This window comes from Nocardiopsis lambiniae (assembly GCF_031845465.1).
Classification (GTDB): Bacteria; Actinomycetota; Actinomycetes; order Streptosporangiales; family Streptosporangiaceae; genus Nocardiopsis; species Nocardiopsis lambiniae.
On sequence record NZ_JAVREP010000011.1, the window covers coordinates 114,604 to 171,483 of the forward strand.

Sequence of the window (56,880 nt, forward strand, 5' to 3'; positions counted from 1 at the left end):
CCGGTCCTGCACCAGTTCGAACGCGGCACCGCCGACCGCATCCGCTACGTCCGCGTCAACGAGCGCACCGGCGAGGAGGTTCCCGCCGAGGACATCGTGCGCGGCGCCCGCACCGCCGTCGAGGACGAGTACGTCGTCCTCGAACCCGAGGAGGTGGAGGAGATCCTCCCGCACGGGTCGCGCACCATGCGCATCGACGGGTTCGTCTCCGAGGGCGCCGTCGGGCCCCTGTGGTACGCCGCCACCTACTACGTCGCCCCGCGCGACCCCGGCGACGCCGAGCCCTATCGGCTGCTCCACAGCGCCCTGGACCAGACCCGCCGGGTGGGCACCGCCACGGTGGTCCTGCGCGACCGCGAGTCCCCGGTCCTCATCGAACCGATCCGGGGCGTGTTGTCGGCCTCGACCCTGTGGTGGCCGGACGAGGTGCGCACCCCCGACGACGTCATGCCGCCTGTGCCGCACGTCGCCCTGGGCAAGGAGGAGCTGGCCCTGGCCCGCGAACTCGTCGGCTCCATGGCGATGGACTGGGACCCGGCCCACTACGACGACAGCTACGGTCACCGACTGACCGAGCTGGTCCGGGCCAAGGCCAAGGGGGGGACCATCACCCACCGTCCCGGCGACAGGAGCCGTCCGCGCCGTCCCGAGGGCCGCGCGGACGACGCGCTCCAGGACGCGCTGCGCCGCAGCCTGCCCGGCCCGCGACCGCCCGGCCGGGGCGAGGGTCGGCGCACCAAACGCGAACTGCTCCGGCGCGCCTCGGAACTGGACGTGCCGGGCCGCTCCAAGATGAACCGCGAGGAACTGGAGGAGGCGGTGTCCCGGGCGGGTGGGCGCTGATCACGATCCCCGCGGGTGCGGGGATCTTTTCATCGGACCGTTCCTCTTGGCCCGACCCGGGCGCGGGTATCCCTTCATCGAACGTGGTGGACCACGGGCGATAAAGACCTGTACCACCGCGGCTCGTCCCGTGTTCTGAACGGTTTTCACTGGAGGTTCAATGGAGAACCCGGCCGGTTCGGTGGCTGTTCGACGGCACTATCTGATGTGCCGTCCCACCTACTTCGCGGTCGAATACGCGATCAATCCCTGGATGGACCCGGCGGTGCGGGTCGACCGGGACAGGGCCATTCGACAATGGGAGGCGCTGCGCGACCTCTATCTCGAACTGGGGCACGAGGTCGACGAGATCGCCCCCATCGAGGGACTGCCCGACATGGTGTTCGCCGCCAACGGCGGCCTGGTGGTGGACGGCCGGGTCTACGGCGCCCGGTTCGCCAGCGCCGAGCGCACGCCGGAGGGGCCCGCCTACCTGGAATGGTTCCGCGCGGCCGGGTTCTCCGAGACCCGCGAGCCCAAGCACGTCAACGAGGGGGAGGGCGACTTCATCACCCTCGACGACGTGATCCTCGCCGGTACCGGATTCCGTACCGACGCCGCCGCGCACCAGGAGGCCGAACGTTTCCTGGGCCGTCCGGTCGTGACCCTGCAACTGGTCGATCCGCGTTTCTACCACCTGGACACGGCGCTGTTCGCCCTGCCGGGCGACCGTATCGCCTACCATCCGGGCGCCTTCTCCGCGGGGAGCCGTCGGGTACTGGAATCACTGTTCCCCGACGCCCTGATCGCCACCGAGGACGACGCCCGGGTCCTGGGCCTCAACGCGGTCTGCGACGGGCGCAACGTGGTCATCGCCGCCGAGGCCGTCGCATTGGCCGACCGGCTGCGCGCCGAAGGGCTGATCGTCCACCCGGTCGAGCTCGACGAATTGCGCAAGGCCGGCGGCGGCGCCAAGTGCTGCACGTTGGAGCTGCGTCCCGCGCGCCTGTGAGGCCGTACGCACCGCGCTGACAAGGGGCGGCCGGGAACCGCGCACTCCTGTGCGGTATCCGGCCGCCCAAACCTCCCCGAATGTGGGAAACGCCACCATGTGTAAGGGTGGACTCACCGGTAGTCACAGGTCATGCGGTCGCCACGGAATCCGAAGGCGTCCTCGTCGAAAACCGGGTGACGACAGGCCCTGGTGAAAACGCGGCGAACCAATAAAGTTCTGAAACGTGAAGACCAAACAGCGCAGACTGCCCCGTCGGATCCGTGAACAGCTGATGATCGACGCCGCCGTCACGGCCTTCTCCCGAAGCGATTACCACACGGTGCGCGTCGAGCAGATCGCCGAGGCCGCGGGCACGTCCAAGCCGACGATGTACCACTATCTGGGCTCCAAGGAAGGTATTTTCAACGCCTGTGTGCGCCGCGAATCCGAGCGGCTCATCCTCGCCCTGCGCACCGCCGCCCACGACCCCTCGATCCCCGCCGGGGACGACCCCCTGCGCCGCGGAATCCGTGCCTTCTTCGGATTCGTGGTCGACAACCGGGAGAGCTGGACCGTCCTGTACCGTCGCGCCGCCGCACAGGGCGGCCCCTTCGCCGCCGAGGTGACCCGGGCGCGCGACCGCGTCCTGGCCGAGGTCACCGCCCTCATCACCACCTGCGGCGGCCTGCCCGGGGCCGCCGACTCCCGCGACGCCGAACTCCTGGCGCGGATCGCGGTCAGCACCGCCGACGCGTTCGCCGACTGGCTGCTGGACCATCCCGAGGAGAGCCCCGACACCATGGCCGACCACGTCACCGCTCTGACGTGGGCGCATCTGGAGGCCCGCACCGTCACGGCCGGAGGCTGAGACGGGGCGCGTCCGTGCGCCGGAGCGCCCCGCCGCTCCGGCTCAACCGATCGCGCTCATCATGTGCTTGACCCGGGTGTACTCCTCCAGGCTGTAGGACGACAGGTCCTTGCCGTAACCCGAGTGCTTGAAGCCGCCGTGCGGCATCTCCGACACCAGCGCCCCGTGGGTGTTGATCCACACCGCACCGAAGTCCAGCTCCGCGCCCACCCGCAGCGCCCGGGCGTGATCGGTGGTCCACACCGACGACGCCAGCCCCTGTTCCACCCCGTTGGCCAGCGTGACCGCCTCCTCCTCGGTGGCGAACCGCTGCACGGTGATGACGGGGCCGAAGATCTCCTCGCGCACGATCTCGTCATCGGCGCGCAGCCCCGTGACCACGGTCGGGGCCAGGAAGAACCCGCGATCGCCCACCCGGTGCCCGCCGGTCGCCACCGTCGCGTGCGCGGGCAGCCGCTCGATCAGGCCCAGCACCCGGGCGAACTGGTCGGCGTTGTTGAGCGGACCGAAGTCGCTCGCCTCCCCGCTGGGCAGCCCGGTGACCCGCCCCTTCGCCCGGGCGACCAGCTCGGCCACGAACGCGTCGTGCAGATCCTCGTGCACCAGCACCCGGGAGGCGGCGGTGCAGTCCTGCCCGGCGTTGAGCAGCCCGGCGGCCAGCACGCCCTCGGCGGTGTCGGCCGGGTCGGCGTCGGCGAAGACCAGTGCCGGCGCGTTGCCGCCGAGTTCCAGGTGCAGGACCTTCAGGTCCTCCGACGCCGCCCGGGCCACCTGCACGCCCGCCCGGGTGGAACCGGTCACCGAGACCAGCCGCACCGCCGGGTGGGCGGCCACCAGTCGGCCGGTGTCGCGGTCTCCGACCACCGTGTTGAGCACGCCGGCGGGCAGGACACCGGCGGCCAGCTCGGCGAGCATCACCGTGGTGGTGGGCGTGGTCTCGGCGGGCTTGAGCACCACCGTGTTCCCGGCGGCCAGCGCCGGACCGATCTTCCAGACCGCCATCATCAGCGGGTAGTTCCACGGGGTGATGCCCGCGCACACCCCCAGCGGTTCACGACGGATCCAGGAGGTGTGGCCCTCCAGGTACTCGGCCGCGGCCCGGCCCTCCAGGTGGCGGGCGGCCCCGGCGAAGAACCTCAGGGTGTCCACGCAGAAGGGGATCTCCTCGTTCAGGACGTCCGCGCGAGGCTTGCCGGTCTCGCGGCACTCGGCGTCGGCGAACTCCTCCGCCCGGGCGGCCAGGGCGTCGGCCAGGGCGAGCAGGGCGTCCTGGCGGCGGGACGGGGTGGCGCGCCGCCAGGCGGCGAAGGCCCGTAGGGAGGAGTCCATGGCCGCCTCCACCTCGGCGGCCCCGAAGACCCCGGAACGGCCGTGGACCTCGCCGGTGACCGGGTCGACGAGCTCCAGGACGGGACCCTCCGGGGCGGGCAGCGGCTCGCCGTCGACGAGACCGGGCAGGGTGGCGAACTCGTGGATGCGCATGTGTCCTCGTGTCGATGGGGTGATGGAACGGGTGGGGGCGTGGGCGGTCGTGATCAGGCCGGGACGCTCGGACGCGGCTCCGGTTCGGGCTCGGTGTCCGGCGCGGCCGGGACCAGTCGGGGCCCGGCGGGCCCGAACACCGACCGCGGTTCGGGGAAGAGCACCAGCGCGGCCGGGTAGACGACGGCGGCGGTGAGCAGCGCCACCGGCAGGCTCAGGTCGATGCCGCCGGCCAGGTTCCCCAGCGGCCCCACCAGCATCGGTGTGTTGGCGAAGACCAGACCCATCGCGGCGGCGGCCAGCCAGGCGGTCATGGCGCGCCAGTTCACGCCCCGGGTGAACCAGTAGGCGCCGCCCCTGCGGCCCTCGTTGAACACCTGGAGGTCCTCGACCCGGTAGAACCCACGCCGGAACAGGTAGCCCAGCATCAGGATGACCATCCACGGCGAGGTGAGCAGCACGATGAGGATCACGAAGGCGTTGATCGTCTCGACGATGTCGAACAGGAACGTGCCGACGAAGATCAGCACCAGCGCCAGACAGCCCACCACCACGGTGCCCTGCACCCGGTTCAGCCGCGGCACCAGGGAGGAGAAGTCCAGGCCGGTGCCGTACAGCGCGGTGGTGCCGGTGGAGAGACCGCCGACGAGGGCCACCAGCAGCAGCGGAAGGGCGTACCAGAGCGGGGAGACCACGGCCAGGCCCGTCACGTAGTCGCCGGGGTCGGCGACCAGGGTGGCGGTGGCCAGTCCGAAGAAGAACGGGAGCAGGGTCGCGACCTGCGCCAGGAACGGCGCTGCCAGCATCGACCGGGTGGAGTGGGAGGCGGGGATGTACCGCGACCAGTCGCCCAGGAACCCGCCGAACGACACCGGGTTGGCCATGATGGTCAGCACCGCCAGCACCCAGGTGGGCCAGAATCCGCCCAGGAGGTACTCGCCGCTGCCCGCGTACGACGGGTCGAAGGAGCCGCCGTAGGCGACCGCGCCCAGCAGCATCAGGGCGCTGCCGGCCACCACCGCGACCTTGTTGATCAGCAGCATGAACCGGTACCCGTACACGCAGACCGCGAACACGGCCACCGCGATGACCCCGTAGGCCGTGGCGCGCAGTCCGTCACCGCCCTCGTACCCGAGACGGGCGGTGGCGCCGACGATGGCGTCGCCGCTCACCCACACCGAGATGGAGAAGAACGCCACGGCGGTCAGCAGCGACAGCAGCGACCCCAGGGCGCGGCCGACCACACCGAAGTGGGCACCGGAGGAGACGGCGTTGTTGGTGCGGGTGCGCGGCCCGAACAGGGCCATGGGCGACAGGATGAGCGCGCCGACGATGACACCGACCACGGTCGCGGCAGCCGAGGCGGCGAACCCGAGCCCGTAGGCGATCGGCAGGGTGCCCAGAATGATGGTCGCGAAGGTGTTGGCGCCGCCGAACGTGAGCCGGAAGAGGTCGAAGGGCCGGGACGTCTGGGCCCGGACGGGGATCGGCGCGACCCCGTAGGTCTCGATCTCCGTCACCTTCTGTGGTGCTTCGATCTCGATCGGTGATGGTTCCTGGTGTGCGGACACGGCGTGCTCCAGAGGAGGGGGATGTCCCCGCGGGATGTCGCGGGTGATGGGGAGGGGCGGCGGTCGCGCGGCGCCGTTGACGCGCGACCGCCGGACCGGGACCCGGACGGGCCGGGCCCCGGGGGACTCAGGCCGTGCGGCCGTGGTTCAGCGCCAGCACGCCGACCAGGTCGTAGGCGACGTGGGAGGCGGCGGTGGAGGTGATCTGCGCGTGGTCGTAGGCGGGGGCGACCTCCACCACGTCGGCGCCCACCAGGTTGCAGGAGGACAGGCCCCGCAGGATCTCCAGCAGTTCGCGGCTGGTGAGCCCGCCCGCCTCGGGGGTGCCGGTGCCGGGCGCGTGCGCCGGGTCCAGCACGTCGATGTCCACCGACACGTACAGCGGCCGGTCGCCGATCCGCTGGCGCAGGGCGTCGGCGATCTCGTCCACGCCCTTGCGCATGACGTCGGCGGAGGTGACGATCCCGAACCCGAACCGGCGGTCGTCCTCCAGGTCCTTCTTGCCGTACAGCGGGCCGCGGGTGCCCACGTGGCTGATCGCCTCGGTGTCGAGGATGCCCTCCTCCACCGCGCGCCGGAACGGGGTGCCGTGGGTGTAGGGCTCGCCGAAGTAGGTGTCCCAGGTGTCCAGGTGGGCGTCGAAGTGCAGCATCGCGATCGGACCGTGCCGCCGGTACAGCGAACGCAGCAGCGGCAGCGCGATGGTGTGATCGCCGCCCAGGGTGACCAGGCGGGTCCCCGCCCGCACGAACTGCGAGGCGGCCTCGTCGATGGTCTCCACCGCGTCGCCGATGGAGAAGGGGTTGACCGCGATGTCACCGCCGTCGACCACCTGGGCGACGGCGAACGGGGACACGTCCAGCCCCGGGTGGTAGGGGCGCAGCAGTCGGCTGGCCTCGCGGATCGCCGAAGGGCCGAACCGGGCGCCGGGCCGGTAGGAGACACCGGAGTCGAAGGGGACGCCGACCACGGCGATGTCGGCCCGCTCGACCTGGTCGATGCGGGGCAGCCGCGCGAACGTCGCCGGTCCGGCGAAACGCGGTACGAGGCTGGAGTCGGTGGGTCCGATCGGTGCGCTCATCGGTCGGTGGTGTCCCTCTCGTGGTCGGCGCGCGCGGCGCGGCGGATGTCGGTGCGCCCCGCGACGTCATCGGCGCAGGTCACACGCGTTTCGGTCAGGCTAGGCGGGAACAGGGGCACGCTCCAGTGGACGAATCGCACAGTCGAGTGTGTTCTTCTGGTCGGAACATCCCGAATGGTCGCGCACACGTCGACCGCGGTGACACGGGGGAAACACGGGCGGGGGAACGCGGATGGAACGGGGCGAGGAACCCGGTGAGGTCGAGGGCATCGCGCTGGGAGTCGTGCTGGCCCGACGCGATCTGGACCTGCGCCCGGTCGTGGCGTCCGGGGACCCGAGGGTGACCTGGGCGGTGTCCAGCGAACTGGCCGATCCCACCCCCTATCTGCGCGGCGGCGAACTGCTGCTGACCGCCGGCAGTGACCTGCCGGCCGATGCCGCCGGGGTGCGCGCCTACGTCTCCGCCCTGGTGGAGACCGGGGTGGCCGCCCTCGGGTTCGGTGTGACCCCGGTCCACGACCTGGTTCCGGCCCACCTGGTGGAGCAGTGCCACCGGCAGGGGCTGCCCCTGATCGAGGTGCCCCGGCCCACACCCTTCGCCGCGGTCGGCCGGGCCGTCGCCGAGGCCCTGGAGGAGGTCCGTCTGCGGGACCTGCGCCGCCTGGGCGAGGCCCACCGCGACATGGCCCGCGCGATCTCCGCCCCCGACCCCGGCGATCGGATCCTGCGCGTGCTGGCCTCGGCCCTGCGCGCCTGGGCCCTGGTGCTCGCCCCGGGGGGCGGGGGAGCGGTGCGCGCCACCCCCGACGCCCCGAGCGATCCGGGGCCGGAGGCCGCCGAACTCCTCGACCGCCTCACCGCGCCGGCCGGGCCCCGGAGCGCCAAGTCCCGCCTGGGCGACGCGGAGGTGTTCTGGCACACCGTGGGCACCCCGCCCCGCGAGCACGGGGTGCTCCTGGTGGGCCGACCCGAACCGCTGGGCGTCACCGATCGCGCCGTCCTGCGCACCGCCACCGCCCTGCTGGACCTGATCGCCCGCACCACGCCGGGGCCGCCTCCGGTCCCGGGCGCGCTCGTCGCCGCGCTCCTGCTCGACGACGATCCGGGCGCGGGGGCCGCACCGCTGCTGGCCGACCTGGTCGGCGCCCCGGACGCGATCCGCTACCGGGTCCTGCGGGCCGTCCCCGACGGACGGACCCGCCCCACCCCGCCCGCCCGGCTCCCCCTGCCGACCCCGGTCGTGGGGGCCCTCCCCGACGGCACGGTCCGCGCCGTGCTCGCCGACAGGGGCGCCGCCGAGCACCGCGCCGACCTGGACGCCCTGGTCCCGCACGGGTGGATCGCCGTGATCGGCGACCCCGTGTCGCCCGGAGCGCTGGTCGGGGCGGACCGCCGGGCGGGCGCCCTGATGGCCCGTGCCCGCACGGTGGGCGCTCCGATCCTGTGGGAGGAGGACGCGGACCCCTTCGCGTCCCTGGTGGACGCGTCCGGCACCGACGCGTTCGCCCGCCGGGTCCTGGGGCCGCTGGCGGAGGACGACGACACCGCCCGGACGCTGCGCCGCACCCTGCGGGCCTGGCTGACCCGACACGGCGGCTGGGACCGGGCCGCCGCCGATCTGGGCGTGCACCGCAACAGCGTTCGCTACCGGATCGGCCGGATCGAACGCGAACTGGGGGTGGACCTGGCCGATCCCGAGCAGCGGATGCGATTGTGGTTCGCGCTCACCCGCCTGTCCGAGGGGTGAACCGCGGTTTCCGTGCCGAACGGGGTACCGCGGGTCCGCCAAGGGCCGCCGCGTCCCGGGACCGGGGCCGTGGTGCACGTGCGTCCGTCCGGTGCCGACGCCTGTCCCGAACGGTCATCGGCCGCCACCGGACCGCGGTGACCTGTGGTGATGGAATCGTCGGTGGGAGCGCCCCCTTCGGTCGTTCCTGTCCGTTATCGGCCAATGGTGCGCCATCCCTTGCGCGGTGGCTGTTCTCGACCTTCGCGATGGTGGAGGCTGGAGTGCCACCCCGCGGCACCCCTCATCGAAAACGGAGGTGGAAGGCGCCATCGACGTCCGAAACGCGCCTCTGTCGCGGTTCGCTCACCGACGCCGAATCCGAAGCAGGACACTGGATGGACGCCACCGTGAACACGAGGTCAGGGAGCCTTATGTCGTTTCCCCCGTTGGACACGGCCTTGCCCGCAGGGGCCGATGCCCGCGAACACGCGCTCCTGCTGCGCCGGGTGCACGAGGCCTCCCTGAGCGGGGATCCGAGTCCGGCCCGGCCCCGTCCGGTCATCGAGGACTCGTGGAGCCGGACGCGCCGTTTCGGCATCGACCCCGACGCCGGGCCGCCCCCGCGCATGGTCTCCCTGGAGGAACTCCACCGGCGCAGGGAGGACTCCCCCATCTCCGAGGTCCTGCCGCTCATCCGCCGATCACTGGTGTCGGTGGCCGACGAGGCCGACCACATCATGCTGGTCACCGACGCCTCGGGACAGATCCTGTGGCGGGACGGCGCGCACCGGATCCGCACCATGGGCGACCGGGTCGGTCTCATCGAGGGGGCCTACTGGAACGAGGGCAGCACCGGCACCAACGCCATCGGCACCACACTGGTGGTGGGCCGGCCGGTGCAGGTCTACTCGGCCGAGCACTTCGTGCGCAGCCTGCACGCCCTGACCTGTGCCTGCGCCCCCATCCACGATCCGCGCGACGGCCGCCTGCTCGGCGCCATCGACGTCACCGGACCGGTCAGCACCGTCCACCCCTCCACACTGGCCCTGGTCAGCGCCGTCGCCCAACTGGCCGAGGCGCACCTCCAGAGCATCCACCACACCCACCTGGAGCGGTTGCGCTCGGTCGCCGCGCCCCTGTTGGCGGGGATGAGGGAACGCGCCCTGGTCGTCGACGACACCGGGTGGACCGCGGCCGTCGTCAACATGGAACCGGTCCGCCGGGTCCTGTTGCCCAAGCACCACGAGACCGGGACCGCCTGGCTGCCGGCCCTGGGGGAGTGCTCCCTGGAACCACTACCGGGCGGCTGGCTCATCCGTCCTCGGCCCGCGGAGTGCGCCTCCCCCTCCACCGTCACCCTCGATCTGTCGGGGCCCGCCCCGGCGGTGACCGTGGCCGGCAGCAGTGGCCGCTGGGCGCACCGGCCCACCCCGCGTCACGCCGAGCTGTTGCTGCTGCTGGCCGTCCACCGGTCCGGGCGCACCGCCGCCCAGCTGTCCCACGACGTGTTCGGCGCGGTCGGGCACGTGGTGACGGTGCGCGCCGAACTGTCGCGGCTGCGCCGTCACCTGGGCGGCATCGTGGAGAGCCGCCCCTATCGCTTCAGCGAGGACGTGGTGGTGCGGGTCGTGCTGCCCGACCATCCGGAGGACCTGCTGCCGGGCTCGGTCGCCCCCGGGGTGCGCGCCCTGCGCTCCCGGGTCGGCTCCGGCGAGCGGGCGATTCCGCTGGGTGCGGAGTCCGCAACCTAGTGCAACCGTTGCGGTCCGGTGGTCGGACGCGTTTCATGGGGTGTGCGCGGCCCCTACCGGGGACGATCATCGGGCGAGAGAGGGCACGACGGTCGTCGAACCGGGAGCGGTACCGGCGTTCGTCGCCTTCACGGACCTTGAGGGGGGTCCCGGAGGCGACGGGCGCGTCCACAGGCCGGAGGTGGGCCCATGGGGACCTCGGGGGAGTCCCCGGGCCGTCCGCGCGTCGGCGGCGTCCCGGCTCGGTCTCTCCGGGGCGCCGCCCTCCCCGTTCAGTCGCCGACGCGGGCCGTGTCCGACCGCCGCTGCGTCGCGTCGTCGGCGACGGCCGGCGCGCACTGGATACAGTCCATGCGGAAGACCTCCTCGCCGTCGACGGTGCCCACGAACGTCCCGGGCAGGCCGTCATCGCCCACGGGCCGGGCGGCCAGCGCCTCACGCGACAGCTCCCCCTCGAAACGGACCTCCGCGCCCTGCTCGGTGGTCCCGGCGCAGTGGACGGTGGTGCCGTCCGCCCGGTCGGCGCCCTCGCCCGCCTCCTGGGAGGGCGAGGCGTCGGCGGGCGGTGTGACGGTGCACTCCAGGGCGCCCTCGATCGGGTGGCCCTCCCGGGCGAAGGCGCGCTCGGCGCCCGGGCGCAGCACGGTGATCGCCAGGGCCTCGGCGGCCTTCTGCAACTCCACCACGGCGGGGTCGACCTCCGCCGCGGGCGCGCACGAGGCCAGGGCGCAGGCCGTCCCCAGCAGCAGGGCCGCCAGCGGTGCGCCGGTCACGGTCGAGCGGACTCCCATGGTCTTCCCCCCGGATCATCGGCCGCGCCCGCGGGGCGCGGTGTTCCCGCCCCCACCGTCCCCGAGAGGAGCGCTCCGACCCGGATCCGACACGGTCACCGGGGGTGAAGAATCGTTCATGATCCGGTCATCGGTGTGCGCGTCGCACCGGCGGAACGGGTACCCCTCGGGTGATGATCCGGACAAGTCCGCCGAAAGGGGAGAACGTGACTAAAAGCATGAATCCCCACGCGGCCAGGGGCCGGACCACGCCCTGCGTTACACTCGGTGCATTTACCGGACCGTGTTCGCGCACGGCCCGTCCGGCCCGAGCGCCACATCGGGATCGCCCCGGCCCGGCCGTCACCGGCGACCCGTGTGAACCACAGGTCCGTCGCGGGCGTCGTAACCAGGACCAACGATGATCCCGGAACGACGTCGCGGCGAACCGCCCGACCGTCCTTCCCAACGGAGGTGGATCGTGTCCACTGACCCCCGAGAGCAGCAGCCCGACCGACAGGGCTCGCGCATCGACCCGCACGTCGGCCGCTACGCACGCCGAGCACAGGGCATGGTCGCATCGGAGGTCCGGGCACTCTTCGCCGTCGCGTCCCGCCCCGAGGTCGTCTCCCTGGCCGGTGGCATGCCCAACGTCGCCGCGCTGCCCCTGGACCAGATCGGCGAACTCGTCAAGGACGTCGTCTCCGAGGAGGGCGCGGCGGCCCTACAGTACGGTTCCGCCCAGGGCGACCCGATCCTGCGCGAGCAGCTGTGCGAGTACATGAGGCTGGAGGGCATCAGCGCCTCCGCCGACGACGTCATCGTCACCGTCGGCTCCCAGCAGGCACTGGACCTCATCACCCGGGTCTTCGTCGACCCCGACGACGTCGTCCTCACCGAGGCGCCCACCTACGTCACCGCCATCAACACCTTCGCCGCCTTCCAGGCCGACATCCGGCACGTGGGCATGGACGAGCAGGGCGTGATCCCCGAGGAGCTGGAGGAGGCCCTGGTCCGCGCCGAGCTGGACGGGCGCCCGGTCAAGTTCTTCTACACGATCCCCAACTTCCAGAACCCGGCCGGCATCACCATGAGCACCGAGCGCCGGACCGCGGTCGTGGAGGCCTGCCGGCGCCACGACGTCCTCATCGTCGAGGACAACCCCTACGGGCTGCTGCGCTACGACGGCGAACCCCGGCCCACCCTGTACTCCCAGGGTGAGGGCAACGTCGTCTATCTCGGCTCGCTGTCCAAGACCCTGTCCCCGGGCCTGCGCATCGGCTGGGCCCTGGCCCCGGCGGCGGTGCGCGCCAAACTCGTCCTGGCCGCCGAGTCGGCCATGCTCAGCCACTCCACCTTCAACCAGTTGGTGGTGCGCCGTTACTTCAACATGTTCCCCTGGCGCGAGCAGATCAAGGTCTTCAACGACATGTACAGCGAGCGTCGAGACGCCATGCTCGCCGCCCTGAGCACGATGATGCCCGACGGCTGCACCTGGACGCGCCCCGAGGGCGGCTTCTTCGTCTGGGCCACCCTGCCCGAGGGCATCGACGCCAAGGCCATGCTGCCCCGCGCCGTCAGCGAACGCGTCGCCTACGTGCCCGGCACCGGTTTCTACGCCGACGGCCGCGGTCGCCAGAGCATGCGGCTCAGCTTCTGCTATCCCACCCCCGACCAGATCCGCGAGGGGGTCCGTCGCCTGGTCGGAGCGATCGAGGGCGAAGTGGACCTGCGTGATACGTTCGGCACCACCCTGGTCCCACCCACCGAGGGCGACCAGGCACCCGCCCCCGACCTGCCCTGATCCCGAGGGGCATCGAGCACCATGACAGCACAGAAGGAGGTCCGCGCCGTGGCCGACCTTGACCGCGTTCTCGTTCTCGCCGGGGGCCTGTCCCCCGAACACGAGGTGAGCGTCCACTCCGGGCGCAGCGTCGCCGAGGCGCTGCGCCGCCTGGACGTGGAGGTCCAGGTCGCCGACGTCGACTCCACCCTGCTGGACCGCCTCGCCGCGGACCCGCCCCAGGTGGTCTTCCCCGTACTGCACGGGTCGGCCGGCGAGGACGGCACCATCCGCGAGGTCCTGGAGCTGATCGGGGCCCCCTACGTGGGCGCCCGCCCCGCCGCCTGCCGGCTGGCCTACTCCAAGCCCGCGGCCAAGGCGCTCATGGCCGCCCACGGGGTGCGGGTGCCGCGCGGCGCGGTCCTGCCCAAGTCGGCGTTCCACGACCTGGGCGCACCGGCGTTGCTGACCCGCCTGGCCGACCGGCTGGGGTCGCCGCTGTTCGTCAAGCCCGACCGGGGCGGTTCGGCGTTCGGCGCCACCCCCGTCACCGGGGTCCAGGACCTGTCCGCCGCCCTGGTGTCGTGCTTCGCCTACAGCGACTCCGCCCTCGTGGAGGAACAGGTCCAGGGCACCGAGCTGGCGGTGGGCGTGCTCGACACCGGGAACGGTCCCGTCGCCCTGCCGCCGGTGGAGATCGTGCCCGACGGCGGCGTCTACGACTACGCGGCCCGCTACACCGCCGGGCGCACGGAGTTCTTCTGCCCGGCCCGGGTGACGGACGAGGTCGTCGAGGCGGCCCGCGAGGTGGCGCTCGCCGCGCACCGCACCCTGGGGCTGCGGGACCTGTCCCGCACCGACCTCATCGTCACCGACGACGGCGAGGTCATCTTCCTGGAGACCAACGTGGCCCCCGGGCTGACCGAGACCTCCACCTTCCCGATGGCCGCGTCCGCCGCCGGACTGGACTTCGCGGTCCTGTGCCGTGAGTTGGCCCACCAGGCACTGCTGCGCGGCTGACCCGCGCGCGAAGGGGCCCGTCACCGGACGGGCCCCTTCGGTGTCTCCCGGACCCGTCGAAGGGCCGGTCGGCCACCACGCCACGGCGGCCCACCGGCCCGGTCGGACCCGTGTCACCGGCCCGACGCCCCGATGACATCACGTCCCCGAGGGGGCGGGCAAGGGGGGCGGATCAGGGCGACAGGGCCCGGCCGATCACGTCCGTGAGGGTGGCCCGCACCAGCTCCACCTTGTAGCGGCTGCCCGGCAGCGGAGAACAGCGCGCGACCACCTCGGCGAGCGCGGCGTCCACCTCCGGGCCGGGGGGCGTGCCCGGTACCGCGCCCACCAGCGCGGTCTCCACCTCCGGTAGCCGTAGCGGGACGCGGGCCACCGCGCCCACGGCCACCGCGGCCCGCTCCACCGTCCCGTCCGGGGCCGGCGACAGCCGGACCACCGCCTCCACCAGCGGCCACTCCGCCCGGGACCGGCCGGCGGCCCGGCGGTGCGCGACCCGCTCGCCCGGTGTCCCGGCCGGCAGCGTCACCGCCACCAGGATCTCGTCGGGCGAGAGCCGGTGGTCCCGCACGGGGTCGACGGCGTCGTACAGGTCCGCGATGGGCAGCGTGCGCGCTCCGCCCGGACCGACGACCTCCACCCGGGCGTCGTGCGCCAGGAGCGCCACCGCCAGGGACGACGGATGCGGGGCCGCGCAGACACCGGAGTCGAACACCACCCCGTGCAGGTGATCGCCCTCCCGGGACGGGCACCCCGTGCCGCCGGAACGGGCGCACGAGAACACCGGATTGCGCAGATAGGCACAGCGGGTGCGCTGGAGCAGATTGCCGCCCACCGTCGCCGTCCCACGGATCTGCGGGGTGCCCAGCGCCCCGGCGGTCAGGGCCAGGGCCGGATGGGAGTCCAGGTCGGCCAGCGCGGCGACCGTGGTCATCGCGCCGATCCGCACCGTTCCGTCGGCGTTCGGGCCGATCCCGCGCAGGTCGGCGACACCGGTCAGGTCCACCACCGCGGCGGGAGCGGCCTGCTCGACGCCCCCGGCGCGGGGGCGGGCCCCCTCGGCCAGCGCGGCCAGGGCCCCGTCCAGCGAATCGGGTCGGACGATGGTGCTCATCGGATCCCCTCGATCAGTCGGTCCGGGCGCAACGGCAGGTCCCGGGGACGCCAGCCGGTGGCGTCGAAGACGGCGTTGCCCACGGCGGCGGCCACGCCCACGACGGAGACCTCGCCTAGCCCGACGCCGCCGCCGGGGACGTGCTCGAACCCCTCCCGGTGGAAGTACACCTCGGTCTCGGGCACGTCGCCCAACCCCGGGATGCGGTAGTCCTCCAGGTCGTCGGTGAGCACCGCGCCGGTGTTCGGGTCGTGGCGGCGCTCCTCGAACAGGGCCTGGCCCACGCCCTGCACCACGGCGCCCTCGCACTGGTTGCGGGCCTGGCGCTCGGAGTAGATCCGCCCGGCGGCGATCCCCGCCCAGCAGCGGGTGGCGCGTACCCGCCCCAGCAGGGTGTCGACCTCCACCTCCATCACGTGCACGGCGCCGCTCATGCCGCGGCCGATGGCCAGGTCGTCGGCCATCGCGGGGGTCAGCGGCCCCCAGCGGTCGCGGACGCGCCCGCCCACCACGCTCAGCCCCTCGGCGGCGGCCAGCGCCTCCTTGAGGACGTGTTCGTCGATCGGCCCCCGCTCCGGGACCCGCGGGTCCCGGTCGCGCAGCGCCGAGCGCAGCCGGTCGGCGGCGTCGGCGGCGGCCGGGCCCATCGACGTGGTGGTGCGGCTTCCGTAGGAACCGGTGCCGTGGACCGAGGAGGAACGCCCGATCTCCACCCGCACCCCGCCGCCGGGCAGTCCCAGCCGGTCGGTGATGGTGTCGGCGAGCACGGCGCGGATACCGGTGCCCAGGTCCTGGGTGGCCGCGCGGGCCACCAGCGCGCCGTTCTCCACCACCAGCTCCACCCGGGCCCTGGGCCCGTACAGGTACAACCAGTTGGCGGCGGCCACGCCCACCCCGCGTCGGAACCGGCCGGTGCGCGGCCCCCGGGGGCGCTCGCGCCACAGGTCGGTGCGGGCGGCCCGCTCGTACAGCGCGCGGCGTTTGACGTTGCCGTCCCAGCGCAGCCGCAGGGAGAGCGGGTCCTCGCCCAGCCGGCGGGCCATCTCGTCCACCGCCTGTTCCAGGGCCCAGGCCATCGGCGGTCCGCCGGGGCCGCGCATGGGCAGGCCGGGCGGGCGGTGGGTGACCACGTCGAAGTCGCGCACCCGGCGGGGCGCCCGCCCGTACATGAGGAAGGCCAGGGTGGCGGTGCTGGACCCCACCGAGACGCCGCCGTCGCCGTGGGAGTCGACGCTCATCGCGGCCAGGTCCCCGTCCCGGTCGGCCAGGAGCGCCACCCGGGTGCGGGTTCCGGGTCGGTTCCCGGCGTCGGTGAGTTCTTCGGCCCGGGTGAAGGAGACCCGGACCGGGGCCCCGGCCACGCGGGACAGCTCGACGGCGGCCCGGACGTCGGCGGAGATCCCGTTCTTGGCGCCGAAGCCGCCGCCGACGTGTTCGGTGACCACGTGCACCCGGTCCCGGTCCAGGTCCCAGTGGGAGGCGACCCGGTCGGCCAGCTTGCTCACCGACTGGGTGGAGACGAACAGGCGCAGACCGTTCTCCTGCCAGTGGGCGACGCACACGTGCGGTTCCAGGGGACTGTGCAGATGGGTCGCGGTGGTGTACTCCTCGGCCACCAGCAGCGGGTCGCCGGCGGCCGAGGCGGAGCGCAGGCGTGCCACGGCGGTGGGGCCGCGCCAGCTCAGGACCCCCGGGCCGCGCACGTTGCCGGTCCACGGGGCCGGGGGAGTGGGGGCCTCGCCGTAGGCGGGGGCGTCGGCGCGGTCGGCCTTGGTGGGGTGGACCAGGGGCGCGTCGGGGGAATGGGCGGCGTCGAACCCCACGACGGCGGGCAGCGGGTCGTAGTCGACGGCCACGGTGGCGGCCGCGGTCCGGGCGGCCTCGGGGGTGGGCGCGGCGACGGCGGCGATGGGCTGGCCGACGTAGCGCACGGTGCGGTCCGGGGGCAGGAGTTCGACGAGGGGGGTCCGTTCGTCGGCGACGCGGACGGAGCGGACCCGGGCGTGGGGGAGGGCCGAGCGGACGATGACGCCCTCCCATGAGCCGGGCGGGGCGAGGTCGGCGCTGTAGCGTGCGCGTCCGGTGACCTTGTCCAGGGCGTCGAACCGGGGCGGGGCCTCCTCGGGTGCGGTGTCGAACTCCCCGGCGCAGGCGGCGGCGACGGCTGCGGCGATGCCCTCGTAGGCGCCGCAGCGGCACAGGTGTCCGGCCAGGGCGTCGGCGATGGTCTCCCGGTCGGGCCGGGTGTCACCGTGTTCGGCCCGCCAGGTGTCGACGAACACGGAGGCCTCGACGACGAACCCGGGGGTGCAGAAACCGCATTGGAGGCCGTCGTGGGCGGCGAAGGCGCGCTGGACGGGGTGGTCGCCGCCCAGCCCCTCCACGGTGGTGACGGTGCGTCCGGCCAGTCGGTCGGCGGGCAGCAGGCAGGAGACGGTGGGGGAGCCGTCGACGAGGACCGTGCAGGCTCCGCACACGCCGGTGCCGCAGGCGATCTTGGTGCCGGTCAGGCCGAGGCCGTCGCGCAGGTGGGCGGCGGCCGTGGCGGTGGTCGAGTCGGGGACGGGGGTCGGGTGACCGTTGACGTGAGCGTCCATGTCCTCTTCCCGGAGACAATGTTGTCACTGACAACGTAGGGGCGACGCCCCGGGGTGTCAACGGGATTCCGGCAGTGATCGACTGAGGAGCCACGTGGTCGAGGTGACGGTTCCCGACGTGGGGGAGGGACTCGGACCACCGTCCGCGCGGCCACGCCGCCCGTCCTCGGACCTCACTCTCCCCCGGTGCCGTCGGTCCCGGTACCGCCGCCGCCCTCGCCGGTGGTGTCGGTCCCCTCGCCGCCGCCCTCGCCTGTGCCGCCGCCCTCGCCCTCGCCCTCGCCCTCACCGGGGTCCGTGTCCCAGCAGGCGTCGGGGTAGATCTCACAGTCCGGCAACTCGACGGGCACGCACTCCGGGTGGTGCGGGTCGGTGTGGCAGTCGATCGCCTCACCGCCGCCGTCGGTGTGCTCGGTCCCCTCGTCGGGTGGCGTCCAGGTGCCGGTCCCGTCGTCGGTGTCGACGGGTTCCTCCTCGCCGCCGCCTTCGTCACCGCCCTCCTCGTCGGTGGCCGGGTCCTGCACGACGTCCTCGGACGAGGGGGTGGAGCCGACCGGTTCCACGGGCGGGGGAGCGTACTGGCCGGAGACCCAGAACAGGACGCCGCCCAGGGCGGCGAGCACGATCAGCGCCCCCGCGGTCACCCAACCGGCCTTGGAGCGCCGTCGACGCGAGCGACCGCCCGGTGCCACCGATCCGCCGCCGTGGGGAGGGGCGCCGTCGGGCGGGAGCGTGCCGCCGGTCCGGTCGGGCGTCCCGCCCGGCGCGACGTAGGGGGTGACCCGGGTGGCCGGGAAGGCCCCGTCGGGGCCGGATCCGGTGACGCGGGAGGCGGGCGTGCCGCGCCAGGGTCCGTCGGTCCCGTCACCGTCGGGGGTGCCGGTGTCCCCGACGACGGACCTCGCTCCGGTGCCCTCGGCGCCGCCCGCCTCGGAGACGGCCCCGGTGTGGGGGGCCACGGTGGTCGGGGCGCCGGTGTCGGGGCCCGTGTCGGACGGGCCGGAGTCCTCGCGGCGCGGGTCGGGCACGTACGGCGCGAGGCCCGCGGCGGCCCCGACGACCGCGGCGGCGCCGGCGCCGCCGGCTGCGGGGAGGCCGGGTGCGGGAACGGCGTTGATCCTGGCGGTGTCGGTGACCACGGCGGTGGAGGTCTGTTCGAGCAGGAGGGTGGGGGCCTGGGGTGCGGGGCCGCGGCCCAGGAGGGCGCCCAGCACGTCCATGCCGGTGGGCCGGCGGTCGGGCTCCTTGTCCAGGCAGCGTTCCAGGAGGGGGCGCAGGCGTTCGGGGACGTCGGTGAGGTCGGGCGGCTCGGTGAGGACGCGGTCGATGATGCCCATGGTCGTCTCGCCGGGGAAGGCGCGCCGTCCGGTGGCGGCGTAGACCATGACGGCGGCCCAGGAGAACACGTCGCTGGCGGGCCCGAGGGTCTTGCCACGGATCTGTTCGGGGGACATGTAGGAGGGGGTGCCGGCGACGCTGGTGGTCTGGCGGGTGGCGTCGACGATGCGGGCGATGCCGAAGTCGATGACGCGGGGCCCGTCGGGCCCGAGGATGACGTTGCCGGGTTTGAGGTCGCGGTGGACGACCCCGGCCTCGTGGACGGCGGCCAGCGCGGTGATCGTGGCGATGGCGAGGCGGTCCAGGTCGGGTCCGGTGCGGGGGCCGTCGTCCTGGACGGCGGAGCGCAGGGTGGGGCCGGGGACGTACTCGCTGGCGATGTAGGGCGGCTCGGCGTCCATGTCCGCGTCGATGATCGCGGCGGTACAGAAGGGCGCGACGCGGCGGGCGGCGGCGAGTTCCTGGGCGAAGCGGTCCCGCTGGCGGGTGTCGCCGTCCCAGGCGTGGCTCAGGACCTTGACGGCGGTGGGTGTCCCGTCGGGGGTGTGGGCGAGGTAGACCGTGCCCTGGCCACCGCTGTCGATGCGGGAGACGACGGTATGGGGACCGATCTGTGCCGGGTCTGTGGGGAGGAGCGGTGTGGTCATGGGTGCGCCCTGTCCGTGGGGAGCCGCCCGCTGCGGCCTCCATCGCTCACTGTGACGTGGCCGGCGGGGCGTGGGGACCTGACTTGAAGGTAATAATCTCCTTACTTTTTTCGGACAGAGGGGCCGGTTCGCCGCTTTTCGGGCGAACCGGCCTGGTTGTTCGGTGCGGGGTCAGAGCCCGAACGCGTGCAGGGAGAAGTCGAAGAGGAAGACGGCGGTGAGGACCCACATGAGCGGACCGACGTCGCGGGTGCGTCCTTGGGCGGTGCGCAGGACGGTGTGGGCGATGATGCCGACGCCGATGCCGCCGGCGATGTCGTAGGCGAAGGGCATCATCGCGATGGTGAGGAAGGCCGGGACGGCCACTCCCATGTCGGTCCAGTCGATGTCGCGGACGTGGGTCATCATCAGGACCCCGACGAGGACCATGGCGACGGAGGCGGCCTCGGCGGGGACGATGGAGAAGACGGGCGCGAAGACGATGGCGGTCAGGAAGAGACCGCCGGTGACGACGCTGGACAGGCCGGTACGGGCGCCCTCGCCCACGCCGGCGGTGGATTCGACGAAGACGAGCGTCGCGGAGGAACTGGTGAGTCCACCCACGACGGCGCCGGTCCCGTCGGTGACGAGGATCTGGTTGACGCGGGGCATGCCGCCGTCGGCGTCGGTGAGGCCTGCCTTGGCGCCGATGGCGAGGATGGTGCCGACGGCGTCGAAGAACCCGGCGAGGACGAGGGTGAAGAGGATGACGCCGGCGGTGGTGGGACCGGCGGTGGTCCAGGCGCCGAAGAGGTCGACCTGGAAGAGGAGCCCGAAGTCGGGGACGGCGATGGGGCTGTCGGGGAGTTCGGGCGCGCCGCCGCCCCATTGCGCCGTGTCGAGGCCGAAGGCGTGGTGGACGATGACGGCCAGGGCGGTGGCGCCGACGATGCCGTAGAAGATGGCGCCGGGGATGCCGCGGACGAGGAGGACGCCGGCGAGGGTCAGGCCGATGACGAAGATGAGGATGGGCCAGCCGAGGAGGTGGCCGCCGTCGCCGGCGGCGCCGAGCTGGAGGAGGCTTCCTCCCTCGCCCTTGCTGACGAATCCGGCGTTGGCGAGGCCGATGAGGGCGACGAAGAGGCCGATGCCGACGCCGATGGCGATCTTGAGGTCGCGGGGCAGGGCGTTCATGACGGCGGTGCGGACGCCGGTGACGACCATGGCGATGATGATGACGCCCTGCCAGACGACGAGGCCCATGGCTTCGGGCCAGGTCATGACGGGGGCGGCCTGGTAGGCGACGACCGCCATGACCCCGAGGGCGGCGGCGCAGGCGATGGGAGCGCGTCCGACGATGCCCATCATGATGGTGACGAGCCCCGCGGAGAGCGCGGTCATGGTGGTGAGCTGGGCGGGGTCGAGGTGGTCGCCGTTGACGTCGGTGGCGCCGCCGAGGATGACGGGGTTGAGGACGATGATGTAGGCCATCGCCATGAAGGTGGTGAGTCCGCCGCGGAGTTCGCGGGCGGGGGTGGAGCCGCGTCGGGTGATGGAGAAGTAGCGGTCGAGCCAGGATCGACCTTGGGGGGCGGTGTGCGGGCGCTGGGCGCTGTCGCGTGTGGTCATGTCCCCTCCTGGAGGGAAACGGGGCGGCCTTGGGTCGCCTTTTGTGTTTTAACGATCACTCTTCGTGTTCGTCGGTGGCCGTGCCGGGACGTCGTCGTCTCCGGGGGCGCGGGGCGGTGGCGCACGTGTGCGTTGGGCGTGCGCCGTGGGCCGCTCACCGGGTGGGTGAGGGGGCCGGTGGTGCGGCGGGGTGGCCGCCGCACCACCGGTGGGTGCTACAGGGGGATGCCGACGATGTCCTCGGGGCGTACGGGCGCGTGGGTGAGCGCCTTGCCGGTGGCGGCGCGGACGGCGGCCACGACGGCCGGGGTGGAGGACAGCGTGGGGGGTTCTCCGGCGCCGCGCAGTCCGTAGGGGGAGTGCGGGTCGGGGTGTTCGAGGACCTCGATGCGCATGGGCGGGGTGTCGAGGATCGTGGGGATGAGGTAGTCGGTGAAGGACGGGTTGCGGATCTGTCCGTCGCCGACCTGGATCTCCTCCATGAGGGCCAGGCCCAGCCCCTGGGTCGAGCCGCCCTGGATCTGGCCGATGAGCTGGAGGGGGTGCAGGATCTTGCCGACGTCCTGGACGGCGTCCAGGGCGATGACCTTGACGAGGCCGAGTTCGACGTCGACGTCGACGACGGCGCGGTGGACGCACATGCCGAACTGGGTGTGGGACGAGCCCTGGCCGAGGGTGGGGTCGAGCATCTCGGTGGGGCGGTGGTGGTATTCGCGGGTCTCCTCGACAACGGTGCCGTCGGCGAGGAGGTCGGCGAGGGAGACCAGGGCGCCCCGGGCGCGGGAGACGATCTTGCCGCCGGTGAGGGTGAGGTCGTCGTCGCCGACGCCCTCGGGGACGTGGCCCCGGCCGCGGGCGAGGGCGTAGACCTCGTCGCGGACGGCGTGGCAGGCGGTGCGGACGGCGCCGCCGGTCATGTAGCTCTGCCGGGAGGCGGAGGAGGAGCCCGCGGAGCCGACGCCGGTGTCGGCGGGGGCGATGACGACCTTCTCGACGCCGAGTTCCGTGCGGGCGATCTGGCCCTTGACGGTGACCAGGCCCTGGCCGACCTCGGCGGCGGCGGTGTGGACGAGGACGACGGGTTCGCCGCCGGCGACTTCGAGGCGGACGCGGGCGGTGGAGTAGTCGTCGAAGCCTTCCGAGAAGCAGAGGTTCTTGAGTCCGACGCCGTAGCCGATGCCGCGGACGACGCCTTCGCCGCGGGTGGTCCCGGCGACGCCGCCGGGGAGCGTGCGCGAGTCGGCGGGGTCGGGGAGGTCCTCCCGGTCGGGGGGCAGGGGGAGGTCGCGGGCCTGCCGGAGCATGTCCGCCATGGGCAGGGGCATGTCGATCTCTTGGCCGGTGATGATGCGCGACCCCTGGGCCATGGCGTTCTTGACGCGCAGGTCGACGGGGTGTATGCCGAGGGCGTCGGCGAGGCGGTCCATCTGGGATTCGTAGGCGAAGCAGGCCTGGACGGCGCCGAAGCCGCGCATGGCGCCGCAGGGCGGGTTGTTGGTGTAGACGCCGTAGGCGTCGACGCGGGCGTGGGGGATCTCGTAGGGGCCCAGTCCCAGGGAGGAGGCGACGCCGACGACGGCGGGGGTGGCGGAGGCGTAGGCGCCGCCGTCCACGATGACCTCGGCGGTGGCGTAGAGGAGGGTGCCGTCGGCCAGGGCGCCGTGTTCGTAGCGCATCTTGGCGGGGTGGCGGTGGACGTGCCCGTAGAAGGATTCCTCGCGGTTGTAGACGATCTTCACGGGCTTGCGGGTGTGGAGGGCGAGCATGCAGGCGTGGATCTGCATGGAGAGGTCCTCGCGGGCGCCGAAGGCGCCGCCGACGCCGGCCAGGGTGATGCGGACCTTGTCCTGGGGCAGGTCGAGGGCGGGGGCGATCTGGCGCTGGTCGACGTGGAGCCACTGGGTGGCGACGTAGAGGTCGACGCCGCCGTCCTCGGCGGGGACGGCCATGCCGGACTCGGGGCCGAGGAAGGCCTGGTCCTGCATGCCGACCTCGTACGCGTCGGCGACGATGACGTCGGCGCGGGCGCGCAGGGCCTCCAGGGTGGCGTCGGGGTCGCCGGTGGTGAAGTCGCCGGTGCGGATGGGCTGGTGGCGCAGGCGGTTGCCGCGCTGGTTGTACTCGGGGTGGTCGGGGATGGTGCCGGGTTCGTGGACCAGGGGGCACTGGGGGTCCATGGCGGCGCGGCGGGAGTCGGTGATGGGTTCCAGGACCCGGTAGTCGACGCGGACGCGCTCCATGGCGCGGCGGGCGGTCTCGGGGTGGTCGGCGGCGACGATGGCGACGGGTTCGCCCTTGTAGCGGACCTTGCCGTAGGCGAGGACGGGCTGGTCCTCGAATTCGAGGCCGTACCGCTTGGCGCCGGGGACGTCCTCGTGGGTGAGGACCGCCTCGACGCCGGGGACCTTGAGCGCCTCGGTGATGTCGATGGAGAGGATCTCGGCGTGGGGGTGGGGGCTGCGCAGGGTGGCGCCCCAGAGCATGTCCTCCATCCACATGTCGGAGGAGTAGGCGAACTCGCCGGTGACCTTGAGGGTGCCGTCGGGGCGTAGCGGGCTGGCGCCGATGCCGTCCTTGGTGGTGCTGGTCAGGTCGGTGACGGTGCGGGTGGTCGCTGGCATCAGCGGTTCACCTCCTGGGTGAGGCGCTTGTGGGCGTTGCGGCCGCGGGCGGCGGCGGTGTCGCGGGTGACGGTGGTGAGGTCGCCGTCGGCGACGACGGGGCGGGCGCCGACCCACAGGTGGGTCAGGGGCGGGGTGGGGCCGAAGACGGCGGCGATGACGGGGTCGTCGATGACGTCGTGGCCGAATCCGTCGACGCGCCACAGGGCGATGTCGGCGAGCTTGCCGACGGTCAGGGAACCGAGTTCGGTGTCGCGGCCCAGGACGCGGGCGCCGCCGAGGGTGGCCATGTGCAGGGCCTGGCGGGCGGTGAGGGCCTGGGGGCCCTTGCGGGCGCGGGCCATGAGAAGGGCCTGGTGCATCTCCCCGGCGAGGGGCGTGAGTTCGCTGGAGGCGGGGCCGTCGACGCCGAGGCCGACGGGGACTCCGGCGGCGAGGAGCTCGGTGGTGCGGCAGATGCCGGCGCCCAGACGGGCGTTGGAGGTGGGGCAGTGGGCGATGCCGGTGCCGGTGGCGGCGATGCGGTCGATGGCCTCGTCGGAGAGGTGGACGGCGTGGGCGAACCAGACGTCGGGTCCGAGCCAGCCGAGTTTCTCGGCGTACTCGACGGGGGTGCAGCCGAACTCGGACCGGCACTGCCGTTCCTCGTCGAGGGTCTCGGCGAGGTGGGTGTGCAGGCGGACGCCCTTGTCGCGGGCGAGGTGGGCGGCCTGCACCATGAGGTCGCGGCTCACCGAGAAGGGGGAGCAGGGGGCGACCGCGATGCGGGTCATGGACGCCGCCGAGGGGTCGTGGTGGGTGTCGATGGCGTCGGCGGTGCCCGCCAGGGCCCCGTCGAGGGTCTCCACGACGCTGTCCGGCGGGAGGCCGCCCTGGCTGTGGCCGCGGTCCATGGAGCCGCGGGCCAGGTCCAGGCGCACCCCCACCGCGAGCGCGGCCCCGACCTGGGCATCGACGATGTCGCCGCGTCCGGCGGGGTGGATGTAGTGGTGGTCGGAGGCGGTGGTGCAGCCGGACAGGGCCAGGTGGGCGAGTCCGGCGGTGGTGGTGTCGGCGACGATCTCGGCGTCGAGGCGGTGCCAGATCTCGTAGGAGCCGACGAGCCATTCGAAGAGGGTGCCGTCGGTGAACAGGCCCTGGGTGGCCCATTGGTAGAGGTGGTTGTGGGTGTTGACCAGGCCGGGGGTGGCGAGGTGGCCGCGGCCGTCGATCCGGGTGGCGTCCGCGGGGACCAGGTGGGCGGGTGCGGGGCCGTCGCCGACGGCGGTGATGACGCCGTCCCGGGCGATGATGTGCCCGTCGGGGTGTTCGGCGCCGTCGACGGTGGCGATGTGGGCGCCTTCGATGACCAGGGCGTGGGTGCTCATGCGGTGCTTCCTGCGGTGTCGGTGTCGGCGCGGCGGGAGGCGGCCAGGTGGACGGCGTCGAGGATCTTCTCGTAGCCGGTGCAGCGGCAGAGGTTGCCCGCGAGGGCTTCGCGGATCTCGGAGTCGGTGGGGGTGCCGTGGCCGGCGTCGACGGTGCGGTTGAGGAGGTCGTCGGTCTGGACGAGGAGGCCGGGGGTGCAGAAGCCGCACTGGACGGCTCCGGCCTCGACGAAGGCCTGCTGGACGGTGCCCAGGGGGCGGTCGCCGCCCTTGCCGGGGCCTTCGGCGAGGCCTTCGACGGTGCGGACGGAGCGGCCCTCGGCCTGTCCGGCGGCGACCATGCAGGAGCAGACGGTGACGTCGTCGAGGTAGACGGTGCAGGATCCGCATTCGCCCTGTTCGCAGGCGTTCTTGCTACCGGGCAGACCCAGGCGTTCGCGCAGGACGTACAGGAGGCTCTCGCCGGGCCAGACGTTGTCGGCGGTGACGTCTTCTCCGTTGACGTTGATGTTCACGCGCATGGGGCGGTTTCCTTGCGGTAGTCGGTGATGGACCAGGTCAGGGTGCGTCGTGCCATGACGGACAGGGCGTGGCGGCGGTAGGCGGCGCTGCCGCGCTGGTCGTCGATGGGGCGCGCGGCGGCGGCGACGAGTTCGCCGAAGCGCCGGACGGTGGCCTCGGGGAGGGGGACGGGCGCGTCCCAGTCGATCTCGTGGGTGAGGAAGTCCTCGGCGGCCTCGGCGCGCAGGGGGGTGGGGCCGGCGGAGCCGATGCCGGTGCCGACGGTGCGGTCGCGGCCGTTGAGGGCCAGGGCGAAGGACGTGACGGCGATGACCATCGCGTTGCGGGTGCCGATCTTGGCGAAGTGCTGGGGCCCGGTGGGCGTGGGCAGCAGGATCGCGGTGATGAGTTCGTCGTCCTGCCGGGCGGTGGTGCGGAAGGAGAGGTAGAAGTCGCGGGCCTTGACGCGGCGTCGGCCCCGGGTGGAGGCGAGTTCGACGGTGGCGTCGGTGGCCAGGAGCGGCGGGTGGGTGTCGCCGGCGGGGGAGGCGCCGCCGAGGTTGCCGCCGACGGTGCCGCGGTTGCGGATCTGGGGGGAGGCGACGGTGCGGGAGGCCTTGGCGAGCGCGGGCGCCAGGGTGGGGAGTTCGGCGATGACGCGGGTGTAGGGGACGGCGGCGCCCAGGCGGGTGTGGCCGTCGTCGGTGGTCTCCCAGTGGGTGAGCTCGGGGATGCGGGTGAGGTCGAGGAGCACCTCGGGGCGGTGTTTGTCGAAGTTGAGTTCGACCATGACGTCGGTGCCGCCGGTGATGGGGACGGCGCCGGGGTGCTCGGCCTTGGCCTCAAGCGCCTCCTGCAGGGTGGAGGGGCTCAGGAATCGCATGTGAAAGGGTCCTCGTGTCTCGCGTGCCCGGTTGATGTTGTGAAGTAGAGCACTGTCATGTCGCGGCTTCCATCCGGTGATGACATGAAGTGATGGGGTGGGCAACGGTTATCGTTGGTCGTTTCCTACAAGTGGTGTGCGTGGGAGCGTTCGTACGTCCCCACCATGCAAGTCCCGTATCGTCTCGGGGACCATCATCGACACACGGACTCAAGAGGGACGTTCATGCGTCTTGACGATTTGATCGCGGTCGAGCGGCTGCACCTGCGCTTCCTGGTGGGCGTGGAGCAGGCCGATCGTGAGGTGCGGTGGGCCTACACCACCGACCTGCTCGAACCCGCGCGGTATCTGCGCGGGGGCGAGCTGGTGCTGACCGGGATGATGTGGCACGGGGGTCCGGAGGCCGCGGATCGGTTCGTGGCGTCGGTCGTGTCGGCGGGCGCGGTGGCGATCGGTGCGGGGACGGCGCTGGGGGCGGTCCCGGAGGACCTGGTGGAGGCGTGTCGGCGGCGGGGGATGCCGCTGGTGGAGGTGCCGCCGGAGACGTCGTTCGGTGCGGTGACCGAGGAGGTGCTGGGGTCGCACACCCGGCGCCGGTTCGCGGGGTTGGCGCGGCACCGGGACCGGTTGCGGCAGGCGGTGGCCGAGGTGGCGGCGGGCGCTGATTTCGCGGAGGTGTTCGCGCGGGCGTCGGCGCAGGTCGGGGTGCGCGCCTGGGTCATCTCGTCGACGGGTCGACTGGTGGCCGGCGACGGTGAGGGCCTGGGTGCGGGGGAGCGGGAGTGGTTGGCCTCGCGCGCGTTGTCGTGGCCGTTGCTGCCGCACACGACCCGGGTGGCGGGCGCGGGGGAGGCGGTGGTGACCGTGCGGGCGGTGGCGACGTCGCGGTCGCACCCGTTGTCGCGGTGGTTGCTGGTGTGCGCCGGTGATGAGGCGTTGTGGGGCGAGGAGGAGCGCGAGACGGTCGCGGAACTGGAGTCGGTGGCCGTGCTGGCGCGGGGCCGGCTGGAGGAGCGGTGGAGTACCGAGGCCCGTCATCTGGAGGGGGTGGCGCGATTGCTGGCGGCGCAGCGGTTCGACGAGGTGGCTGCGTTGCTGCGGGGCACCCCCGAGGGCGAGGGGGAGGACCACGTGGTGATCAGCGCGGTGATGCTGCCGACGCCGCGTTCGGGTGATCTGACGCGGCATGTGGTGGCGGAGCTGGTGGCGGGGTCGCCGGGCGCGGTGGTGACCGGTGACGGCGACGGCGACACGTTGGCGTTGGTGCCGGTGCCGGCGGGTGAGGCGCCCCGGGCGGCCGAGGGGGTGCGTGCGGCGCTGGTGGCCGGTGCGCGGGTGTTGGAGGGCGGTCTGCTCGATCACCGGTTGGCGCTGGGGTCCTCCTCGGCGGCGCCGGGCGTCCCGGAGCTGCGGGGGGCGGCGGTGGAGGCCCGGCACGCCCGCCGGTTGGCGGAGTTGCGGGGCGGCCGGTGGCGGGTGATCGCCGGCGCGGAGATCGATTCGCACGAGCTGCTGCTGGCGTCGGTGCCCGAGGAGGTGCAGAGCTCCTACCGGGAGCGGCTGCTGGGCCCGCTGATCGCCTACGACCGTGATCACCGGTCGGAGCTGGTGGAGACGTTGGAGCGGTTCTTGGAGCATTCGGGGTCGTGGCAGCGGTGCGCGGCGGCGATGCACGTTCACGTGAACACGTTGCGGTACCGGATCGGTCGGGTGGAGGAGCTCACCGGTCGGGATCTGAGCGAGCTGGAGCACCGGGTGGATCTGTTCCTGGCGTTGAAGTTGCGCGATTGAACGTCGTCGGCTCCCGGTAGTGTGCGCGCCCATGGGCGTTGATCTTTCTCAGGAACGGTTCGAGGGCGCGGATCTGGCGGGTGTGGATCTGCGGGAGGCGTGGGCCCAGGGGGCGGACGGGCCTCGGGTGCTGGTGGGGTGTGATCTGACCGAGGCGGATCTGCGCGGGGTGGATCTGCTCGACGCGGTCGTGGAGGACTGCCGGTTGGAGGGGGCGCGCCTGGAGGGCGCGGTGCTGGAGGGGGCGAAGGTCACCGGGGGCGGCGCGGCGGGCGCGGTGTTCGGGGGCGCGGAGTGCACCGAGGCGCGGTTCGAGCGGGTGGATCTGGCCAATACCCGGTGGCAGGGGTCGTTGTTGACGGACGCGGTGTTCTCGGGGTGTCGGATGACGGGGGCGGGGCTGACGTCGTTGCGGGGGGTGGGGTACTTCTTCTCGCATTGCAACCTGATGTTGGCGCGGTGCAAGGGGATCGATCTGCGGGGGCGGGTGCTGGAGGGTCTGCGTCTGGACGAGGCGGATCTGGCGGCGGCCGATCTGCGCGAGACGGTGTGGGTGGACGCGCGGTTGCGGGGCGCGTCGTTGACCGGCGCGAAACTGGCGGGCGCGGACCTGCGGGGCGCGGATCTGGGGGAGTTGACGTTGGCGCAGGCGCAGAACCTGCGCGGGGCGGTGATCGGCCCCGCGCAGGCGCGGATGTTGCTGGGGGCGTTGGGGATCACCCTCGCCGAGTGAGGGTTTCGGTCAGGGTGCGGGGCGGGCGGCCGAGCACCTCCTCCACCCCGGTCGAGAGGTGGGACTCGCGGCCGTGGGCCAGCGGGCCCAGGACGTCGGCCCAGATCAGGGCCACCTCCTCGGGGATCCCGTCGGCGACCCGCTCGGCGACGAACTCCTCCACGGTGACGGGGGTGCGGGTCAGGGGCGTCCCGGCGGCGGTGAACGCCGCGGCGACCTCGTCCAGGGTCAGCGGGCGGGGGCCGGACAGCTCGTAGGTGCGGCCCTGGTGCCCGTCGCGGGTGAGGGCGGCCACGGCGACCTCGGCGATGTCGTCGGTGTCGACGTAGGGACAGGCGGCGTCGTGGACGGGTAGGCGCAGGTCACCGGCGGCCACCAGAGGCGCGAAGAAGCCCTCGGTGAAGTTCTGGGTGAACCAGGTGGGGCGCACCACGGTCCACTCCAGGTCGCTGTCGGCCAGGGCCTTCTCTCCCCGGAGGTGGCCGTTGTCGGTGTTGGGGCGGTCTGAGTAGTAGTCGGGGACGTCGGCGCCGCGGGCCGAGAGCAGCACCAGCCGCTCCAGCCCTCGGTCGCGGGCGGCGGCGACGAGGTCGGGGGTGCGGGGGTCGGCGTCGTTGGGGACGACGTAGGCGGTGCGCACCCCGTCCAGGGCGGCGTTCCAGGTGGCGGGGTCGGTCCAGTCGAAGCGGTGGGGCGCGGTGCGCGAGGCGGCGCGCACGGTGTGGCCGGCCTCTCGGAGCAGGTGGGCGACGCGGCGTCCGGTGGTGCCGGTGCCGCCGATGACCAGGATGGGTTCCGTGTTCGTCATGGAGGGAAGTCCATCACCGATGGGTGAGACGATCCATGGCCGGAAAGCTCATGGGCATGTGTGATCGTCTACGGTGGGCGGATGGACGCACTCGCTGACCTGTTGGACGGGATCCGTGCCCGTGGGGCGTTGTTCAGTCGGTCGATCATGGAACCGCCCTGGTCGCTGTGCTTCGACCACTCCCTGCCGCTGTCCCTGATCACCATGGTGCGCGGCCGGTCCTGGATCGTCCCCGAACGCGGCGAGCCCATCGCCCTGGCCGTCGGGGACATCGCGGTGCTGCGCGGCCCGGCCGTGCACACCGTCGCCGACCCGGCCGACGCCGCCACCACCGGCACCGTCCTGTCGGGGCTGGGGTGCGTGGGCCCGGACGGTGCGCGGTTGAACGAGGACATCGTGCTGGGCGTGCGCACCTACGGGCACTCCCTGGACGCCCCCGACCTGCTGCTCAGCGGGAGCTACGACGTCACCGGAGAGGTGGGGCGACGGCTGCTGTCGGCGCTGCCCGAGGTGCTGGTGGTGCCCGCCGACGCCTGCCATGATCCGCTGACGGAGATGATCGTCAACGAGGTGAGCTGTCAGGTGCCGGGCCAGCAGGTGGTGTTGGACCGGTTGCTGGACCTGGTGCTGGTGACGACGCTGCGGACCTGGTTCGACCGGCCCGATGCCGACCCGCCCGCCTGGTACACGGCCTTGGGCGACCCGGTGGTGGGCGCCGCGCTGCGGGCGATGCACAACCGGCCCGACGCGGCGTGGACGGTGGCGGGCCTGGCGGAGGCGTGCGGGGTCTCGCGGGCCACGCTGGCCCGTGATTTCACGGCGCTGCTGGGGATCCCGCCGATGACCTACCTGACCGAGTGGCGCATCACGCTGGCCGCCGACCTGTTGCGCGACACCGAGGAGACGGTGGGCGCGATCGCCCACCGGGTGGGGTACGCCGACGCGTTCGCGTTGAGCGCGGCGTTCAAACGGGTGCGGGGCCTCACCCCCACCGCCCACCGTAGGGGCGGATCAATCCGGGAGGTACAGGCGGCGCACCTGTAGGGCGATCTGGAGGCGCAACCGCCCCGGGACGGTGCGCACGTTCCAGCCCAGGAGGCGTTCTGCGCGTTCCAGCCCCTGCTGGGCGGTGGAGTGGTGCACGCCCAGGGCGGCGGCGGCCGCGCGCACGCTGGGTGCGGTGGCCAGGGCGTCGGCCAGGGCGATCAGGGCGGTGGAGTCCCGGGCCAGCCGGTCCAGGGCGGCCACGTCCGGTGGCGGCGGGGTGTCGGGACGGGCGGTGTCCGCGAGCGTGAGCAGGGCGCCCACGTGTTCGGCGCGGACGAGGACGGGCCCCGGGTCGGTCCCGGTCCCGGTGGCGGTGAAGCGCAGGGCGCGGCGGGCGTCGGCCAGGGACGAGGGCAGATCGGCCACGGGTGCGGCCGGGCCGATACCGGCCCTGGCGGCGCCGGGGTCCTCGCCGGGGGCGATCAGGCGCACCGGGCCCCGGTGGGGCGCCAAGGCGGACAACCGGGTGGCGGGGGGCAGGCCGGCGCGGCGGGCGGCGGCCAGCCGCTCGGTCTCGTCGCGGTCGGGGTCGGTGAGGAGCGCGGCCAGGGGAGGCGCGGGCGGCGGGGTGCGGTCCAGGTGGTCGCCGATCGCGGCCGCGGCGCGCTCCAGCACCATGGCCAGGACGGGTCCCGCCGGGTCGGTGGTCTCCACCCACAGCACGGCGGTGCCGACGGCGGTGTGCGGCCAGGCCGGGTCCGGGTCGGGGAGCGCTGTGCGGGTGAGGTGGCCGTCGGGGCGGGCGCGCAGGGTCAGGGCGCGGGCGGGGTCGACGAGTGCCGCGGGCAGCCCGGACAGGCCGGCCGCGCCGCGCACCAGGGGTTCCAGGCCGGCGCCGTGCAACCGGTCGAAGTAGGCGATGACCTTGACGGCGGCCTCGGCCTGGGGGTCCAACGCGCCGACCCGGCCCAACAGTTCCCTCATGGGTCCAGTGTGCCCGGTACCGGGGTCAGGCGCCCAGGGTGCGGTGCAGCCAGGACAGGCGCGCGGCGGCGGCCTCGCGGGAGAGGGCGGCGTGGGGCGCGAAGTTGTCGAACCCGTGGAAGGCGCCGGGCCACACGTGGAGTTCGGCGATCCCGCCCGCCTGCCAGAGGCGGGTGGCGTAGTCGACGATCTCGTCGCGGAAGGTCTCGGTCGAGCCCACGTCCAGGAACGCCGGGGGCAGGTTCGACAGGTCGGTGGCGCGGGCCGGGGCGGCGTAGGGGGAGACGTCCGGGCCGCCCCTGGCCTCGCCCAGCAGGGCGCTCCAGCCGGTGTCGTTGGAGGTGCGGTCCCAGACGCCCAGTCCGGCCATCTGGTGGGCGGAGACGGTGTCGTTGCGGTCGTCGAGCATGGGGTAGACGAGCAGTTGGGCGCTCAGGCGGGGGCCGCCCCGGTCGCGGGCCAGCAGGGCGGTGGCGGCGGCCAGTCCGCCGCCGGCGCTGGCCCCGCCCACGATCACCCTGGCGGCGTCCAGGGCCGGGTGGGCGGTGGGGTCGGTGAGGTGGACCAGCCCGCTGTAGCAGTCCTCGACGGGGGTGGGGTGGGGGTGCTCGGGGGCCAGCCGGTAGCCGATGGAGGCCACGGCCAGGCCCAGGGAGTGGGCCATGGCGAGGAGCTCGGGGATCTCGGAGCCCCGGTGGGTGCCCACGATCATCCCGCCGCCGTGGATCCAGTACAGCAGTCCGGTGGGGGCGTCGGTCCAGGTGGGGCGCCACAGGATGAGGGGGACGTCGGCGCCGTCGTGGCCCTTCACGGTGAGGGCGTGTTCGGTGTAGTGGCCCTCGTGGGTGAAGTCGCCCTCGACGGCCTGGTCGGCGCGGGCGGCGCGCATGGGGCCGATGAGGTCGGGGGTGATGGACGGGGGGATCTGGTCGCCCAGCAGGGCCAGGGAGGCGGCCAGTTCGGGGTCGAAGGGCGGCGGTGGCGGTGTGCTCACGGGGTCTCCTGTCGAGGTGGGACCCCATTGTGCGTGCCTCGGCGGGCCGGGCGGTAGCGCCGGGCGGCGGGATGGTGCCCGCCGTGTGGCGGGTCAGGCGCCCAGGGCGCGGGCGAGGGTGAGCATCTGTCCGTGGCCGGTGGGGTCGCCCTCCTCCAGGGGCCAGACGGTGTTCTCCAGGACGCGGACCAGGGTCCAGGCGCGGGCCCGGTCCCGGTCGACGCCGGTGGCGTCGGTGAGCAGGTCGAAGCGGCGGCGCAGCAGGCGTTCGGTCTCGGGCCCGCGGGGGAAGCGGTTCCACAGCGCGGGCAGGAGTTCGTAGCCGGGGTCGCCGACCAGCGGTTTGGGGTCGATGGCCAGCCAGGGGCCGCGTCCGGTGCCGGGCAGGGGGGCCAGGACGTTCTGGTAGTGCAGGTCCCAGTGCAGGAGGCGGTCGCCGGCGTCGGGGGCGATGTCGACGGCGATGTCGGCCCAACGGGTGAGCGCGTCGGCCAGGCCGTGGGGGAGGGGGGTGGCGGTGAGGCGTCGGGCGCGGGCGACGAGGTCCCGGGTCATGGCGCCCAGGTGCCGCATGTGGGGCGGCCCGGGGTGGGCGTTGAGGGTGGTGAGCAGGCCGGCGATGATCTCCAGGGCCTGGTCGACGCCCTGGGCGTCGATGGTGGAGTCCAGGTCGCGGGTGTGGTCCAGGGCCTCCAGGAGCAGGGTGCCGGTGGCGGGGTCGTGGTCCAGGAGACGGGCGGCGCCGCGGCCGTCCCAGAGGCGCAGGGCGTCGGGTTCGCCGCGGGTCTCGTCGTCCACGGGTTGGATCTTGAGCACGGCGGGGCGACCGTCGGCGGTCGTCACGGGGACGACGAGGGAGACGGCGCCGTGCAGGGGTGCGCCGGTCGGGGTCAGGTTCCAGGCCCGCGACCGCTCGTCGGCCTTGCGGGGCAGGTCGGCGACCCAGTCGGGTCCGCAGAAGCGGGTGAGGGCGCGGGCGACGTCGTCGGGGACGTGGACGGTCACGAGGGCGGCTCCCGGGCGGTGTGCGGTCCCGGGGAGCCTATCGGTGAGGGATCAGGGCTGCCCCCGGGGTTCTCAGGCGCGGGTGGCGGCCGTGCGGGGCCGGGGCCGACGGGAGAGGGCCTCGACCATGCCGGCCAGGGCGGGCTTGGGTCGGTAGGAGTCGTCGAAGGGCAGGGCGGCGGTGTAGCCGGGGAACCACTCGGGGATCCAGGAGTGGGCGTCGGTGACGCCCCAGACGGTGACGTTGACGCAGCCGTCGACCTCCAGGCAGGCGACCAGGATGTCGTGGTACTCGCGGCGCTGGTCGGCGAGGTCCTCTCCGGTGACGGGTTCGGGGATGCGCACGTCGACTTCGCTGATGGTGACCTCCAGACCGAGGTCGGTGTAGCGGCGCATCTGGTCGGCGAGGTCGTCGGGGACGTTGCCGTGGACGAAGTGGCCCTGGAATCCGACGCCGTGCAGGGGGACGCCGCGGTCGACCAGGTCGGTGACCAGGGCGTGCAGGGCGTCGGCCTTGGGTCCGGCCCTCTCGATGCCGAACTCGTTGATGTACAGCCGGGCCTCGGGGTCGGCGGCGTGGGCGCTGTAGAGGGTCTGGGCGATGTAGTCGGGGCCCAGCACGTCGTACCAGAGGTTCTCGCGCATGTTCGGGCCGTGGTCCTCCAGGGGTTCGTTGATGACGTCCCAGGAGGTGACGCGGCCCTCGTAGCGGTCCATGACGGTGGTGACGTGGTCGTGGACGACCGCGCGCAGGGTGTCGGCGTCCCAGTCGCCCTGGGAGAGCCACGCGGGTTGCTGGTTGTGCCAGAGCATGGTGTGGCCGCGCACGTTGAGGTCGCGGGCGGTGGCGAAGTCGACGAGGGTGTCGGGGCCGCTCCAGTCGTACTCGCCCCGTTCGGGTTGGACGTGCTGCCACTTCATGGTGTTCTCGGCGGTGACGGAGGTGTAGTGGTCCTCGATGACGTTGCGGTAGCGGCGGTCGTTGACCAGGGGGTTGACGGCGACGGCGACGCCGAGTTCGATGCCGTGGCCGCGGGCGAGTTCGGGCAGGCGGTGGCCGTCCTGGGCGGGCGGGCCGGGCAGGACGGTGATGAGGATGCCGGTGACCGTGAGGATGACGGTGCACAGGGCGGCGGCGATCAACAGCACCCCCTTTCCGTTGCCGGGTGCTCCCCTGCCGGGTGCGGTGGTGTGGTGTGGTGGCACCCTTACCCCTCTTCCGTGGTGACGGGGAGGGAGCGCAGGGCGCGCAGGATGGTGGTCGGGCGGTGCGCGGGGGTTCCGGCCGGGCGCAGGTGCGGGGCGCGGGCGGCCAGCGCGCGCAGGGCGATGCGTCCTTCCAGTCGGGCCAGTGGTGCTCCCAGGCAGTAGTGGATGCCGCCGGAGAAGGCGAGATGGTCGGATGCGTCGGGGCGGGTGATGTCGAAGCGGTCGGGATCGGTGTAGTGGTCGGGGTCGCGGCCGGCGGAGGCGATGAGGCACAGAACGTACTGGCCTCGCCGCACTCCGTGTCCAAGTATGGACGTGTCGTGGCCCGCCCAGCGGGAGGTCATCTGCACCGGCGGGTCGTAGCGCAGGATCTCCTCGACGGCGTTCCCGGCCAGGTCGGGGTCGGCGATGAGGCGGTCCCACTGGGAGCGGTGGCGCAGGAGGGCCGCGGTGCCGTTGCCGATGAGGTTGACGGTGGTCTCGAACCCGGCGATGAGCAGCAGGCGGCACATGGAGCGCATGTCGGCGGGGGTGAGTCCGCCTTCGTCGGTGGCGGCGGTGAGGGTGGAGATGACGTCGTCGCGCGGGTCGGCGCGGCGTTGGGCCATGAGACGGTCGAACATGGTGTCGAGGTGGGCGGCGGCGGTGTGGATGCGGCGCAGGTGGCGGGCGGAGCGCGGGCCGTCCAGGGAGGAGCCGATGGTCTCGCCGAGGGCGACGAACGCGGCGTGGTCGTCGTCGGGGATGCCGAGCAGACGGGTGATGACGATGATGGGCAGGGGCTGGGCGAAGTCGGTCATGAGGTCGAAGCGGCCCTTGGCCAGGGCCTTGTCGAGGAGTTCGTGGGCGATCTCCTCGATCTGGACGGCGTGGCGTTCGAGCCGGCGGGGGCTGAACGCGGGACGGGCCAGGGCGCGCAGGCGGGTGTGCTCGGGCGGGTCGCGGGTGAGGAAGGACAGGTCCAGGACGTCCAGGCCGGGGGGCGCGTCGGCGGGGTCGAAGGGGCGGACGCCGAAGGTGCGGTCGCGCAGGACGTGCTGGACGGCGTCGTGGGTGGTGGCGGTGAGGAACCCGAGCCTGCTGGTGATGAAGGGGCCTTGGGCGCGCATGCGCCGGTGGGTGGGGTAGGGGTCGGTGCGCCAGGGGTGGTGCAGGAGCCGGGTGACGTGGTCACCGGTCCGTGCGGTGAACCAGGTGGTGGCCTGGGCCAGACGCAGACGGGCGTCGGTGCTCAGGGTGTTCAGGGCCGGCATGGCGTGTTCCTCTCGACGGGTACGACCCTAGGTGGGGTGGGGAGGGGCCCGCGGTGGGCGAGGGTGAAGTTGGCCGATGCAGGCCAGGGGGGAACTCCGCGGGGTCGTGGCGCGTTGTCGGCGCACCGCGGGCGGGTGGGCCCCGGGGAGGGGTCGCGTGTCGTCGCCGTGTCCCGGAGGGGTGAACCCGGAGGGTGGGGTGGGGCGTCGAACCGGGTGAGGCGTCTCGGGTCCACCGTGCCCGCCCGGTTGGCTACGATCGCTGGGGTCTGGTGCACGTGTGGTGTGCGAGACGTTGTCGGGTGCGACGAATGCGGAAGGACTGAGGACGTTGGGTCCCCTTGAGAACACCGATCCCGATCGCATCGGCCGGTACCGGCTGATCGGACGCCTGGGGGCGGGCGGTATGGGCCAGGTGTTCTTCGGCCGGTCCGCGGGCGGGCGCGCGGTGGCGATCAAGCGGGTCCATCCGCACATGGCCACCGACGCCGCCTTCCGGGAGCGGTTCGCCCGGGAGGTGGCCGCCGCCCGTCAGGTGAGCGGTGCGTTCACGGCGCCGGTGATCGACGCCGGTCCCGACGACGAGGTGCCGTGGCTGGTCACCTCCTATGTGCCGTCGTTGCCGTTGGACGAGGCGGTGGCCGCCCATGGGCCGTTGCCGGAGCCGACGGTGCGGGTGCTGGCGGCGGGGTTGGCCGAGGCGTTGGCGGAGATCCACCGGGTGGGCCTGATCCACCGGGACCTGAAGCCGGGGAACGTGCTGTTGGCCGAGGACGGGCCGCGGGTGATCGATTTCGGGATCGCGCGGGCCACCGACGGCACGGCGGCCACCCAGTCGGTGATCGGCACCCCGGGCTTCATGAGCCCTGAGCAGGTGCAGGGGGACGTGCTGACGCCGGCGAGCGACCTGTTCGCCTATGGGGCGGTGCTGGCGTACGCCGCGTCGGGGACGGGGCCCTTCGGCGAGGGGTCGATGCCGACGATGGTGATGCGGATCATCGGTCGGGAGCCGGACCTGGCGGGGGTGCCGGAGTCGTTGCGGCACCTGGTGGCGGCGTGCCTGAGCAAGGACGTGCGGGGCCGTCCCACGCCGGGGGAGATCCTGGACTATCTGGGGGACGTGCACGGGGGGGCGACGTGGTTGCCGCCGGCGGTGATGACGGGTGTGCAGGAGCAGGTGGCCCGGGTGAACCGGGCTTTGGAGGAGTCGGCGGAGCAGACCGGCACCCATGGGCGCGGTGAGGGCGCCCACGACCCGACGCGGGTCTGGGGCGCCGCGGCGGCCGGCGGCGCGGCGGGTGCCGTGGCCGGCGGTGCGGCGGGCGTGTGGGCCGACGACCAGGCCACGCGGGTGGCACCCGGCGGTGGTTTCGGGACCCCGGATCAGGGGGCGACCTCGGTCCAGGGCCAGGGCCACGCGCCGACTCGGCAGTACGGCGCGCAGCAGGGGCAGGGGCACGCGCCCACCCGGCAGTACGACGCGCAGCGGTCGCCCACCGCCGACCAGGGTGCGGGGCGGGACGGTGAGGATCCGTACGCCGACCTGTACGGGGGCCGCCGTGATGAGGTCCGCTCCGACGCCGAGGAGCTGCGTCGCCGCGAGTACGAGCTCCACCAGGAGCAGTTGCGGGAGCAGAAGCGGCTTCAGGAGCAGGAGCGGGCGCGGCAGGAGCAGTACGCGGCCCGGCAGCGGCACCGCCACGAGGAGCAGTTGGAGGAGCGGCGCCGTCAGGAGGCCGATCGCGCCCACCGTGAGCGGGTGCGCGCCGAGCAGGAGGCGGCGCGGCGGGCCCAGGCCGAGGCCCGTGAGGCCGGGCGCCCGAGCCTGTGGAGTTTCGCCAAGCTGCTGCCGCTGTTGATCCTGCCGTTCATCCAGATCCCGCTGGGGTACGGTGCGGCGTTGGCGTGGGCGTGGTTCACCACCGAGACCGATGTGTGGACCGGTGCGGCCTACGCGTTCGAGCCGTTGTCGATGGACGGGTTCTGGCACGCGCTGATGTTGGGGTACTTCATCCTCAACAACCTGGTGTCGTTGGAGTTCCTGGTGCGGTCGCTGCGGACGTCGTTCGTGACCGGCGCGGTGCTGGCGCTGGGCGTGGTCGCGGCGACCAACGGGCTGTTGTACAGCTTCGGTTTCTGGGGCTGAGACGCCCGCCCGGGGCCGCCGGGGTGCGGTCCCGGGTTCTCCTCCCGGAGGTCAACCGCTCAAGGCGGGCAGGCCCTCGATCTCGACCACGCGGTGGTGGACGGGGCGGCTGGGCTCCAGCGCCGAACAGGTGGTCGGGCAGGCGGGCCCCTCCTCGCGGGCGACCGAGACGGTGTACAGGCCCTCGCCGTGGCCCAGGGTCACGCGGACGCCGTCGGAGGTGTCCTCCTCGCCCAGGTGGGTGACCCCGTCGACGCCGACGGTGCCCAGGTGGGCGCGCAGGGCGGCCTCGGCTGCCTGGACCGCGGAGGAGTCGCTGCACCGGCCACGGAAGTTGTCGGGGACGATGCCGCCCTTCTCCAGGGTGGTGACGGTGTGCACGGCCGAGACGGGGTCCAGCCGGCCGAAGTAGGCGCCCTGGGGAAGGGCGACGAGGTTGGCGGCGAACCGGTCGCCGCCCACGTGGGTGGTCTCCCAGACCTCGGCCTCGGTGTCGGCCAGGGCGGCGGCCACGGGGCGACCCAGGACGGCGCAGCAGGGGTCCTTCTTGGCGTGGGTGCACACCAGGTACAGGGTGTGGTCGACGGGGGTGCCGAAGTCGGGCGGTGTGGGGTGTTCGGCCGCGGTGACGTCGTAGGCGAGGAGTTCGGCCTGGTCGGTGAAGTCGATGCGGCGCATCCAGGGGGAGGTGCGGCTGACGTGGGCCAGGTAGGCGCGGTGGGGTCCCCGGCGCTCGCGAGGGGGGCCGGGGCGCTTGATGAGCTGGGGTTTGACGTCGTGGCCGGTGATACGCGCGGCCAGTGCGGAGACGACGTCCTTGTCCAGGCCGGGGCTGGCGAAAGCGGGGTGCCGCCAGGGCCCGGGGTGTTCGATGAGCAGCCATCCGATGGTGCGTCCGGCCGTTCCGGCGATCTGCTCTCCGGTGTGGCGGGCCAGGGCCGAGCAGCCCCGGCTGCCGTCCGGGGCGGTGGGTAGGCGCACGGGTCGGGTCCAATCGGAGCAGGTACGGACGTGCGGGCGCGCGAGGTGCCCGGGAGGTGCCCGGACACGTTCGCGCGTCGACGTTAGGTTAGCCTACCCAATTCATTGATCGTCCGTCGCGGGGGGTCGGCCTCTCAGCATGCGCATCAGCGCGTCACGGGCGGAGGCGACGTGGGCCTCGGCGTGTCGGGCGGCGGCCTCGGCCTCGCGTCGGATCAGCAGGTCGGCCAGGGCGCGGTGTTCGTCCACGACGACCTCGCGGTAGTGGGGGTGGCCCAGGCGGATGCGGGTGAGCTGGAACAGGTGGACCGGGGAGCGCACCGCCTGCCACGCCCGTTGCAGACGGGTGTTGTCGGCGAGTTCGTAGAGGCGGTCGTGGAAGCCCAGGTCCAGTCGGAGCAGTTCGGGGGCGTCGGCCCCCCGGGCCAGGGCGTGTTCGAGCGCGTGGACCAGGCCGGCGAGTTCGGCCAGGTGGGCGTCTGTGGCGCGAGTGGCGGCGCGGTGGGCGGCCAGGCGCTCCAGGGCGCCGCGCACGGTGTAGACCTCGTCGACCTCGGTGGGGGTGGGCTCGATGACGCGGGCGCCCCGGTGCCACTGGCTGACGACCAGACCCTCCTGTTCGAGGAGGGCCAGGCCCTCGCGGACCGAGCCGCGGCTGACGTCCAGGCGGGTGGCCAGGTCGACCTCGCGCAGGGGCGCGCCCGGGGGCGGGGAGCCCTGGAGGATGGACTCGCGGATGCGGTCGGCCGCCTCGTGGGCGAGTCCGCGCCGTCGGGCCCTGCGCATGCGCCTCCTCGGTGATGGGATGGTCGGTTGCCTGGGGAAGTGTAGGGCGCACACAGTGGAAAGTGAGAACCGTTCGGGTCTCGGTCCGGTTGCGGACGGGTGCGTTCCACTTCCGTTTTGTTGACATTCGGACAAGTGCCGGCCGACTATGGGGCGCGGCCGTCGCGGTCCGGATACCGTCCTGATCCGGAACGCGGCGGCCATCGTGCGTTCAGGAGGGTGCGGAGATGCCGCGGGTGCGGCCCACCCCGGTGATCAGGGCCACGGGACGTTCGGCCGCAGGGTGTTCGGATCGTGTCATGGGGCCATCGTGCTGGCGGACCCCTCGGCCCGACAACGGGATTTCCCTACCCGGTCAGGTCGGGGATCAGGCGGGGTCCGTGGCGGCGCACGTGCTCCAGGAAGGTCGTCACGGCCGGTGGGGTGTAGCCGCCCCCGGACCCGGCGGCGGGGTGGATCACCCCGATGGGGCGGACGGCGTCGTGGTCGGCCAGCGGGAGTTCGGCGGTGGTGGGCAGGGGGCCGCGCGGGCGGGCCGGCAGGACCGACACCCCCAGCCCGGCACCGACCAGGCCGCGGGCCGTGGCGATGTCGTCGGCCTCGAAGGCGACCTCGGGGGTCAGGGCGGCCCGGTCGGTGAGCCGGTCGGTGAGGTGGCGCACCCCCCGTCCGGGTTTGAGGAGGACGAACTCCTCCCCGGCGACCTCGGACAGGGCGACCTCGCGGTCGGTGCGGGCCAGTCGGTGGTGCTCGGGCACCACCAGGCGCAGGGCCTGGGTGTGCAGGACGGTGCAGACCAGGCGAGGGTCGGTGGGCAGGGGCGAGGTCAGGGCCAGATCGGCGCCGCCTTCGGCGAGGCGGCGCAGCGAGGGCGCCCAGGCCTCCTGGATCAGGGTGAAACGCACGTCGGGGTGGGTGCGCCGGAAGCCGCGCAGCAGGGCGGGGACCACTTCCACGCCCAGGGTGGGCAGGAAGGTGAGGGTGACGCGGCCGTGGTCGGCGTCGGTGAGCTCGCCCACGCCACGGGCCAGATCGGCCAGGGCGCGCTCCACGTGCGGGAGCAGGAGTCGGCCGGTACGGGTCAGGCGCACCCCGCGGCCGGTGCGTTCCACGAGGGTGAGCCCGGTCTCCTCTTGCAGACGGGCTATCGCCCTGCTCAGGGTGGGTTGGGGCATGCCCAGGATCTCGGCGGCGCGGGTGACGTGCTCGGTGCGCGCCAGGGCGGCGAGCATGTGCAGGCGAGGGGCCAGGATCCGGGTGATGCGGTCGATGTCCTCGGGTTCCATGCGTTCCAGTATGAGTCCACGCGTGTTCATGCATTGGACGTATCGGTCGGTGGGTTTCTAGCGTGGGCGACATGAACACGCGGGTCCTCACCGATGACCGTCCCCGTGCCGGTACGTCCGCGTACCGACGCATCGTGGTGGCGATGGTCGCCGTGGCGGTGGCGACGTTCGCCCAGCTGTGGTCGGTGCAGCCGGTCCTGCCGGAGATGGCGGTCGATCTGGAGGAGTCGGCGGCGCGTGTGTCGTTGACGGTGTCGGCGGCCACCGGTGCCCTGGCGGGCTTCGCACTGGTGTGGAGCGGACTCGGGGACCGGTTCGGACGCGTGCGGGTGATCGCGGTCTCGCTCGCGGTGGCGACCCTGGTGGGGTGCGTCGCGCCGTGGGCGGGCGACCTGTGGGTACTGGTGGTGTTGCGGGCGGTCCAGGGTGCCGCGCTGGGCGGTGTGCCGGCCGCGGCGGTCGCGTACCTGACCGACGTCCTGCATCCGGCGGACGCGGCGCGGGCGGTGGGGATCTACATCGCCGGGAACCCGTTGGGCGGGATGGGCGGGCGTCTGGTGGCGGGATGGGCGGCCTCGGCGGGCGGGTGGCAGTGGGGCGTGGCCGCCGGTACCGCGGTGGGCGTGGTGGCCTGGATCGTGTTCGTGTGCGCGCTGCCCAGGGGGACGCGGAGCGGGCGGACCCGTCCGCCGGACGGGGGCCGGCCGCGGGGCCGCTGGCGGGCGGCGCTGGCGGTGCCGGGGATGGTCGCGCTGTACGCGCAGGCGCTGTTGCTGATGGGCGCGTTCATGACGGTGTACAACCTGCTGGGGTTCCGGCTGACGGGGGAGCCGTTCGGGTTGTCGCAGGCGGTGGCGTCGTCGCTGTTCATCGCCTACACGGCGGGGATGGCCGGGTCGGCGTGGTCGGGGCGGGCCGGCGACCGGTGGGGCCCCCACCGGGTGCTGGCGGTGTCGGTGGTGGCGATGGGCGGGGCCGTGGCGGTGCTGGCCGTGCCCTCGCTGCCGGTGATGGCGGCGGGACTGGTGGTGTTCACGTTCGTGTTCTTCTGCGCGCACGCCACCGCCTCGGCGTGGGCGGCGCGGCGTGCGGGCGCGGGACGGGCGCAGGCGTCGTCGCTGTACACACTGGCGTACTACATGGGGGCGAGCCTGCTGGGGTGGGCCGGTGGGATCTTCTACGACCGGTGGGGCTGGGGCGCGGCCCTGGTGTTCGCCGGGGTTCTGTGCGCGACGGCGCTGGTCGCCGGGGTGGGGCTGCGTTCGAAGGTGGAGGCGTTGCCCGATGTCGAGCCGTCCTTGACCGGATCGGGAGGGGTCGCGGGGAAGGGTGGGATCGAGAGGTCTCCCAAAGTGGTTTAAGATTCAACCACCTGATCGTGAGGGAGGGTGATGACGTGGACGTACGCCCCGCGGGGATCCACCATGTGACCGCGATCGCCACGGATCCGGCGGCCAACGCCGACTTCTACCGCAACGTGCTGGGGATGCGCCTGGTCAAGCGCACCGTCAACTTCGACGACCCCACCACCTATCACCTGTACTACGGCGACCGGGCGGGCAACCCCGGCACCATCATGACCTTCTTCCCCTGGCCCGGGGCGCCCCGCGGGCGCATCGGCGCCGGTCAGGCCACCGTCACCACCTTCTCGGTGCCCGAGGGGTCGCTGGGCTGGTGGGCCGGACACCTCAACGCGCTGGACGTGCCCTTCACCCGCCCGGTGGAGCGCGACGCCGAGGACGTCCTGTCCCTGCGCGACCCCGACGGTCTCGTCATCGAACTGGCCGCCGCCCCCGACCACCACGACACCGATCCCTGGGACGGGGGCGCGATCCCCACCGACCACGCCGTGCGCGGCATCCGCTCGGTCACACTGACCGAGCACCGGGTGGAGGACACCGTCGCGATGCTCTCCGACAGCCTCGGGTTCGAGCTGGAGGGCGAGTCCGCCGGCCGGGTGCGCTTTCGCACCGGGGCGGCCGGGGACGCGGTGGGCACCATCGTCGACGTCGTCGCCGACCCGGGCGCCGAGCGCGGACACGTCGCCGCCGGCACCGTCCACCACGTCGCCTACCGCGCCCCCGACGGTCCCGTCCAGGCGTCCTGGCGCGAGAGCCTCCTCGCCGAGGGGGTGGGCGTGACCGAGATCCGCGACCGCAACTACTTCACCTCCATCTACTTCCGCGAACCCGGCGGGGTGCTGCTGGAGATCGCCACCGACGGCCCCGGTTTCGACTACGACGAACCCCTGCTGGAACTGGGGCGCTCCCTGCGGCTCCCGCCCTGGTTGGAGCCCGATCGGGAGAGCATCGCCGCGGCACTGCCGCCCCTGGAGACCGGCCGGTGAGCGGGGTCGCCGACTTCGTCCACGTCGTCGAACCCGCCCACCGGCCCCGGACGCCCACCCTGCTGCTGCTCCACGGCACCGGCGCCGACGAGCGCGACCTGCTGCCGTTGGGGCGGGTCCTGGCCCCCGGCGCCGCCCTGCTCTCACCGCGGGGCAGGGTCGACGAGCACGGCATGAACCGCTGGTTCCGGCGGTTGCGCGAAGGCGTCTTCGACGTCGACGACGTCATCGACCGCGCCGAGGAGCTGGCCGCGTGGGTGCCCGTCGCCCTGGAACACCACGGTCTGGCCGCCCCGGTGGTGGCGGTCGGGTTCTCCAACGGGGCCAACATCGCCGCCGCCCTGATGCTGCTCCATCCCCGTCTGCTGGACGGGGCGGTGCTGCTGGGCGGCGGATACCCGTTGCAGGGCCGCGAGCCCGGTGCGGCGGACCTGTCGGGGCGGGCCGCCTTCCTGGGCGTCGGGCTGACCGACCCGATCAGCACCCCCGACCAGGCGCGGCTGCTCGCCGACCACCTGTCCGCGCTGGGCGCCGACGTCGAACTCTCGGAGCACCCCGGCGGCCACCAGGTTCCCCCGGCGGTGCTGGAGGGGGCCCGGTCCTGGTTCGAAGGGCGCTTCGGGCCTCGCTAGACCGCGACGGCGTCCCCTGTACCCGGGCGCCGTCGCTCCCCGGGGTGCGGTTCGTCCCCGTACGTCCGCACCCCGTTAGACTCCTTCCCGCGTCCTCTCTCCTCCCCTCCCCGCCGGGAAAGAACCCATGATCATCCCTCTTCGCGCGCACGGGCGCTGACCGTGGAACCCGAGGTCCTCGGCCTGCTGCTCCTGGTCGGTGTCGCCGCCGGTTGGGTCGACGCCGTCGTCGGCGGCGGCGGTCTGCTGCTCCTGCCCGCGCTCATGGTCGCCGCCCCCACCACCCCCTTGGCCACCCTGCTGGGCACCAACAAGCTCGGCGCGATCTTCGGCACCGCCTCGGCCTCCCTGGCCTACGCCCGCAAGGTCCCCCTGGACCGCGCCGTGGTGGTGCCCACCGCCACCCTGGCCCTCCTGGGGGCGGGCGGCGGCGCGGCCCTGGCCACCGCACTGACCACCGACGTCCTCAAACCCGTCATCATGGTCGTCCTGGCCGGGGTGGCGCTGCTGGTGTACCTCAGGCCCGCCATGGGCGCGGTCGCCGCCCCCGAGCTGCGCACCCGCAACCGGATGCTGGCCGCCGTCGCGCTGGCCGGCCTGGGGGTGGGCTTCTACGACGGGCTCATCGGACCGGGTACCGGGGTCTTCCTCATCATCTCCCTGACCGCCGTGCTGGGCATGGACTTCGTGTCCGCGTCGGCCGCCGCCAAGATCGTCAACGTCTGCACGAACCTGGGCGCCCTCGTCGTGTTCGCGATCGGCGGTCACGTCGACTGGATCCTCGGGCTGGGACTCGCGCTGTGCACCATCCTGGGCGCCCAGATCGGCGCGCGCATGGCGCTCCGGCGGGGGTCGGGCTTCGTGCGGGCGGTGTTGCTGGTGGTCATCGCGGCGTTGTTGATCCGCATGGGGTGGGACACCTTCTCCTGAGGTCCCAGGGGATCCGCGCGGACCCGGGGAGCGTCCGAGAGGTGTGAACGGATCCCCCTTCTGAGACGGACGGTGCGACGATGACACCACGCGGAATGTCCGCCGCGATCACCGCCACCCTGACGGCCCTGGTCCTGACCGCCTGTTCGGTCAGCACGGGACCCGACAAGGTGGGACTGGAGTACGACGCGGGCGCGTTCTCCTCCACCACCTTCGACAGCTGCATCCTCCCGGGCAACCGCCAGTACCACGGGCCGGGCGACCAGACCTTCCTGTACCCCGCCGGGCAGCGCACCTTCGAGTTCTCCGGGGCCGACGGGGCGGAGACGCACTCCGCCACGGTCGTGTCCAAGGACGACCTGGAGCTCACCGTGACCGGCCTGGTCACCTTCAGCCTCAACATCGAGTGCGAGCGCCTCCAGGAGTTCCACGAACGCCTGGGGCTGAAGTACATCGCCTACGAGGACCCCGGGTGGGTCGACCTGTTGCGCGACTACATCGGCCAGCCCCTCAACCGGGCCCTGGACGACGCCACCAAGGAGTACGCCTGGCGCGACCTCTACACCAGCGCCGAGGCCAAGGCCGAGTGGGAGAAGAAGGTCGGTGACCTGACCTCGGCCTACATCGCCGAGCAGGGCGGTGGCGAGTTCTTCTGCTCGCCCACGTACACCGGCGGCGGGGAGGACTGCGGCACCCCGCAGCTGACCATCCAGCAGCCCACCCCGCCCGAGGAGGTGCGCAAGGCCCTGACCCTGGCCCAGGAGGCGGTGGAGATGACCACCGCCCAGGAGCAGGAGAACGAGCGGATCGACAAGGAACTGGAGGCCATCGAGGAGCTGGTGGAGGTGCTGGGCCCGGAGGGCTACATCCTGTACCAGGCCCTGAAGGACGGCAAGGTCGACTTCATGCCCATCCCCTACGGCAGCGGCGTCAACGTCACCCCGCGCGGGGGGAACTGAGCCCCGGGCGCACGCGCGGGTCCCGGGGGCGGACCCGGGACCCGCGCCGTGTCACGCGACGCGGCCGGTGTCGGACGCCACAACGGCGCCGCGGACGGTCCCGGGGGGACCCCCTCGGGGGGCGAAGGCGGGTCCGGTGGGGGTGCGACCGGTCACCCCGGGGCGGTGACCGGCGCCGATGCCGCCCCTGTGACCCCGCGGCGCGTCCGCGCCGGCGGTGTCGAGGGCGCGGGGTCCGGGGCGGGCGCGTGGGCGGCGGGGGAGGGGCAGGGGGACCCTTCCGCGCGAACCCTGCTCAGGTAAGGCTAACCTGTCCTGGTCCGTTATCGTTGATGGCACGGCCTTCGACCACGACATCCCCGTGCGGACGCCTCCGATCACCCACACGACGAACGGGGAAGCCGTGGCCCTGCGCGCGCCCACCCTCGCACCCCCCACACCCACGCGACGCGTCCTACGGCCCGTCGGTCTGCTCGCGGCCCTGGTGGCGCTGGGGGCGTGCGTCCTGCTCAGCATCACCGTCGGCGCCAAGCCCATCCCCGTCGCCGACGTCTGGGCGGCCCTGACCGACCACGACGGCTCCTACGACCACAACGTCATCCGCACCCTGCGCGTCCCGCGCACCGTCATCGGCGTGTTCGTCGGGGCGGCCCTGGGGTTGGCCGGCGCCCTCATGCAGGCACTCACCCGCAACCCCCTGGCCGAACCCGGCATCCTGGGCGTGAACTCCGGTGCGGCCGCAGCGGTCGTCCTCGCGGTCTTCGCGTTCGGAGCCGGCGGGACCGGCCTGGTCTGGCCCGCCTTCGTCGGCGCCGCCGTGGCGGCCGTCGCCGTCTACGCCCTGGGGTCGCGGGGACCGGCCAACGCCACCCCGGTCCGCCTGGCGCTGGCCGGCACCGCCGTGGCCGCCGTCCTCCAGGGCCTCATCTACGGTGTGATCGTCCTCAACGACTTCGTGTTCGACCGCATCCGGTTCTGGCAGGTGGGCTCCCTGCTCGGCCGCGACCTGGAGATCTTCTGGCAGGTCGCCCCCTTCCTCGTGGCCGGGATCGTGCTGGCCCTGTGCCTGGGGCCCTCCCTCAACGCCGTCGCCCTGGGCGACGACCTGGCCGCGTCCCTGGGCGCGCGCGTCCCCGCCATCCGCACCCTGACCGCGATCGCCGTGATCCTGCTGTGCGGCGCGGCCACGGCCGCCGCCGGCCCCATCTGGTTCGTGGGCCTGATCATCCCCCATGTGGCCCGTCTGATCACCGGCCCGGACCAACGGTGGTCGCTGCCCTACTCCGCGGTGCTCGGCGCGGTCCTGCTGACCGCCGCCGACACCGTGGGCCGCGTCATCGTGCCCGGCGCCGAACTGGAGGTCGGCATCATCACCGCGTTCGTCGGAGCGCCCCTGTTCATCGCCCTGGTCCGCAGCAGAAGGATGGCCGCGCTTTGAGCACCTCGACCCTGTCGCGTCCCCGCACCGGGACCCGGATCACCCCACGCGGTTCCCTCGCCCTGCGCCTGGGCGACCGCTACTCCGTCCTGGTGCGTCCGCGCACCCTGATCGTGGCGCTGTTCCTGATCGTGGTGGCCACGGCCGCCCTGGTCGTGTCGGTGTCCGTGGGCGATTACGAGATCCCCCTGGGGGCGGTCCCCGCCGCGATCGCCGGGTACGGCGAACGCCTGGACGTGTTCTTCGTCCAGGGGGTGCGCCTGCCTCGCGCCCTGACCGCCCTGGGGGTGGGCGCCGCCCTGGGACTGGCCGGCGCGGTCTTCCAGAGCCTGTCGCGCAACGCCCTGGGCAGCCCCGACATCATCGGTTTCACCAGCGGCGCGGCCACCGGTGCCGTCGCGATCATCCTCCTGGTCGGCGGAGGCCGGCTGGTGGTGTCCATGGGCGCGATCGCCGGCGGTCTGATCACCGCCGTCGTCGTCTACCTGCTGGCCATGAAGAACGGCGTCCAGGGGTACCGTCTGGTACTGGTCGGCATCGGCGTCTCGGCGATGCTGGGCGCGGTGCGCGACTACCTGTTGACCCGGGCCGAGCTCACCGACGCCATGGGCGCCCAGATCTGGATGATCGGCAGCCTCAACGGCCGTGGGTGGGGCGAGGTCATCGCGGTGTGGCTGTCCCTGGCGCTCCTGGGGCCGATCCTGTTGACGCTGGGATCGCGGTTGCGGTTCATGGAACTCGGCGACGACACCGCCCGCGCCCTGGGCGTGTCCACCCAGGCCACCCAGGTGGCGGCGCTGATCGCCGCCAGCGCCCTGACCGGTGCCGCGATCGCGGTGTCGGGGCCCATCGGGTTCGTGGCCCTGGCCGCCCCGCAGCTGGCCCGCCGGCTGACCCGCACCGGCGGCACCACGTTCGTCGGAGCGGCCCTGATGGGCGCCGCCCTGTTGGTCGTGGCCGACCTGGTGGCGTTGCGGGCCCTGGCGCCCACCCAGCTCCCGGTCGGCGTGGTCACCGCCGTCATCGGCGGCGGCTACCTCATCTGGCTCCTGTACACCGAATGGCGGCGCGGACGCGCCTGAGCCCGCCCGATCCGCGCACCACCCGAGGAAGAAGCATGACCGTTCACCACATCGACCGTCTCAGCGGGCAGGACCTCACGCTCGCCTACGACCAGCGCGTCATCTCCGAGGATCTCGCCGTCACCATCCCCGACCACTCGTTCACCGTGATCGTGGGCCCCAACGCCTGCGGCAAGTCGACGCTGCTGCGCGCCCTGTCGCGGACCCTCAAGCCCGCCAAGGGGCGGGTGCTGCTGGACGGCCGGGTCATCGGCTCCTACGCGGCCAAGGAGGTGGCGCGCCGGCTGGGGTTGCTGCCGCAGACCTCCATCGCGCCCGAGGGCATCGGCGTGGCCGACCTGGTGGCCCGGGGCCGGTTCCCCCACCAGGGGTTCCTGCGCCAGTGGTCCAAGGACGACGAGCGGGTGGTGGCCGAGGCGATGGAGGCCACCGGTGTGGCCGATCTCGCCGACCGGTCGGTGGACGAGCTCTCGGGCGGTCAACGCCAGCGCGTGTGGTTGGCGATGGTGCTGGCCCAGCAGACCCCGCTGCTGCTGTTGGACGAGCCCACCACCTATCTGGACATCGCCCACCAGATGGACATGCTGGACCTGTGCGCGCAGCTGCACGACGAGCGCGGGCACACCCTGGTGGCGGTCCTGCACGACCTCAACCACGCCTGCCGGTACGCCACCCACCTGATCGTGATGAAGGAGGGGGAGATCGTCGCGGAGGGGGAGCCGGCCGAGGTGGTCACCGTCGAGCTGGTCGAGCACGTCTTCGGGTTGCCGGTGCGGGTCATCCCCGACCCGGAGACCCACACCCCGATGATCGTCCCGGTGGACCGGCGCCGTCAGGTGCGGTGAACCACCGCCGGGTGGGGACGGTGGATCCACCGTCCCCACCCGCTCAGGCGCCCGACAGCTCCAGCCGCAGCACCAGTTCGACCAGTTCCACCACCACGCCCTTGACGGAGGCGCGGTCGCGGGCGTCGCACAGGAGCACCGGGACCGGGTCGGCGACGTCCAGCGCCACCCGCACGTCCTCGGCCCGGTGGGAGCTCTGGCCGTCGAAGCAGTTGACCGCCACGACGAACGGCACCCGACGTGCCTCGAAGAAGTCGATGACGTCGAAGCATTCGGTGAGGCGGCGGGTGTCGGCCAGCACGACCGCGCCCAGCGCCCCCTCCACGAGTTCCTCCCACATGTGGGAGAACCGCCGCTGGCCCGGGGTGCCGAACAGGTACACCACGGTGGTGGGGTCCAGGGTGATACGGCCGAAGTCCAGGGCGACCGTGGTGGTGGTCTTGGCCTCCACCCCGTTCAGGTCGTCCACCGCCGTGCCGGCGATGGTCATCTCCTCCTCGGTGTGCAGTGCCTCCACCTCGCTCAGGGCCGACACCAGGGTGGTCTTGCCGGCCCCGAACCCTCCGGCCACCACGATCTTCAATGTGTCGGGCGCCGGCCCGAACACACGTGTTGCGCTCATCGTCGTCCCGTTCACGGTTGCTCACAGTTCCTTGACGCGCGCCAGCACCGCGCGCAGCGTCGCCTCGTCGGGCCGATGCCGTTCCCGTTCGGGGGTGCGGGCCATCACGTACCCCCGGTCCACCAGGTCCGCCAGCAGGACCCGCACCACCCCCAGGGGCAGCCCCGATCGGGAGGCCGCCTCGGCGACGGTGACGGGTCGGACGCACAGGGCGTGGATCTCCCGTGCCTCCGGTTCGTCTTCGACCACGTCGGCCACGGCCACCACACGGGTGGTCAGGGTCAGGTCCGATCGGGAGGGGCGGGTGCGTCCCCCGGTCAGCGCGTAGGGGCGGATCAGGTCCGGCCCCGCGGCGTGGTCGTCGGGGTTCACCCGCGTCCGCCCCGGCGCGGCAGCGCCGCCAGGTGCGGGCCGACCTGGCGCACCAGCCGGTTGATCTCGAAGGCGGCCTGACCCATGTCGCAGGCGGTCTCGGCGGCCAACGCCAGTGACGCCCCCTGGCCGGCGTCCACGACGAAGAAGAACACCGTGTCCAGTTCCACCACGGTCTGGTGGACCCGGGAGGCGCCCAGGGGGGCGCGGGCACCGCGGGCCAGGGACGCGAACCCGGAGGCGATCGCGGCCAGGCGTTCTCCGTGTTCGCGGTCCACGCCGGGGGAGGCGGCCAGGGGCAGTCCGTCGGCGGACAGCAGCAGCGCGCAACGGGCGTGTGCGACCCTCTCGACCAGGTCGGCCAGGAGCCAGTCCAGGGTGCCGGAGTCGTTCGCCTCGGTATGGGCGGACATCGTTCTCATCCTTCCTCGTGGTCGCCGTCGAGGTCGGGGTGGCCCGCGCGGGCGCGCAGGGTTCCGGCCTGGAAGGCGCTCATCATCGAGCGGAGCCGTTCGGGGGAGCGGTCCGCGTCGTCGTCGGTGGTGGGGACCGGGGCCGGTGCCACGGTGCGTCGCCTGCGGCGGGGCAGCCCCTTGTAGTGATCCGATTCCGGCTCCGGGGCGGCCGAGGGGGCCGGCGCGGGCTCCGGTGCCACCGCCGCGGGCACGATCGCCGGTTCGGGGGTGACCACGGGCAGGGTCTCGGGTTCGGTGAGGGCGTCGGCGGGCACGTGCACCGTCGCGCGCACCCCGTGCCCGCCGGGGCCGGCGGCCAGCTCCACCCGCAGGCCGTGACGGGCGGCCAGGGTGGCCACCACGAACAGGCCCAGGGGGGAGTCCTCGACCAGCCCGGCCACGTCGAACCGGGGCGGGTCGGCCAGGAGCGCGTTCGCCTCCTCCAGCGCCGCCTCGCCCATGCCCAGACCTCGGTCGATCACGTCGATACGGCACCCGTCCGCGTCGACGGAGGCGCGGACCTCGACCTCGGTGGAGGGCGGTGAGAACGCCGTGGCGTTCTCCAGCAGTTCGGCCGACAGGCGGGCGGTGTCGGCGGCCACGTCGCCGCGCAGCGTCACCGGGGGCAGGTCGCGCGGCTGCACCCGGGTGTAGTCCTCGATCTCCCCCGCGGCGGCCCGCACCACCTCGTACAGGCGCATCGGGGCGCGGGGACGCCGGACGGGGGAGCCGCCGCTGAGCAGCATGAGGTTCTCGGAGTTGCGGCGCAGCCGGGCGCTGAAGTGGTCGACCCGGAACAGCGCGGCCAGGGTGTCGGGGTCGCTCTCGTCGCGTTCGAGCCGGTCCAGGACCGCCAGTTGGCGGTGGACGAGGGACTGGGTGCGGCGGGCCAGGGTGCCGAACATGGCGCGTACCCCGGCGCGCAGCCGGGCCTCCTGGAGGGCGGCGGTCACGGCGGCGCGTCGGGCGTCGTCGAAGGCGTCGGCCACGTCGGTGATCTCGTCGTGGCGGGTGCGCGGTGCGGCGTCGGGTTCGGGTTCGACGTCGTGGCCGGCGCGCAGCCGGGCGGTGAGCCGGGGCAGCTGCACCCGGGCGTGCTCCAGGGTGGTGCGGCGCAGCAGGTGCAGGCGGCGACCCATGCGGACGGCGCCGGTGATGGCGAAGGCGGCCGAGGCCAGGGCCACGATCAGGACGGGGAGGCCGATCAGGAGCACGCCGCCGGTGAGCTCGGAGGAACGTGCGTCGTTGAACTCGCCGATGCGGTCGATCTGGTCCTGTTCCACGGCGCGCATGCGCTGGTCGGAGGCTTCGGCGGCGCCCCGCCAGGCGGTGGCGTTGACGGGCGGCCGGGTGTGGGCGGGGGCGGCGATGACCTCGTCCTGGAGGTCGTGCACGCGTTCGAGGGAGTCGTAGGACTCCAGGAGCCGGTAGGTGCGGGCGTCCTCGGGGGAGAGTTCGGCGCCGATGCGGTCCCAGGTGTGGCGTTGGGCTCCGGCTGCCGCGACGAACTCGTTGTGGGCCTGGGGGGTGAAGCCGTCGGTGGCGACGGCGTGGGCGAACACGGTGCTCTGCCGGCTCAGGAGTTCGCGGGCGCGCATGAGGGAGGTCAGGGAGCGCAGGCGGGGGATCTGGGCGGGGTCGGCGTGTTCGACGCGGGCGTCCCAGAAGCGCAGGCCCTGCTCGACGATGTCGTTGTAGGGGCCGCCGGAGTGGAGGTGGTCGCGCTGGTGGGGCGGCAGGCCGTCGACGGCGGAGCGGTGGGCGGGCAGGCGATCCAGGGCGCGTTGGAGGTCCAGGGCCTGGTCGGGGAGGACGTCGGCGTCGAAGCCGGCCAGGGCCTCGCGCAGTTCGACCAGGGCGGTGTCGGTGGTGTCGCGGGCGGTGCCCAGGGCCTGGTCGGAGCGTTCGGTGTCGCGCGCCGAGTCGGCGGTGGCCAGGCGTTCGTCCTGAAGGGTGTCGATGACGAGGGAGACGGCGGTGCCGACCTGGCGGGTCAGGTCGGCTTCGGCGCGCAGGTCCCGGATGTCGTCGACGAGCAGGAAGGTGAACAGGGAGCACACCAGGAGCAGCACGACGCTGGGGGTGAGGACCAGGGTGATCATGCGGGCGCGAAGCGACCGGCGCTTCTTGGGGGGCATGGGCTCGCTTCCGGGCGATATCGGGGGATGGGGGTGCCGGATCCCCAGAGTGAATCCGGTCGGTGGGGGATCGTGCAAGGGTCGAGTGGTGCGCGAGGGCCCGGATGGGGGTGTCGTGGCAGGTCATGGGCCGGGGCTCAGCTTGGTAACGGGCGGCCGACCACGGATCCGTTCGACTACTAAGAATCTACGTAGTAAAGGTGGGGGTTCTGGTAACGAAACACCGACAACCTGAAAAAGGGGCGGCTCACGCCGCACCGACCACCTGGTTCACGCCCCGTGGCCGCGGGTACGGGACCGTCCGTGACCACGACGAACGGGAGAGCGATCGTGAACCTCGGCGAAGACCTGATCCGCGACGGACTGACGCGCCTGGACGGCTGGGAGTGGGACCCGGACGGCCCCGCCATCCGCCGCACCCTGCGCCTGACCGATTTCCCCGCCGCGATCGCCCTGGTCGGCGTCATCGCCCAGGCGGCGGAGCAGGCCGGGCACCATCCCGACATCGACATCCGCTATGACACGCTGCACCTGCGCCTGACCACCCACTCGGTCGGCGCCGTCACCGACAAGGACATGGCCCTGGCCGCGCGCATCGACGAACTCGTCCCCCGGGGCTGATCCTCGCCGAAGGGCGCCGCGTGCGGGGGCCGCGCTCACGCGCGCGGACGGTTCCGGTCGAGTGCGGAGCAGGGGATGCGGGGCGACCCGAAACCCGCGTCGGTGTCCCGCAACGCGGGGTGCGCCGGAATTCCGACCGCGGGTGCGCGGAAGCCCTGTTGAGGGCCGTGGCGGTGGAGATCCCCGTCTCGGGACGCGGGATCGGTCGGCGGCTCAGCGCAGGCGGGCGCGGCGCATCTTGCCCGAGGCGGTGCGCGGCAGCTCCGGTACGAAGCCCACCACGTCAGGGGAGGCGTGGGTGGCGAACCGCGTGGCCACCCATTCCTTCAGTTCGGTGGCCAGCGCCTCGGAGGCCTCGAACCCGGCGGCCGGGACGACCCGGGCTCCGATGAGCTGTCCGGCGAGTTCGTCGGGGATGGAGTACACGCCGCACTCGTCGACGGCCGGGTGGTCGTTGAGGACCGCCTCGACCTCGGTGGGGCCGATCCGGTAGCCGCGGCTGAGGATGGCGCCGTCGTCGCGGGTGGAGAAGAACAGCCAGTGGCGCCGGTCGAGGATGCCGGTGTCTCCAGTGAGGTAGAAGGCCTTGTCGGGGGTGAAGCGCACCTGGGAGGCGGAGTCGTTGTCGAGGTAGCCGGTGAACCAGGCCAGGGGGCTGTGTTCGAGGTCGACGGCGATGCGTCCGTAGGCGCCCAGGGGTGCGGGTTCGTCGGAGATGGCCTCCAGGACGGTGGCCGTCCAGCCGGGGAGGGCGGGGCCGATGGCGCCGGGGGTGATGTCTCCGATGTCCTGGCCGGTGTCGCCGTTGGGGATGCCCACGCACCAGCCGAGTTCGGTCTGGCCGAAGTGGTCGCGCACGGGGACGCCGAAGACGTCGGTGACCCAGTCGATGACGTCGGGGGCGAGGGGTTCGCCGAAGCTGGTGAGGCGTTGGACGACGATCTCGGGTGGCAGGGTCTTGGTGGCGGCGCGCAGGGTGCGGTAGGTGGTGGGGTCGGCGGCGAGGTTGGTGACCTCGTACATGCCCAGGACGTCGAGGGTGAGTTCGGGGTCGAAGAATCCGGCGCGCAGGGCGAGGGAGGTGTGTCCGGCGAGGAGGGGGGAGATGACGCCGTGGTAGAGGCCGAAGGCGGAGCCGGGGTCGGCGGTGTTCCAGAAGACGTCATCGTCGTCGACGCCGAGGCCGTAGTGGTGGTAGGCGTGCATGGCGGCGAGGGCGCGTACGGGGACGGGGACGCCGCGTGGGGGGCCGATGAGTCCGGAGACGTAGACGATGGCGAGGAGGCCGTCGCCGCCGACGGCGGTGTCGGGTGCGGGTGGGGCCTGGGTGTCGGCCAGGGCGGTGAGGGTGGTCTCGCCGTCGCGGAGAGGGCGGGGGCCGGTGGTGACGATGGACCAGGTGGGGGTGGTGTCGGTGTCGAGTTTGGCGCGGTTGTCGTCGTCGACGACGACGAGGCGGGCTCCGGAGGAGGTGAGGCGTTCGCTGATGGCCGAGGGGGCGAAGGAGGAGAAGAGGGGGACGAGGACGGCGCCCAGGCGCCAGACGGCGAGGGCGGTGACGGCCATGTCGATGCCCTTGGGGATGAGGGTGGCGACGCGGTCGCCGTGGCCGATGCCGTGGGCGGCGAGTCCGGTGGCGAGGGCGTGGGATCGGTCGCGGAGTTCGCCGAAGGTGAGGGTGGCGGGTGCGAGGTCGGGGCCGATCTGGATGATGGCGTTCCGGTCGGGGTCGTGCCGGTCGCACAGGAGGTGGGACACCGAGGTGGTGGGGGAGTCGTAGGCGGTGAGCCACTCACGTACACGGTGCGCCGGTTCGGGCATCGAAGGTCGTCCTCGTCTGGGTCGGAGTGGTGGGGTGGGGTGGGTCACGTCAACACTATGCCCACCTGGCAAACCTCTTCTGGGGGATGGGAGGGGTTCTCGGTGTGTGGGATGCCCGCGGGGGTCTGTGGGGTTCGTGGTTTTTCGTGGGGGAGGTGCGGGGGTGGTCCTTCCTCTCGCGTGCGGGTGGGCGGGTCGGCCATGATGTGGGGTCATGGACGCTGACATCGTGGCCGACCGGTTGGGTCTGGCCGAGGACGAACGCCGTTGGTTGATCGCCGCTCACGAGTTGCCGGAGCCGGTGGAGCCTTTGGTGGTGCCGCAGGGTGAGGATGCTCGTCGGGTGTGGGACGAGTTCGCTCTGGCGGAGGAGGATCGGGCGGAGTTGGCCAGGTTGTGGCCGGGGCCGGGTGGGGCGGGGTGGTCGCCCGAGGTGTGGTTCGTGGTGGAGGGGATGTACCGGCGGTTGGCGGCGGACGCGGATCTGCCGGTGGGGTCGTGGGTGGATTGGCCGGCGTTGGTGGGTCATGGGGATCCGCGGGTGCGGTCGGCGTCGTTGGTGGCGTTCGCGGCGCGGGTGCCGGCGCAGTACGCGGCGCATGGGGCGTTGGGTGTGGATCCGGCGGTGACGCGGGCGACGTTGGCGGATGTGGGGGTGCAGACGGCGCGTTCGCGGCGGATGTACGGGCGGTCGGGTGTGGAGACGGCGTCGTGGGTGGCGGCGCAGTTCCGTGGGCGGTTGTTCTGGGTGGGCGGGTTGCAGTTGGAGCCGGCGGTGTTGGGGGATCAGGGCGGGGTGGAGTGGTATCCGGAGGGGGAGGCGGCCGGGTTGGGTGTGGGGATGGCGGTGGGTGATCCGGTGTTGCGGTTGCACATTCCGACGGGTGGTCTGGATCCGGTGTCGGTGACGGACGCGTTGGGGCGGGCGCGGCCGTTCGCGCGGGCGCATCTGGGGATCGATCCGGTGGTGGCGACGTGTACGTCGTGGTTGTTGGATCCGCGGTGGGGTGAGGTGTTGGGGGAGGGGTCGAACATCGTGTCGTTTCAGCGGCGGTTCACGTTGGTGGGGCGTGGGCAGCCGGGTGAGGCGGATGTGTTCCGGTTCGTGTTC

47 protein-coding genes (2 of these 47 cut by a window edge) are annotated in these 56,880 nt (G+C 73.1%); 21 read left to right on the forward strand and 26 right to left on the reverse strand.

Annotated elements, in window-relative coordinates; translation table 11 throughout:
• The 3 genes from ku to RM479_RS17440 form a co-directional block, all read left to right on the forward strand.
• Positions 1 to 843 carry the 3' portion of a non-homologous end joining protein Ku gene (gene ku / locus RM479_RS17430; RefSeq protein ID WP_311512775.1) on the forward strand. 87 nt of this gene lie to the left of the window's left edge, so the window shows 843 of its 930 coding nt (coding positions 88-930); the start codon falls outside the window, past its left edge; it ends in the stop codon at positions 841 to 843.
• A gap of 160 nt (positions 844 to 1,003) precedes the next feature.
• Positions 1,004 to 1,834: a dimethylargininase gene (gene ddaH, locus RM479_RS17435; RefSeq protein ID WP_311512776.1), complete on the forward strand. Its 831-nt coding sequence runs from the start codon at positions 1,004 to 1,006 to the stop codon at positions 1,832 to 1,834.
• Between the two features lie 226 nt (positions 1,835 to 2,060).
• A complete protein-coding gene (locus RM479_RS17440) occupies positions 2,061 to 2,684 on the forward strand; it encodes a TetR/AcrR family transcriptional regulator (RefSeq protein ID WP_274809904.1) in 624 nt (207 codons plus the stop codon).
• Positions 2,685 to 2,726: 42 nt separating this feature from the next.
• Here the strand turns inward: RM479_RS17440 and RM479_RS17445 are convergent, their stop codons facing one another.
• The 3 genes from RM479_RS17445 to speB form a co-directional block, all read right to left on the reverse strand.
• Positions 2,727 to 4,166 carry an aminobutyraldehyde dehydrogenase gene (locus RM479_RS17445; RefSeq protein ID WP_311512777.1) on the reverse strand — a complete coding sequence of 480 codons (1,440 nt, stop codon included), beginning with the start codon at positions 4,164 to 4,166 and terminating at the stop codon, positions 2,727 to 2,729.
• A 53-nt stretch (positions 4,167 to 4,219) separates the two neighbouring features.
• Positions 4,220 to 5,737: a purine-cytosine permease family protein gene (locus RM479_RS17450; RefSeq protein WP_311512778.1), complete on the reverse strand. Its 1,518-nt coding sequence runs from the start codon at positions 5,735 to 5,737 to the stop codon at positions 4,220 to 4,222.
• A 127-nt stretch (positions 5,738 to 5,864) separates the two neighbouring features.
• Complete coding sequence (gene speB / locus RM479_RS17455) at positions 5,865 to 6,818, reverse strand: agmatinase (protein WP_274809901.1); 954 nt, start codon at positions 6,816 to 6,818, stop codon at positions 5,865 to 5,867.
• 232 nt (positions 6,819 to 7,050) lie between these two features.
• Here speB and RM479_RS17460 point away from each other — a divergent pair, with 232 nt between their 5' ends.
• Together RM479_RS17460 and RM479_RS17465 are read left to right on the forward strand one after the other, a co-directional pair.
• Entirely contained in the window at positions 7,051 to 8,565 is a 1,515-nt protein-coding gene (locus tag RM479_RS17460) for a PucR family transcriptional regulator (protein WP_311512779.1), read from the forward strand.
• 413 nt (positions 8,566 to 8,978) lie between these two features.
• Positions 8,979 to 10,298: a GAF domain-containing protein gene (locus tag RM479_RS17465; RefSeq protein ID WP_311512780.1), complete on the forward strand. Its 1,320-nt coding sequence runs from the start codon at positions 8,979 to 8,981 to the stop codon at positions 10,296 to 10,298.
• 272 nt (positions 10,299 to 10,570) lie between these two features.
• On the opposite strand, the gene RM479_RS17470 is transcribed toward RM479_RS17465, so the two are convergent.
• The gene (locus RM479_RS17470; protein ID WP_311512781.1) at positions 10,571 to 11,089 is read right to left on the reverse strand and encodes a hypothetical protein; all 519 of its coding nucleotides are present in this window, start codon (positions 11,087 to 11,089) and stop codon (positions 10,571 to 10,573) included.
• Positions 11,090 to 11,639: 550 nt separating this feature from the next.
• On the opposite strand from RM479_RS17470, the gene RM479_RS17475 reads away from it, so the two are divergent.
• Both RM479_RS17475 and RM479_RS17480 read left to right on the forward strand, forming a co-directional pair.
• Entirely contained in the window at positions 11,640 to 12,872 is a 1,233-nt protein-coding gene (locus tag RM479_RS17475) for an aminotransferase-like domain-containing protein (RefSeq protein WP_311512885.1), read from the forward strand.
• A gap of 48 nt (positions 12,873 to 12,920) precedes the next feature.
• The gene (locus RM479_RS17480; RefSeq protein WP_397222484.1) at positions 12,921 to 13,871 is read left to right on the forward strand and encodes a D-alanine--D-alanine ligase family protein; all 951 of its coding nucleotides are present in this window, start codon (positions 12,921 to 12,923) and stop codon (positions 13,869 to 13,871) included.
• Between the two features lie 172 nt (positions 13,872 to 14,043).
• Here RM479_RS17480 and RM479_RS17485 read toward each other — a convergent pair whose 3' ends face one another.
• From RM479_RS17485 to RM479_RS17520, 8 genes are all read right to left on the reverse strand, one after another.
• Entirely contained in the window at positions 14,044 to 14,982 is a 939-nt protein-coding gene (locus RM479_RS17485; RefSeq protein WP_311512783.1) for an FAD binding domain-containing protein, read from the reverse strand.
• A complete protein-coding gene (locus tag RM479_RS17490; protein ID WP_311512784.1) occupies positions 14,979 to 17,579 on the reverse strand; it encodes a molybdopterin-dependent oxidoreductase in 2,601 nt (866 codons plus the stop codon). Before RM479_RS17490 ends, RM479_RS17485 begins: the two co-directional genes overlap by 4 nt.
• 173 nt (positions 17,580 to 17,752) lie before the next feature.
• Complete coding sequence (locus RM479_RS17495) at positions 17,753 to 19,564, reverse strand: serine/threonine protein kinase (RefSeq protein WP_311512785.1); 1,812 nt, start codon at positions 19,562 to 19,564, stop codon at positions 17,753 to 17,755.
• 171 nt (positions 19,565 to 19,735) lie between these two features.
• Positions 19,736 to 21,172 (reverse strand): NCS2 family permease, encoded by a 1,437-nt coding sequence (locus RM479_RS17500; RefSeq protein ID WP_311512786.1) that lies wholly within the window; start codon positions 21,170 to 21,172, stop codon positions 19,736 to 19,738.
• Positions 21,173 to 21,387: 215 nt separating this feature from the next.
• The gene (gene pucD, locus RM479_RS17505; RefSeq protein WP_311512787.1) at positions 21,388 to 23,793 is read right to left on the reverse strand and encodes a xanthine dehydrogenase subunit D; all 2,406 of its coding nucleotides are present in this window, start codon (positions 23,791 to 23,793) and stop codon (positions 21,388 to 21,390) included.
• On the reverse strand, positions 23,793 to 25,160 hold the full coding sequence (locus RM479_RS17510; protein WP_311512788.1) for an 8-oxoguanine deaminase: 1,368 nt from the start codon (positions 25,158 to 25,160) through the stop codon (positions 23,793 to 23,795). Before RM479_RS17510 ends, pucD begins: the two co-directional genes overlap by 1 nt.
• On the reverse strand, positions 25,157 to 25,681 hold the full coding sequence (locus RM479_RS17515) for a (2Fe-2S)-binding protein (protein ID WP_311512789.1): 525 nt from the start codon (positions 25,679 to 25,681) through the stop codon (positions 25,157 to 25,159). Before RM479_RS17515 ends, RM479_RS17510 begins: the two co-directional genes overlap by 4 nt.
• Entirely contained in the window at positions 25,672 to 26,544 is an 873-nt protein-coding gene (locus RM479_RS17520) for an FAD binding domain-containing protein (RefSeq protein ID WP_311512790.1), read from the reverse strand. The genes RM479_RS17515 and RM479_RS17520 overlap by 10 nt, the downstream gene beginning before the upstream one ends.
• A 225-nt stretch (positions 26,545 to 26,769) precedes the next feature.
• Here RM479_RS17520 and RM479_RS17525 point away from each other — a divergent pair, with 225 nt between their 5' ends.
• Complete coding sequence (locus RM479_RS17525; protein ID WP_311512791.1) at positions 26,770 to 28,335, forward strand: PucR family transcriptional regulator; 1,566 nt, start codon at positions 26,770 to 26,772, stop codon at positions 28,333 to 28,335.
• A 31-nt stretch (positions 28,336 to 28,366) separates the two neighbouring features.
• On the forward strand, positions 28,367 to 29,068 hold the full coding sequence (locus RM479_RS17530; protein WP_311512792.1) for a pentapeptide repeat-containing protein: 702 nt from the start codon (positions 28,367 to 28,369) through the stop codon (positions 29,066 to 29,068).
• On the opposite strand, the gene RM479_RS17535 is transcribed toward RM479_RS17530, so the two are convergent.
• Entirely contained in the window at positions 29,052 to 29,876 is an 825-nt protein-coding gene (locus tag RM479_RS17535; RefSeq protein WP_311512793.1) for an NAD(P)H-binding protein, read from the reverse strand. The two genes, RM479_RS17530 and RM479_RS17535, sit on opposite strands and share 17 nt — an antisense overlap.
• A gap of 81 nt (positions 29,877 to 29,957) precedes the next feature.
• Between RM479_RS17535 and RM479_RS17540 the strand changes: the two genes are divergently transcribed.
• Positions 29,958 to 30,920: an AraC family transcriptional regulator gene (locus RM479_RS17540; RefSeq protein WP_311512794.1), complete on the forward strand. Its 963-nt coding sequence runs from the start codon at positions 29,958 to 29,960 to the stop codon at positions 30,918 to 30,920.
• Here the strand turns inward: RM479_RS17540 and RM479_RS17545 are convergent.
• The 5 genes from RM479_RS17545 to RM479_RS17565 all read right to left on the reverse strand — a co-directional run bounded on the left by RM479_RS17545 (position 30,888) and on the right by RM479_RS17565 (position 36,308).
• Positions 30,888 to 31,847 (reverse strand): helix-turn-helix domain-containing protein, encoded by a 960-nt coding sequence (locus RM479_RS17545; protein ID WP_311512795.1) that lies wholly within the window; start codon positions 31,845 to 31,847, stop codon positions 30,888 to 30,890. The genes RM479_RS17540 and RM479_RS17545 overlap by 33 nt on opposite strands.
• A gap of 25 nt (positions 31,848 to 31,872) precedes the next feature.
• On the reverse strand, positions 31,873 to 32,841 hold the full coding sequence (locus RM479_RS17550; protein ID WP_311512796.1) for an alpha/beta hydrolase fold domain-containing protein: 969 nt from the start codon (positions 32,839 to 32,841) through the stop codon (positions 31,873 to 31,875).
• 93 nt (positions 32,842 to 32,934) lie between these two features.
• Entirely contained in the window at positions 32,935 to 33,846 is a 912-nt protein-coding gene (locus tag RM479_RS17555; RefSeq protein WP_311512797.1) for an aminoglycoside phosphotransferase family protein, read from the reverse strand.
• A 72-nt stretch (positions 33,847 to 33,918) separates the two neighbouring features.
• Positions 33,919 to 35,052 carry an endo-1,4-beta-xylanase gene (locus RM479_RS17560; protein WP_311512798.1) on the reverse strand — a complete coding sequence of 378 codons (1,134 nt, stop codon included), beginning with the start codon at positions 35,050 to 35,052 and terminating at the stop codon, positions 33,919 to 33,921.
• A gap of 2 nt (positions 35,053 to 35,054) precedes the next feature.
• A complete protein-coding gene (locus RM479_RS17565; protein ID WP_311512799.1) occupies positions 35,055 to 36,308 on the reverse strand; it encodes a cytochrome P450 in 1,254 nt (417 codons plus the stop codon).
• 331 nt (positions 36,309 to 36,639) lie between these two features.
• On the opposite strand from RM479_RS17565, the gene RM479_RS17570 reads away from it, so the two are divergent.
• The gene (locus tag RM479_RS17570) at positions 36,640 to 38,454 is read left to right on the forward strand and encodes a serine/threonine protein kinase (protein WP_311512800.1); all 1,815 of its coding nucleotides are present in this window, start codon (positions 36,640 to 36,642) and stop codon (positions 38,452 to 38,454) included.
• A 51-nt stretch (positions 38,455 to 38,505) separates the two neighbouring features.
• Here the strand turns inward: RM479_RS17570 and RM479_RS17575 are convergent, their stop codons facing one another.
• The 3 genes from RM479_RS17575 to RM479_RS17585 all read right to left on the reverse strand — a co-directional run bounded on the left by RM479_RS17575 (position 38,506) and on the right by RM479_RS17585 (position 41,507).
• The gene (locus RM479_RS17575) at positions 38,506 to 39,435 is read right to left on the reverse strand and encodes a sucrase ferredoxin (protein ID WP_311512801.1); all 930 of its coding nucleotides are present in this window, start codon (positions 39,433 to 39,435) and stop codon (positions 38,506 to 38,508) included.
• Positions 39,436 to 39,537: 102 nt separating this feature from the next.
• Positions 39,538 to 40,221 carry a GntR family transcriptional regulator gene (locus RM479_RS17580; protein WP_311512802.1) on the reverse strand — a complete coding sequence of 228 codons (684 nt, stop codon included), beginning with the start codon at positions 40,219 to 40,221 and terminating at the stop codon, positions 39,538 to 39,540.
• A 347-nt stretch (positions 40,222 to 40,568) separates the two neighbouring features.
• Positions 40,569 to 41,507: a LysR family transcriptional regulator gene (locus tag RM479_RS17585; protein WP_311512803.1), complete on the reverse strand. Its 939-nt coding sequence runs from the start codon at positions 41,505 to 41,507 to the stop codon at positions 40,569 to 40,571.
• Positions 41,508 to 41,578: 71 nt separating this feature from the next.
• Between RM479_RS17585 and RM479_RS17590 the strand changes: the two genes are divergently transcribed.
• From RM479_RS17590 to RM479_RS17625, 8 genes are all read left to right on the forward strand, one after another.
• Entirely contained in the window at positions 41,579 to 42,868 is a 1,290-nt protein-coding gene (locus RM479_RS17590; RefSeq protein ID WP_311512804.1) for an MFS transporter, read from the forward strand.
• 35 nt (positions 42,869 to 42,903) lie between these two features.
• Entirely contained in the window at positions 42,904 to 43,854 is a 951-nt protein-coding gene (locus RM479_RS17595) for a ring-cleaving dioxygenase (protein ID WP_311512805.1), read from the forward strand.
• Positions 43,851 to 44,486 carry an alpha/beta hydrolase gene (locus tag RM479_RS17600; RefSeq protein ID WP_311512806.1) on the forward strand — a complete coding sequence of 212 codons (636 nt, stop codon included), beginning with the start codon at positions 43,851 to 43,853 and terminating at the stop codon, positions 44,484 to 44,486. Before RM479_RS17595 ends, RM479_RS17600 begins: the two co-directional genes overlap by 4 nt.
• A 162-nt stretch (positions 44,487 to 44,648) precedes the next feature.
• Positions 44,649 to 45,416 carry a sulfite exporter TauE/SafE family protein gene (locus RM479_RS17605; RefSeq protein WP_311512807.1) on the forward strand — a complete coding sequence of 256 codons (768 nt, stop codon included), beginning with the start codon at positions 44,649 to 44,651 and terminating at the stop codon, positions 45,414 to 45,416.
• 80 nt (positions 45,417 to 45,496) lie between these two features.
• Positions 45,497 to 46,375: an SPFH domain-containing protein gene (locus RM479_RS17610; RefSeq protein WP_311512808.1), complete on the forward strand. Its 879-nt coding sequence runs from the start codon at positions 45,497 to 45,499 to the stop codon at positions 46,373 to 46,375.
• Positions 46,376 to 46,778: 403 nt separating this feature from the next.
• Entirely contained in the window at positions 46,779 to 47,813 is a 1,035-nt protein-coding gene (locus tag RM479_RS17615) for a FecCD family ABC transporter permease (protein ID WP_311512886.1), read from the forward strand.
• Entirely contained in the window at positions 47,810 to 48,895 is a 1,086-nt protein-coding gene (locus tag RM479_RS17620) for a FecCD family ABC transporter permease (RefSeq protein ID WP_311512809.1), read from the forward strand. The genes RM479_RS17615 and RM479_RS17620 overlap by 4 nt, the downstream gene beginning before the upstream one ends.
• Positions 48,896 to 48,930: 35 nt before the next feature.
• Positions 48,931 to 49,740 carry an ABC transporter ATP-binding protein gene (locus tag RM479_RS17625; RefSeq protein ID WP_274809869.1) on the forward strand — a complete coding sequence of 270 codons (810 nt, stop codon included), beginning with the start codon at positions 48,931 to 48,933 and terminating at the stop codon, positions 49,738 to 49,740.
• 43 nt (positions 49,741 to 49,783) lie between these two features.
• Here the strand turns inward: RM479_RS17625 and RM479_RS17630 are convergent, their stop codons facing one another.
• Genes RM479_RS17630 through RM479_RS17645 form a run of 4 tightly spaced genes read right to left on the reverse strand, consistent with a single transcriptional unit; the run spans position 49,784 to position 53,327 of the window.
• Positions 49,784 to 50,362: a GTP-binding protein gene (locus RM479_RS17630; RefSeq protein ID WP_311512810.1), complete on the reverse strand. Its 579-nt coding sequence runs from the start codon at positions 50,360 to 50,362 to the stop codon at positions 49,784 to 49,786.
• Positions 50,363 to 50,383: 21 nt separating this feature from the next.
• Positions 50,384 to 50,734: a DUF742 domain-containing protein gene (locus tag RM479_RS17635; RefSeq protein WP_311512811.1), complete on the reverse strand. Its 351-nt coding sequence runs from the start codon at positions 50,732 to 50,734 to the stop codon at positions 50,384 to 50,386.
• Positions 50,731 to 51,147: a roadblock/LC7 domain-containing protein gene (locus tag RM479_RS17640; RefSeq protein ID WP_311512812.1), complete on the reverse strand. Its 417-nt coding sequence runs from the start codon at positions 51,145 to 51,147 to the stop codon at positions 50,731 to 50,733. The genes RM479_RS17635 and RM479_RS17640 overlap by 4 nt, the downstream gene beginning before the upstream one ends.
• 5 nt (positions 51,148 to 51,152) lie before the next feature.
• Entirely contained in the window at positions 51,153 to 53,327 is a 2,175-nt protein-coding gene (locus RM479_RS17645; RefSeq protein ID WP_311512813.1) for a sensor histidine kinase, read from the reverse strand.
• A 327-nt stretch (positions 53,328 to 53,654) separates the two neighbouring features.
• Between RM479_RS17645 and RM479_RS17650 the strand changes: the two genes are divergently transcribed.
• Entirely contained in the window at positions 53,655 to 53,948 is a 294-nt protein-coding gene (locus RM479_RS17650; RefSeq protein WP_397222486.1) for a 4a-hydroxytetrahydrobiopterin dehydratase, read from the forward strand.
• Between the two features lie 213 nt (positions 53,949 to 54,161).
• On the opposite strand, the gene RM479_RS17655 is transcribed toward RM479_RS17650, so the two are convergent.
• On the reverse strand, positions 54,162 to 55,769 hold the full coding sequence (locus tag RM479_RS17655) for an AMP-binding protein (RefSeq protein WP_311512815.1): 1,608 nt from the start codon (positions 55,767 to 55,769) through the stop codon (positions 54,162 to 54,164).
• A 214-nt stretch (positions 55,770 to 55,983) separates the two neighbouring features.
• On the opposite strand from RM479_RS17655, the gene RM479_RS17660 reads away from it, so the two are divergent.
• Positions 55,984 to 56,880 carry the 5' portion of an acyltransferase domain-containing protein gene (locus RM479_RS17660; protein WP_311512816.1) on the forward strand. 126 nt of this gene lie beyond the right edge of the window, so only the first 897 of its 1,023 coding nucleotides appear in the window; the start codon lies at positions 55,984 to 55,986; its stop codon lies off the right edge, out of view.

Bases quoted from the DNA above. Each gene is read 5' to 3' on its own strand.
- ddaH (WP_311512776.1), top strand. From the start codon at position 1,004: ATGGAGAACCCGGCCGGTTCGGTGGCTGTTCGACGGCACTATCTGATG.
- RM479_RS17445 (WP_311512777.1), bottom strand. From the start codon at position 4,166: ATGCGCATCCACGAGTTCGCCACCCTGCCCGGTCTCGTCGACGGCGAG.
- speB (WP_274809901.1), bottom strand. From the start codon at position 6,818: ATGAGCGCACCGATCGGACCCACCGACTCCAGCCTCGTACCGCGTTTC.
- RM479_RS17460 (WP_311512779.1), top strand. From the start codon at position 7,051: ATGGAACGGGGCGAGGAACCCGGTGAGGTCGAGGGCATCGCGCTGGGA.
- RM479_RS17465 (WP_311512780.1), top strand. From the start codon at position 8,979: ATGTCGTTTCCCCCGTTGGACACGGCCTTGCCCGCAGGGGCCGATGCC.
- RM479_RS17470 (WP_311512781.1), bottom strand. From the start codon at position 11,089: ATGGGAGTCCGCTCGACCGTGACCGGCGCACCGCTGGCGGCCCTGCTG.
- RM479_RS17475 (WP_311512885.1), top strand. From the start codon at position 11,640: ATGGTCGCATCGGAGGTCCGGGCACTCTTCGCCGTCGCGTCCCGCCCC.
- RM479_RS17485 (WP_311512783.1), bottom strand. From the start codon at position 14,982: ATGAGCACCATCGTCCGACCCGATTCGCTGGACGGGGCCCTGGCCGCG.
- RM479_RS17490 (WP_311512784.1), bottom strand. From the start codon at position 17,579: ATGGACGCTCACGTCAACGGTCACCCGACCCCCGTCCCCGACTCGACC.
- RM479_RS17495 (WP_311512785.1), bottom strand. From the start codon at position 19,564: ATGACCACACCGCTCCTCCCCACAGACCCGGCACAGATCGGTCCCCAT.
- RM479_RS17500 (WP_311512786.1), bottom strand. From the start codon at position 21,172: ATGACCACACGCGACAGCGCCCAGCGCCCGCACACCGCCCCCCAAGGT.
- pucD (WP_311512787.1), bottom strand. From the start codon at position 23,793: ATGCCAGCGACCACCCGCACCGTCACCGACCTGACCAGCACCACCAAG.
- RM479_RS17510 (WP_311512788.1), bottom strand. From the start codon at position 25,160: ATGAGCACCCACGCCCTGGTCATCGAAGGCGCCCACATCGCCACCGTC.
- RM479_RS17515 (WP_311512789.1), bottom strand. From the start codon at position 25,681: ATGCGCGTGAACATCAACGTCAACGGAGAAGACGTCACCGCCGACAAC.
- RM479_RS17520 (WP_311512790.1), bottom strand. From the start codon at position 26,544: ATGCGATTCCTGAGCCCCTCCACCCTGCAGGAGGCGCTTGAGGCCAAG.
- RM479_RS17525 (WP_311512791.1), top strand. From the start codon at position 26,770: ATGCGTCTTGACGATTTGATCGCGGTCGAGCGGCTGCACCTGCGCTTC.
- RM479_RS17530 (WP_311512792.1), top strand. From the start codon at position 28,367: ATGGGCGTTGATCTTTCTCAGGAACGGTTCGAGGGCGCGGATCTGGCG.
- RM479_RS17535 (WP_311512793.1), bottom strand. From the start codon at position 29,876: ATGACGAACACGGAACCCATCCTGGTCATCGGCGGCACCGGCACCACC.
- RM479_RS17540 (WP_311512794.1), top strand. From the start codon at position 29,958: ATGGACGCACTCGCTGACCTGTTGGACGGGATCCGTGCCCGTGGGGCG.
- RM479_RS17545 (WP_311512795.1), bottom strand. From the start codon at position 31,847: ATGAGGGAACTGTTGGGCCGGGTCGGCGCGTTGGACCCCCAGGCCGAG.
- RM479_RS17565 (WP_311512799.1), bottom strand. From the start codon at position 36,308: ATGCCGGCCCTGAACACCCTGAGCACCGACGCCCGTCTGCGTCTGGCC.
- RM479_RS17580 (WP_311512802.1), bottom strand. From the start codon at position 40,221: ATGCGCAGGGCCCGACGGCGCGGACTCGCCCACGAGGCGGCCGACCGC.
- RM479_RS17585 (WP_311512803.1), bottom strand. From the start codon at position 41,507: ATGGAACCCGAGGACATCGACCGCATCACCCGGATCCTGGCCCCTCGC.
- RM479_RS17590 (WP_311512804.1), top strand. From the start codon at position 41,579: ATGAACACGCGGGTCCTCACCGATGACCGTCCCCGTGCCGGTACGTCC.
- RM479_RS17610 (WP_311512808.1), top strand. From the start codon at position 45,497: ATGACACCACGCGGAATGTCCGCCGCGATCACCGCCACCCTGACGGCC.
- RM479_RS17625 (WP_274809869.1), top strand. From the start codon at position 48,931: ATGACCGTTCACCACATCGACCGTCTCAGCGGGCAGGACCTCACGCTC.
- RM479_RS17630 (WP_311512810.1), bottom strand. From the start codon at position 50,362: ATGAGCGCAACACGTGTGTTCGGGCCGGCGCCCGACACATTGAAGATC.
- RM479_RS17640 (WP_311512812.1), bottom strand. From the start codon at position 51,147: ATGTCCGCCCATACCGAGGCGAACGACTCCGGCACCCTGGACTGGCTC.
- RM479_RS17645 (WP_311512813.1), bottom strand. From the start codon at position 53,327: ATGCCCCCCAAGAAGCGCCGGTCGCTTCGCGCCCGCATGATCACCCTG.
- RM479_RS17655 (WP_311512815.1), bottom strand. From the start codon at position 55,769: ATGCCCGAACCGGCGCACCGTGTACGTGAGTGGCTCACCGCCTACGAC.